Origin of the sequence: Agromyces sp. NPDC057679 (genome assembly GCF_042799635.1) — a bacterium.
In the GTDB taxonomy this organism is placed as follows: Bacteria; Actinomycetota; Actinomycetes; order Actinomycetales; family Microbacteriaceae; genus Agromyces.
The window spans coordinates 225,055-280,070 of record NZ_JBHVIK010000002.1; the positions used below are offsets into that span (position 1 = coordinate 225,055).

Consider the following 55,016-nt stretch of genomic DNA (forward strand, 5'->3'; position numbering starts at 1 on the left):
CCGCCCGAGGCATCCCGCCCGCTATCGTGAGCGCATGCCGACCGCCGCTGGTACCGGAATGCCCCTGCGGGACTCCCGCATCCACCGCTACGTCAACGCGTTCTGCCCGCGGTGCCACGAGGAGGATCCCGAGCGGCCGCTCGCCGACGTCGCCCGGCTCTCGGGCTGGCTGGCGATCCGCGACGACCGGGTGTGGCTCGAGCGCGGGTGCCCGACGCATGGGCTCGTGAGCACGATGTACGACGAGTCGCCCGAGATCCTGAGCTACCTCGAGCAGTGGACGGCGCCGACGAAGGTGCACATGCCCGACCTGGCGGGCAACTTCAAGCCGGTGCCGTCGGCCTACGAGGACGGCCTGCCCGAGATGCAGACGCAGCACACGTGCATCCTGCTCGAGGACCTCACCGATCACTGCAACCTGCGCTGCCCGACGTGCTTCGCCGAGTCGGGCCCGGCGGCGACCGCGGTGGCGCCGCTCGCCGAGGTGCTCGCCTCCGTCGACGCGAGGCTCGCCCGCGAGAACGACCGCATCGACGTGCTCATGCTCTCGGGCGGCGAGCCGACCCTCTACCCGTGGCTCGAGCAGCTGCTCGACCACCTCGTCGCGCGGCCGGTCGTGCGCATCCTGCTGAACTCGAACGGCCTGCGCATCGCGCAGGACGACGCCCTCGTCGAGACGCTGAAGAAGCACCGCGAGCGCGTCGAGGTGTACCTGCAGTTCGACGGCGAGAGCGCCGAGGCGTCCGCGTACCACCGGGGCGCAGACATCCGCCGCTTCAAGGACCGCGCGCTCGAGCGCCTCTCGGAGGCGGGCATCTTCACGACCCTCACCATGACCGCCGCGCTGGGCGTCAACGACGGCGAGATCGGAGCGGTGATCCGGCGGGCGATGACGACGCCGTACGTCGGCGGCGTGACGATCCAGCCGGTGTTCGGCTCGGGACGCTCGGCCGGCATCGACCCGAACGATCGGCTCACGCACACGGGCGTGCTCGCCCGGCTCGAAGGTCAGACCGACGGCGAGGTCACCTGGCGCGACCTCACGGCGCTACCGTGCAGCCACCCGCACTGCTGCTCGGTGGGGTACCTGCTGAAGGACGACTCGGGCACCTGGAACTCGCTCACCAAGCTCGTCGGCCACGATCGCCTCAAGGAGTTCCTCGACCTCAATCCCGATCTCATCGCGAACCGCATCGCCGACAGCAACATCAACCAGGCCTTGAAAGACAGCGTGAAGCAGTCGCTGCTCGACCTCCTGAGCGAGCAGTCGTCGCTGTCGCACCCGTCGATCGGGTCGCTGTGGAAGGACATCTGCACCGGCTGCGACCTCGGCATCGGCACGCTCACCCAGCTCGCGACCTCGGCGCTGCCGGGGCAGCACAAGCGGCTGCGGCGGTTCCTCGGCGAACGCGTCAAGCGCATCACCGTGAAACCCTTCATGGACATCAACACGATGATCGAAGAGCGCCTCACGCAGTGCTGCGTGCACGTCGCGACCGTCAACGAGCAGACCGCGGCGCACCAGTGCGCACCGTTCTGCGCGGTGCAGGCGTGGGCGCCGCTCGGGCGGACGCGCATCTCGACGGCGACGGGCGGGGCGGCCGCGACGGCCGGCCCGACCGGGGTCGGCGCGGCCGGTGCCGCAGGCGGTCGTCGTCAGCTGCCCGTCACGGTGGCGTGAGCCGGCGGCCTGACGGCATGACGAGCGGGGGAGAGGGCGCATGAGCACTGCGGGTGACGAGTTCGCCACGTGGGATGCCTCGGGGCTGAACCGCTTCGACGAGACGGTCGGCGCGCCACCGGCCCCCGCGCCGTACGACCCGCTGCGGCTGTGCGTCTTCGCCACGATCGCCCTCATCACCTGCGTGCTCGGCCCGATCTCCCTTGCCGTGTTCGCGGGCATCGCGATCGCCGGGTACGCGAAGGCCCGCCGTGCAGGTCTCCTTCGTTCGAAGTGCAAGCTCGGCGACACCCGCAACGTGCTCGCCTACCTCATCGTGCTCGAGGTGCTCGCCCTCGCCGCGGTGCCGTTCTGGGTGATGCTCTGGGCCGGCGTCTGGAGCTGATGCCGTGTACCCGACGCTGCCCGATCTCCTCGGCTGGGGGCCGCCGATCGACACGCACTCGGCGTTCGTCGCGCTCGCGATGCTCGCGGCCGGGCTCGTCTTCGTCGTCGAGTCGCGCCGTCGCGGCCAGACCGACGTGCGGGTGGCGGCGCTCGTGCTCGGCGCGCTCGCCGGAGCCGCGCTGTTCTCGCGCCTCGGCACCTGGGCGCAGCACCTCGACCCGTCGCAGAACCTCGACCTCGTCACGCAGCTCACCCGCGGCAACGCCTCGGTGCTGAGCGCCCTCGTCGGCGCGTGGCTCGGCGTGCACATCGCGAAGCGCATCGTGAAGTACCCGCTGCGCACGGGCGACCTCTTCGCGCCGGCGGTGGCGCTCGCGATGGCCATCGGCCGGTTCGGATGCCTCTTCACCGAGCTGCCCGGAACCCCGACGGGGGCGGCCTGGGGCATCGTGCTCGACGAGGCGGCCGCCGCGCGGGTCGGCGGCCCCGCCGGGGTGCCGCTGCACCCGAGCTTCGTCTACGAGATCGCCTTCCAGGCGGCCGCGTTCATCGCCCTGTGGTTCTGGCTTCGGCACCGCCCGATCGCCGCGGGCGAGACGCTCACGATCTACATCGCCGCCTACGCGATCTTCCGCTTCTTCGTGGAGTTCGTGCGCGGCAACGAGGTCGCGTGGATGGGGCTGACCCGCCCCCAGTTGTTCCTGCTGGTCACGATCCCGCTGGTGCTCGGCCGCCTCGCCTGGAAGGCGTCGCGCGGCCGGCTGACCGCGAACCGAGAGAGGATGGCCGTCGATGGTGCCCGATCCTGAAGAGCCCACGCCCGAGGAGCCGAGTCCGGAAGCGGCGAAGCCCGAGGAGCCGCCGGGTTCGCCGGTCGAGCCGCCGCTCGGTGAGCCCGAAGCGACGCCCGAGCCGGCGGCGACCCCGGCAGTGCCGCCGCCCCCGCCCCCTCCGCCGCTGCCTCCCGAGACCGCGCCGTACGGCCCGGCGACACCGCCGCCGCCCTACGGATCGCCCGAGGCGATCGCTGCTGCCGAGGCGAAACCGGGGCTCGGCATCGGCGCGGGGATCGGCGTCGGCGTCGGCATCGGCTGCGGTGCGCACGTCGTGGCGATCCTGCTGATGCTCGCGACGCTCATGCTCGGCGGCATGTTCGGCTCGACGGCGATCGGCCTCATCTGGCCGTTCCTGCTCGTCGCGATCGCGGCGATCGTGATGCTGTTCTTCGTGAAGACGCGCGGCATCGCGATCGGCATGCTCATCGTCGCGGCGGCGGCCTGGATCGTCGTCCTCGGCCCCTGCCTCGGCATGTCCTACGTCTGATCCGCCGCTACCCGGCTGTCGTCGCCGCCGCGTAGCGGTCGAGCACGATCTCGACGAGCTCGGCCGGCGCCGCCGCATCGGCCACGAGCAGCGGCTCGGTGACGACGTCGGCGCCGGCGGCCTCGGCGAGATCCTGGAAGTAGCCGGGGGCGAGCAGGTAGCTCGCGACGACGACGCGTGCGCCCGGGACATCCGACCTCGCCTGCGTCACCGCCTCGGGCAGCAGGGGCTCGGCTGCAGAGAGGAACCCGATCCGGATGTCCCGCCCCGTCGCGGCGGCGAGGCGTTCGCGCATGTCGTGGCAGTCGCGCACGGCGCGCGCGTCGCTCGATCCGGCGACCGAGAGCACGACGGTGTCGTCGTCGCGCACCCCCGCCTCGGCGAGCCGGCGCGCGAGCACGGTCGCGAGCCGGTCGTCGGGGCCGAGGGCGCCCGCGAGCAGTGCCCGCCGGTCGCCGGTCGCCTCGACCGCCTCGGTGAGGTCGACGTGCACGTGGTAGCCCGCCGAGAGCAGCAGCGGCACCACGACGGCGGGCTCGCCGGGCGCGAGCGAGCCGAGCGCCGCCGGCACGTCGGGCTGCTCGACGTCGACGTGTCCGAGGCGGGCGGTGGGCGTGGCATCCGGATGCCTCGTCGCGAGCGCCGCGGCCACAGCGTCGTGCAGCCCGCGCACCGCCCGCCGCCCCTCGGGCGAGGAGGTGCCGTGCGAGATGCCGACCAGGGCGGGAGCGGGTGTCGTCATCGCACCATCGTCGCAAACACCACGGTCGGGGCGCGGCTCGATGCCGAATCATGACGAACCGTCGCGGCCACGGAATCGCCGATCCATCCGGCCTGTTGCGGGTGCCGAGGGCTCCGTCTCGATACCGTTCTCACGTATCCGTTGTCATGGGGGGGAGTGTCGATGAGTGCACAGGTGACCGCCGCGTCGGGCTGGAAGCGCTTCTGGGAGCGCGGCGGGTGGTGGCGGGCCGTCCTCCTCGCGGTCGTGTACATCGCGCTCTACCTCGCGACCGGCCAGCTGGTCGGGCTGATCTTCGGCTCGCAGGTCGACGATGAGAACCCGCTCGCCGACGTGCCGACCATCTTCTTCGGCACCGCCCTGGCGATCATCGTCGGCTCGGTGCTCCTGCTGCTGTTCGCCGGCTCGCTCGGGTGGCTGCGCGAACTCTTCGGCCGCCAGCCGATCGGGGGGCGCTGGTGGATGTGGATCGCGCCGGTCATCGTGCTCGCCGCCGCCCTGCTGCGCATCTTCGGCACGGACTACAGCCGCTACTCGGTCGGTGTGGTGGTCGCGATCTACCTCACCGGGCTGTTCGTCGGCTTCGCCGAAGAGCTGCTCACCCGCGGCCTCGCGGTGAACCTGCTGCGCAAGGGCGGGTACTCGGAGCGCATGGTGATGCTGCTGTCGTCGCTCATCTTCTCGCTCCTGCACTCGGTGAACCTGCTGACCGGGCAGCCGCCGCTGACCGTGCTCTTCACGATGGGCTTCACCTTCGTGTTCGGCGTCGCGATGTACCTCACGCTGCGGGTCACCGGCAGCCTGATCTGGCCGATCCTGCTGCACGCGATCACCGACCCCTCGACGATGCTCGCCGTGGGCGGCGTCGACGAGACGCACGGCTCGGTGAACCAGCTCGCGACCCTCGCGGGCACGTCGACCTACCTCTACCTCCTGCTCGCGATCGTCGCGATCTTCCTCGTACGTGATCGGGTCGGCAGGAAGGACGCCGTGCCCGGCCTCGTGACGCCCGAGGGCATCGGCTCGGCCTCGTGACGGCGACGGCGACGGCGACCGCGAGCCGCGCATCCGCGCCGACGGAGGGATGATCGGCATGGCGACGATCCTGTTCTGCCCGGTGACGTTCAACCTCGCCGAGACCACCCGCATGATCCAGGTCGCGCGGGCGCTCGACCCGGCCCACCGGGTGGTGTTCCAGGGCTATGAGACCGACTTCGTCGACCTCATCCGCGATGCGGAGTTCGAGTACCTCGCCGGGAAGCCGGCCTGGGGTCGCGCCGAGCGCGACCAGGCGATCGCCTTCGACCAGGGGCACTCCTTCCGGAGTCCGTTCACGCGCGAGCTCGTCGGCGCACGGGTGGAGCTCGAGCGGCGCACGATCCGCGACCTCGGGGCATCCGCCGTCGTGACCGGGTCGAACCTCACGTCGTTCATCTCGGCGCGGGCCGAGGGCGTGCCGCTGTTCTACCCCGTGCCGTTCCCGCTCACCCGTCCGCAGGTCGCGCAGACGAAGCGGATGGGCTTCGTGACCGGGACAGGACGGGTGGCGCGAGCCGCCGACCGGGTGGTGACGGCCGCGTTCCGGTGGATCTACAACTCGGCCCCCCTCGCCCCGAAGGCGTTCACGAGCGTCGCGAAGGCGAACGGCGTGCCGCCCCTGCGCACGGTCTCCTCGCTGCTCACCGCCGACCGCAACCTCATCACCGAGATGCCGTGGGAGATGGACGGCTTCGAACTGCCCGACGGCTTCGAGCTCGTCGGGCCGATCTTCGCGCATCTCGACGCCCCCATGCCCGCGATCGTCGGCGAGCTCGCCGCAGCGCCAGAGCCGCTCGTCTACCTCGGACTCGGGTCGTCGGCCGACCGGGCGCTCGCGCTCGCCGCGGCCGAGGCGCTCGGCGGCCTGCCGGTCAACGTCGTCGCGCCGATCGGCCACTACCTCGAGCCGGGCGATCGGGTTCCGGCGAACGTGCACGTGACGCCGCTGCTGCCGGCGCACGAGCTGGGCGGGCTCATCGACGCAGCCGTGCTGCACGGCGGCCAGGGCACGGTGCAGACGGCGTGCGCCACCGGTGTGCCGTTCGTGGGCATGGGCCTCCAGCCCGAGCAGACCTGGCACGTGCGCGCCTGCGAGCGACGCGGCAACGCGATCGCGGTCCCGCCGAAGCACGTCGCGAAGCCCGAGTTCACCGCGGCGGTGCGGCGGGTGCTCGACGACCCCGCGATCCGCGCCGCTGCCGACGAGGTGCGCGAGGCGTACCGCGGCGCCGACGGCGCGGCGGCCACCGCGCGGTTGATCGAGCAGGCGGTCACGGCGGGTCGCTGATCGCGACGGCGCCGAGCCCTCAGTCGCGCGCGCTCTCGAGCACGAGCGCCAGCGAGGTGTCGCCGCAGGGCACGAGCGCCGCGCCGCCGGGCAGCGACGTGGCATCCGCCGGTGCGCCGCCCTCGCGCTCGCGAAGGGGGGCGAGCGCCGCGACGAGCCCGTCGAGGCGGAGCAGCGCCCCGGTCGCGCGGTGCGAATCGGTCGAGGTGACGATGCGGCCAGACGCGTTCACGAGGGTGCACGGATGCCCCGACTCGCGCACGACCGGCAGCAGCACCCGTTCGAGGCTGGCGACGTACAGGTCGGTGCCGACGACGCCGGCCATCTCGCCCGCCGCGCGCACGGGCGTGGTGACGGTCACCGTGTAGTCGTCGGTGCAGAGGTAGTCGACGTAGGGGCCGGTGAGGTGCCGGGTGCCGGTGCGGGCGGGAACGCGCCACCACTCGAGCACCGTGTAGTCGCGGAACTGCTCGGCGTCGGGGTCGCTCACCGCCTCGAGGCGGCGCAGGCCCTGCTGCTCGGCCGCGCCGAAGGTGTTGGCGCCGCTGAGCCACCAGGCGAGGTGCCAGGGCGCGTCGGCGAGGTAACCCGGGGCGGCGACGAACCCGGCACCCGTGATGAGGCTGCCGGGCGCCTCGAGCGCGGGGCCGACGAGCTCGGCGATGCGGGGGTCGAGCCGCGCGGCGGTCGGCGTCGCGACCGACAGGAGGTCGGCCTCGATGCGGTCGCGCCAGCCGTCGATCATCGCGAAGACGGGGTCGATGGTCGAGGCGATGCGCGCAGCGATCTGCAGCGCGGAGACGTCGACGGTGACGGTCATGGCCTCGGTCCTTTCTGTGCGGGGGTGGGGTGGGGACGGGGTGATGAGGGGGTGCGGGGATGAGGGGACGGCGAGCGTCGGGAAGAGGGTGCGGAGCGCTGTGCTGTTCGGTCGCCGTCGGCGTCGCTAGGGCAGCGGCGCCGGTGTCTCGAGGCGGACCTTCTCGTCGATGAGCCACTCGACCGCCGATTCGATGTGGACGGTCGTCGCCCGGCGTGCCTCGTCGGGGTCGACTGCGCGGATCGCCTGGATCACCTCGAGCCTCGCCTTCCTGCTGCGGTCACGATACGCCTGTTCGCGCATGCACAGCCAGAGCAACGGCCCGGCTTCGGCCTGCAGTCGCAGCTCCTCGTGCACGAGGCGGGGCGACTGGCTGACCGCGGCGATCTCGAGCTGGAACCGCCCGATCGCGCGCCGGGCCCCGCCCGCCGACAGGAGGTCGGCCCGGGCGTCGATGTCGGCGAGGCTCGCGAGGTCGTCGTCGCTGGCGCGGTCGGCGGCCACCTCGGCCGCCATGCCCGCGATCGCGGCGTAGTGCAGCGAGAGGTCGCGCAGCTCGATCCGGCTGAGCGCGCGCACCCGTTCGTCGAGCATGCGCGCCGCGGCGTCGCGGTCGTGCGTCACGAAGCTGCCGCCGTCGCGGCCGCGGCGGGTGAGCACGAGCCCCTTGTCGCGCAGCGCGACGAGCGCCTCGCGCGCGGTGACGACGGCGACGCCGAGGCGCTTGGCGAGCTCGGATTCGCTCGGCAGCCGCTCGCCGTCGCGGAGCACGCCGGCGACGATCGCATCGGTGATCCGCTGCTCGACGAGCTCGGCGCGGCCGGCGCCGTCGAGCGGTGAGAACACGACGGCGTGGGTGGCGTCGGCACGGCTGGTCGCCTGCGGCATCCGACCTCCTGTGCTCGTGTCGCTGCGGATCTGTGACATGACCGTAACACGAGGGTCTGGACTTTTACATCTGGAGTCATATGATTTGGAACTGACGAACATCTGGAACCAGATGTTTCACCCTGTCAGCATCGAAGGAGATGTCATGACCGAAGCGCAGCCGGCGATCCGACTCACCGGACTCACGAAGGAGTTCGGCGCCGTCACGGCCGTCGACCACGTCGACCTCGAGATCGCGGCGGGCGAGTTCTTCTCGATGCTCGGTCCTTCGGGCTCGGGCAAGACCACGGTGCTGCGACTCATCGCCGGCTTCGAACAGCCGACGGACGGCACGATCGAGCTCTTCGGCGAGGATGTCACGAAGCGCGCCCCGTTCGACCGCGACGTGAACACGGTGTTCCAGGACTACGCGCTCTTCCCGCACATGAGCGTGCTCGACAACGTGGCCTACGGCCTGCGGGTGCGCGGGCTCGGCAAGAAGGAGCGCAACGAGCGCGCGCGCCGCGCCCTCGCGAGCGTACGGCTCGAGCAGATGGCCGACCGCAAGCCCTCGCAGCTCTCGGGCGGCCAGCGCCAGCGCGTCGCCCTCGCCCGCGCCACCGTCGTCGAGCCGAAGGTGCTGCTGCTCGACGAGCCGCTCGGCGCCCTCGACCTGAAGCTCCGCGAGCAGATGCAGGTCGAGCTCAAGCAGATCCAGCGCGAACTCGGCATCACCTTCATCTTCGTCACTCACGACCAGGAGGAGGCCCTCACGCTCTCCGACCGCATCGCGGTCTTCAACGCCGGCCGCATCGAGCAGCTCGGCACCCCCGCCGAACTCTACGAACGGCCCGTCTCGCGCTTCGTCGCGGACTTCGTCGGCACCTCGAACCTCTTCGGCCCCGAGCACTCGCTCGCGCTGCTCGAACGCGAGGGCCACCACTCGCTGCGCCCCGAGAAGATGACGGTCAGCGCGGAGGGCCAGCGCGGCGACGGCGTGCGGAACGCCGCGGGCACCGTCGTCGAGGCGATCTACCTCGGCAGCGGCGTCCGGCTCGTCGTCGACCTCGACGCCGGCCCGCGCGTGAGCGTGCTCGAGCAGAACGTGCGCGGCCGCGTGCACGACGACGAGCACGGCGACCGGGTCGTCGTGTCGTGGCACGACGGCGACGTCGTCGCGATCGACGGCGCGGCCGTCGGCCCCCAGAACCCGACCCCGACCGCGTCGATCGGCGCGATGCTTCCCGGCACCGCCGGCTGAGGCATCCCCCCAACTGCACCACCAAGAGAAACAGGAGAGAACCATGATGCGAATGCGGAACGCGCGACGAGGCGCGACCGTCGGACTCGCGATCGCCTCGGTCGCGCTGCTGACCGCCTGCGGCACCTCGGGCGGCGGAGGCGGTGGCGACAACGAGGCGGCGACCGAGCTCGGCGACATGGAGGGCCAGCTGTCGGTGCTCGCGTGGCCGGGCTACGCCGAGGACGGCACGAACGACCCCGCCGTCGACTGGGTGACCCCCTTCGAGGAGGACACCGGCTGCGAGGTCACGGTCAAGACCTTCAACACCTCCGACGAGGCCGTCAACCTCATGAAGACCGGCGACTACGACGTCGTGTCGGCCTCGGGCGACGCCTCGCTGCGCCTCGTCGCCGCCGATGACGTCCAGCCCGTGAACATGGAGCTGACGCCGAACTACGAGAACGTCTACGACTTCCTCAAGGACAAGGCGTGGAACACGGTCGACGGCGAGAACTACGGCATGCCGCACGGCTACGGCGCCAACCTGCTCATGTACAGCACGGACGTCTTCAGCGAGGCGCCCTCGAGCTGGAGCGTCGTCTTCGACGAGTCCGACGCGTACGCCGGCAAGGTCACGGCCTACGACTCGCCGATCTACATCGCCGACGCGGCCATGTACCTCATGGCCACCCAGCCCGACCTCGGCATCGAGAACCCCTACGCGCTCGACGAGGAGCAGCTGGCGGCGGCGGTCGACCTGCTGAAGACGCAGCGCGAGAACATCGGCGAGTACTGGTCGGACTACCTCAAGGAGATCCAGGCGTTCACGACCGGCGACAGCGTCGTCGGCACGACGTGGCAGGTCATCCAGAACGTGGCCGCGGCCGAGGGCGCACCGACCGATGTCACGGTTCCCGAAGAGGGCGTGACCGGCTGGTCGGACACGTGGATGATCTCGTCGGGCACCGAGAACCCGAACTGCTCGTACGCGTGGCTCGACTACATCGCGAGCCCCGAGGCCAACGGCCAGGCGACCTCGTACTTCGGTGAGGCGCCGTCGAGCGACGAGGCGTGCGAGTACCGCGAGGACTGCGAGGCGTACCACGCCGGCGACGCCTCGTACGCGGAGAACATCTGGTACTGGACCACGCCGATCGAGGACTGCGTGGACGGTCGCACCGATGTGACGTGCACCGACTACTCGGCTTGGACCGAGGCCTGGCAGGAGATCAAGGGCTGACGCAGCCCGACCATCGGGGCGGCCCGCCGGCCGGGCCGCCCCACTCCGCTCGACACGACAGGACACGCATGACGACGAACACCCGGGCTCCCGCGCCCGCACCGGCGCGCCCCTCGGTTCCGCGCCCGCGGAGCACCCCCGCGCGCGCGGCATCCGTCTTCCTCAGCACCCACCCGCGAACCCGGCTCGCCCTGCTGCTCAGCGCCCCGCTGTTCTGGCTCGGCGTCGTCTACATCGTGGCGCTCGTGCTGCTGCTCGTCACCGCGTTCTGGTCGGTCGACAGCTTCACGGGCGAGATCACGACCGAGTTCACGCTCGACAACATCATCGAGGTCCTGACGGGGTCGCTCTACCAGACCGTCACGGTGCGCACCGTCGGCGTCGCGCTCGCCGTCACGCTGATCGACGTGGCCCTCGCGCTGCCGATCGCGTTCTTCATGGCGAAGGTCGCGACGCCGCGGATGCGACGCGTGCTGCTCATCATGGTGCTGACCCCGCTGTGGGCCAGCTACCTCGTCAAGGCGTACGCGTGGCGTTCCGTGCTCTCGCAGGACGGCATCCTCCAGTGGCTCGTCGAACCGTTCGGCGGGGAGACGATCGGCTACGGACTGCCGGCCACGATCATCACGCTGTCGTACCTGTGGCTGCCGTACGTGATCCTGCCCATCTACGCGGGGCTCGAGCGCGTGCCCGACTCGCTGCTCGAGGCCTCCTCCGACCTCGGCGGACGGACCTGGCCGACGATCCGCCTGGTCGTCTTCCCGCTCGTGCTGCCCGCGATCATCGCCGGCACGATCTTCAGCTTCGCGCTCTCGCTGGGCGACTACATCACGGTCAACATCGTGGGCGGGGCGAGCCAGATGCTCGGAAACCTCGTCTACACGAACGTGGGTGCGGCGAATAACCTGCCGCTCGCCGCCGCGATCGCGCTCATCCCGATCGTGATCATCTTCGGCTACCTGTTCCTCGTGCGCCGCACCGGCGCCCTCGACAACCTCTAAGGGGCGAACGAATGCGACTGTCGCGGCCTTTCCGCATCACCCTCGGCGTGATCACCACGGCGATCCTGATCGTCGTCTACGTGCCCCTGTTCGTCGTGCTCGTGAACTCGTTCTCGACGTCGACGTCGCTCACGTGGCCCCCGCCGGGGTTCACGCTCGAATGGTGGGGCAAGGCGTTCCAGAGCGCCGGCGCGCTCGACGCGGTCGGCACGAGCGTCGTCATCGCGCTCATCGCGACGGCCGTCTCGCTCGTGCTCGGCACCCTCATCTCGCTCGCGTTGCAGCGATTCTCGTTCTTCGGCCGAGATGCGATCAGCCTGCTCGTGATCCTGCCGATCGCCCTGCCCGGCATCATCACCGGTATCGCGCTCAACAACTTCTTCCGCACGATCATGGGGGTGCCGCTCTCGATCTGGACGGTCGTGATCGCGCACGCGACCTTCTGCATCGTGACGGTGTTCAACAACGTGATCGCGCGGCTGCGTCGACTCGGCCTCAACCTCGAGGAGGCCTCGGCCGACCTCGGTGCCGGCGTCTGGACGACGTTCCGGCTCGTCACCTTCCCCCAGCTGCGCTCCGCGCTCCTCGCGGGCGGCCTGCTGGCCTTCGCACTGAGCTTCGACGAGATCATCGTGACGACGTTCACGGCGGGTTCGGGTGTGACGACCCTGCCCATCTTCATCCTGAACAACATGTTCCGGCCCAACCAGGCGCCGATCGTGTCGGTGATCGCGGTCGTGCTCGTGCTCGTGTCGATCATCCCGATCTACATCGCGCAGCGGCTCTCGGGGGAGGAGCAGCGGCGCTGAGGCATCCGTCATCGACGTCTCAGGGGGACGGAAGCTGCTCAGGACGAGCAGGGGGAACGCGTCCTGAGCAGCTTCCGGCCTCCTGAGACGCGTCGGATGCCTCGCCCCCGGCAGGCCGTCGGATCAGCGCTCGGCGAGATGGGCGAGCACCGCGTGCACGCGCCGGCGGCCGTTCACATCGGTCAGAAGCTCGTGACGAGGTCGCCCAGCACGGCCGTGAGCTTCGTCGGGTCGGTCGCGTCGTAGTACTGCGCGCCCGTGGCCGTCGAGATCTCCCGAAGGGTCTTGGTGTCGGCGTTGGCGCCGTACGCGAGCGTGAAGACGAGCACGGGGGAGTCGTCGTGCAGGCGCTCGAGACCCGCGAGCATCTGCTTCTTCGAGGTCGGGCTCGGCCCGAGCGTTTCGTTCTTGCCGTCGCTCAGGAGCACGATCGCGTTGATGCGCTCGGGGTCCCAGTCGTCGCCGCGCTGCTTCGCGAACGTGTCGATCGCCGTGTACAGGGGCGTGAACTCGACCGGTTGGAGCGCGCCGAGCGCGTCGAGGAACTTGGTGCGGTCGGTTCGTGCGTCGGCGACCGGGCTCACGAGCCCGGGGGTGACCGGCCCGTCGTCGACGGCGCTGAACGCGGCCAGGCCGACGTTGTCGCCCTTCGAGAAGTGGCCGAGCGCCTTCTCTATTGCCTGCTTGGCTGCGGCGAGCTTGGTCTCGCCGGTCGGGATCCTCTCCTCCATGGAGCCCGAGACGTCGACGAGGAACAGCACCTGGGCGCGCTTGCGCACGGCCGGGAAGGTGCTGTCGATCGCGGCGAGCACCTCGCGGCCCGGGAAGGCGAGTGCGCCCGACGGGCGCGCGGGCAGCCCCCCGACCTCACTGACGATGGGATCGAGCGCGCCGTTCAGGTCGTGGTGGCCAGAGGCGCGCACGATCTGCTGGCCCTGCTTCGTGCCCGCGAACTGCAGGAGGTCGCGTGCCGCCTCCTTCTCGGCGGCGTCGACCCACGGTCCGTCGAGCACGGTGAGCGGGTTGTCGGCGACGTAGTACCCGTCGCTCGGGTAGATCGGGACGAGCTTCTCGCCGGGAGGGGTCGACTCGGCGCGGCTCACGCCGTCGGAGCTCGTGATGCCGCGGTTGTAGTCCCAGACCGTCTTCTCGTCGACGATGACCGCCGAGAGGAAGTCGGCGATCGAACCCTGCTTCTCGGACGCGCGAGCCTGTGCGAGGAAGCGTTCGGGCGTGGCCATGTAGTGGCTGGTGGCGAGCTCGTCCTGCCGGACGGCCTTCATCACCTCGGTGTTGCGGATCTGGCTCGTGGTGAGCTCGGCCAGGGCCCCGGCCTCGCTGCCGAATTCGGCGAGCATGGCGGCCTGGCCCGAGCTCGCCATGAGCGGGCTCGTCTTGCCGAGTTTGAAGGTGCCCCACTCGGGGTGGTCCATCCAGCTCCACGTGGCCTCGTCGCGTGCGGCGTTGAACACGTCGCTCCAGCTCGGGCGCGTCTCGCTCCAGCCGATCGCGTCGGCGAGCGATTGGGGCATCGCCAGGACGATCGCCGAGGATCCGATGCTCGTGCCCTCGGTGGGCACGTTCTCCGCCCCGCCTGCGTCTTGGGCGACGGCGAGCCAGGAGCTCGCGTCGGGCAGCCAGACGGTCGGCTTGTCGTCGGCGGCCACCCCGGCGAAGCCGGCCGCCGCCTCGGTCGCGGCCGTGCCCGAGACGGCCTTCGTCGCGACCGCGTCGACGCAGCGACCTTCGACGCTGCGAGGCTGCGCGTTGTAGCCGTCGACGAGGCGCGTCACCAGCTCGGCGTTCTCGTACGACGAGAGCACGTTGAGCGCGATGCACGGCTTCTTTCCGTCGTGCGCCGACGGATGGTCGGAGGGGAAGATGCCGGGCTCCGCCGTGGTCGAGGCGGTCGGCGTCGAACCGACCGCACCGCCCTGGCCGGTGAGCACGACCGCGGTCGCGACGCCGCCGCCGAGCAGCACCATCACGAGCGACGCGGCGGCGATCACCCACACCCGGCGCCGTCGCTGTCGCCGTTGCGATCGATCGCGGCGCCGCCCGTCGTCGGCGCTCACGACCGCCGACCTCGCGCACCGCGCTGCGGTGCGGGGCCGATCCGGCGTCGTGCCGCCGCCGGACGGGGGGCGGGCGTCGGCGTGCAGGTGACGAATGCTTCGGGCATCATTGCGTCCTGGGGGTAGGGGGGTCAGGCGATACTATCCTGCGCCGGACCGTGCGCCAACGGGTTTTCGCGACGGCTGCCCGAACGTCGTCGCGATCGGATCACCGGCAGGGGCGCCCGTGGTCGGCGAAGCGCTCGGGGTGGGCGCCGGGGGCGCCGTGGCCGACGTCGCCGCGGGCGGGGCGGTGGTGCTCGTGCCGGGGGTGCTCGTGGCGCTCGTGGTGCTCGTGCGGGTGACCGTGGAACTCGCGGTGCCCGTGCTCGTGGTGTCCGTGCTCGTGGTGGCCGTGGCCGTCGTGCCCATGCCCGTGTCCGCGACGACCGCGGTGGTCCTCGCCGCGGCGGTGGCGCCGGGGCATCCGCTCGCCTTCGGACCACCCGAGCTCGCGGGCGATCGCCTCGAGGGAGGCGAGGGTGGTCTGGAAGTCCTCGGGCGTCACGGCGCCCGCGACGCGCGTGCGCAGCGCGGTGACTCGCTCGAGGAGTGCGGCGTACGACGCCTCGCCCTCCTCGGTGAGGCGCGGCGCGCCGGGCTCGTCGGTGACCCAGCCGCGCTCGACGAGCGGCGCCAGGCGCTCGGGGCGCGCCGCGATCTTGTCGCGCAGGCGGGCGTCGTCGACGGTGCCGGCGATGACGTTGAGCCGTCGCCAGTCGCGACGGGTGATGCCCTCGTCGGCGAAGAGCTCGAGCATGGCGTCGTCGAGCTTGCGGTCGACGACGCGGAGCCAGTAGCCGATCGGGCGCTGGGCGGGGGTGGGGTTCTGGATGTTCTCGGGGGAGTTCACGGTGGTTCCTTTCGTGACGCGATGCGCGTCGGGGTCGGCCGCACTGGAGGCGTGCCGTTGTTGCGAGCTCCTCCGCGCCGATGGAGCGGGAGGTCGTGCTCGGGTCAATTGCATGTCGCATGACATGTATATGTACAATGACATACATGAACGACGGTCGTCAAGTCCCTCCCGGCGAACACCCAGCTGCGGGCGACCCCGAGGCATCCGACCCGGTCGCCGCCGTCGAGGCGGCGCTCGTCGCGATGCGACGCGACCAGGGTCGCCGTCGGCTGCAGCGCCGCGGCGAGCACGGCGGGCCGCACCACGGGCACGGGCCGCACGGCGACCACCACGGCCACCACGACCACGAACACGAACCGGATGTCGCGGGCAGGCCTCAGCGCCGGGGCCGTGGCGGCCCGGGGCTCGCGCAGGCGGCGCGCTTCCGACTGCTCGACGCGCTCGAGGCGGCGCCGCAGCCCCCGTCGGTCGGTCAGCTCGCCGAGGCGATCGGCGTCGACCAGCCTCGCGCGAGCCGACTCGTGCAGGCCGCCGTCGAGGCCGGGCACGCGCGTCGCGAGATCGACCCGGCCGACGCGCGCCGCAGCGCGATCGTGCTGACCGCCGCCGGCCGGCGGGTGCTCGCGGGGGCTCGTGACACCCGCCGCGGCGCCGTCGAGACCGCGCTCGCCGGATTCACCCCGGAGGAGTCTGCCGAGTTCGCGCGGCTCCTGACCCGCTTCGTCGCGGCCTGGCCGCGCGACTGATCGCGGGCTGCGGGCGCGGAGCGCGGGTGAACGACCCGCGCTCCGCTCGGACCTCCGCTACTCGGCCGGGACCGCCGGTGCGCTCGCCTTCACCGGGATGAGGAGCGCGAGCCCGAGTGCGATCACGAGGATGATGCCGAGGATGCCGAAGTACGGCGCCCCGCCGATCGTGACGAACAGCGCGAACGCCGTCGGCGCGAGGAAGCTGACGGCCCGGCCGGTCGTCGCGTAGAGGCCGAACACCTCGCCCTCGCGCCCGGCCGGGATCAACCGGGCGAGGAAGGTGCGGCTCGCGGACTGCGCCGGGCCGACGAACAGGCACAGGGCGAGGCCCGCGGTCCAGAACACGATCTGGCCGCCGTCGTGGAGGAAGAAGATGATGAATCCGCTGACGACGAGGCCGATGAGCGCGGCCATGATCACGGGCTTGGCGCCGAGCCGGTCGTCGAGCGCGCCGACCGCGATGGTCGAGATGCCCGCGACGACATTGGCCGCGATCGCGAAGATGATGACCTCCCCGGCCGAGAAGCCGAAGACCGACGCGGCGAGCACCCCGCCGAAGGTGAACACGCCCGCGAGGCCGTCGCGGAACACCGCGCTGGCCAGCAGGAACCAGACGGTGTTGCGCTGCTCCTTCCACAACCGCTTGATGTCGCGGCCGAGTCGGGCATAGGACGCGAAGAACCCGATCTTCTCCCGCTCGACCGCGGCGGGGCTGCGGTACTCGGGCACGGCGAGCAGCACCGGCAGGGCGAAGACGCCGAACCAGATCGCCGAGACGAGCATCGACACGCGCACCGCAAGGCCGTCGTCGCCCGTGACGCCGAAGAGCCCGACGTCGGGCTGGATGAAGCCGAAGTACACGATGAGCAGCAGCACGATGCCGCCGACGTAGCCCATGCCCCAGCCGAAGCCGGACACCTTGCCGATCGAGCGGGGTGTCGAGACCTGCACGAGCATGGCGTTGTAGTTGACGCCGGCGAACTCGAAGAAGACGTTGCCCGCGGCGACGAGGAAGAGGCCGAGCAGCAGGTACTCGGGCGTCGGCAGCACGAAGAACATCGCGACCGTGATCGCGACGACGATGTACGTGTTCACCGCGAGCCAGAACTTGCGCCGGCCGCTCGTGTCGGAGCGCTGACCCGTGATCGGCGCGAGCAGCGCGATCAACAACCCGGCGATCGCGAGCGCCCAGCCGAGCTGGGCCTCGACCGTGCCGCTCGGCCCGAAGGACTCGCTCGTCAGGTACACCGTGAAGACGAAGGTCGTGACCACGGCGTTGAACGCCGCCGAGCCCCAGTCCCACAGGCCCCACGCGAGGATCCGGCCCTTGCGCGCGCCGGCCTCGGTCACGGCCTCGACCTGGCTGGTCGAGACCCCGATGGTCGCGGCCGCCCCGTCGGGCGGGGTCAGGTGCGAGGGCGGGAAGTTGCGGGCGGCGGGCGCGGGCGACGCGGGGGTGGCGCCGTGCTCGGTCGGGTCGGTCATGGGGGCAGTCTCCCGGCAGCCGGTGAACGGGTGGTGACCGCGCGGGCCGGGGGCCGATCCGCGTCGATCGAGTTGCACACTACCGCGCGGCGGGGCGGGGAGGCATCCACGACGCAGCCTCGACCGCCCGCGCGCCCCCGGCGCTCACATCGCGACCATGCCGACGAGCTCGCCGAACAGCTCCTCGGGGTCGCACTCGAGCCGCTGCCTCGTGAACCACGAGCACACGTTGACGCAGTCGCGGTGCAGCAGGTCGAAGCCCTGCGGGTTCGAGATGAGGTCGACGACCTGGGGCAGGTCGATCGCGACCACCCGCCCCTCGTGCACGAGCAGGTTGTACGGGGAGAGGTCGCCGTGGGCGAGCCCCGCCGCAGCGAGCGTGTGCATGAAGTCGACGACCTGGTGGAAGAGCTCGCGCAGCTCGTCGGGCGTCGCCCGCACCTGCGCGAGCCGCGGTGCCGCGACGCGACCGTCGCCGATGAACTCCATGAGCACCTCGGTGCCGCCGACCTGCACGGGGTAGGGCACCGCCGCGCCGAGCTCGGAGAGCCGCGACAGCGCCTCGAACTCGGCGTACGCCCACTGCACCCGCGCGACCTCGCGGCCGAAGGTCGTGCCCTTCGCGAGGGCACGCGCGTCACGGCTGCGGCGGGTGCCGCGGCCCTCGGTGTAGACGGTCGAACGGTGGAAGTCGCTGTGCTCGGTACTGCGGTACCGCTTCGCGGCGAGCAGCACCGAGTTGCCGGCGATCTGCGGATCGGCGCCCGGCACGGCGCGTTCGATGAGCGAGAGGTCGGCCTCCTTGCCGGTCTTCACGACGCCGAGTTCGGTGTCGATCGCCGCGGCGGAGGTGACGAGCCAGTCGGGGCGCGGCGCGGGGCCGCGCTCCGAGGGTGTGGTCGCCGGCCAGGTCGACCAGCGTTGGCCCTCGCCGGGTTCCGCGTCGAGGAAGGCGAGGTCGCCCGCGTCGAAGCGCGGGGTCGTGAGGGGCGTGGATGCGTCGCGGGCGGTGATGATCGAGCGCACGACAGCGGATTCGTCGAGAGACGAGATGAGATGCAAGGTGGTTTCTCCGAAGATTGCGGAGGCCACCGGGCCGCGTCTCGCGGCTAGAGGGCCTCGCAGGATGAAGGGATGTCGAGGGTCATGACAAGGACAGCCATGGTCTTCTCCTCTCCTCCAGCCGGATGCTCCGGGCCCGAATCCGCGCGATGCACGCGGCTTGGGCAGTCTAGGGCTCCCGGCGAGCTGCGTCCAGACCCGGTTCTCGGGGCAGGGATGCCTCGAGGTACAGCCGCTGGGAGGGGATCTCCTGCGCGTACGGGGCGCGATCGGCGATCCGCTCGACCGTGAAGCCCGCCGCCTCGGCCGCGCCGACGAGCTCGGCTGCGGTGAACTCGGCCCAGTAGACGTCGATGCCCGAGCCGAGCGGATCGCCGACCACGCCGTCGGCATCGCCCGCCTTCGCCACGACGAGCAGACGGCCGCCCGGCCTGAGCGCCGCGGCCCACGCGGCGAACGTGCCGGGCAGCAACGACTTCGGCTGATCGTGCAGCGAGTAGTTCGAGACGATCCCGTCGAACGGCCCGCCGAGGTGGTCGAGGTCGAGCGCGCGCTGGTCGCCGGGCTCGAAGCGCAGTCCCGGTCGCTCGCGACGCGCGAGCGCGATGCATCGCGGCGAGAGGTCGATGCCGGTGACCTCCGACCCGTGCGCGGCGAGCACGGCGGCGACGTGCCCGCACGGGCCGCACCCCACGTCGAGCACCCGCGCGCCCGGGCCGAGACGGCCGGCGAACCCGGCGAGCAGCGCGAGGTCGTGCGGCTTGCCCTCGAGCTCGTCGCGGAACAGTTCGAGGTAGCGGTCGGCGCGGGCGTCCCACGAGCGCACGACGTCGGCGGCGCTGCCGGGCTCGGGTGCGGAGGCGGGCACGGAGGCGCGGGTCATCCCGTCATCGTAGGGGCCGGCGTCGGCTCGAGGGGCGCCCGCCGGACGCCCCTCGAGCCGACGGCCGAGATCAGGGGAGGCGCCAGTCGGCCGGCGGCTTGACCTGGTCGGAGAGCCAGATCTGGAAGAACTCGTCGAGGTCCTCGCCGGAGACCTCCTCGTAGACGGCCTGGAAGTCGTCGGCGGTCGCCGCGGAATCGTCGTAGCGCTCGAGCCAGAGTCGGGCGCCTTCGAAGAACGCCTCGTCGCCGACCTCGACCCGGAGCGCGTGCAGGGTGCCGGCGCCGCGGTTGTAGACCTGCGTGGCGAACAGGCCGAGCGGCCCCGGGTCGCCGATCTGCAGCTGCCAGTACGAGGCGGCCCGGGTCGGGTCGTACCAGGCGTTGTAGCTCTGCTGCGCGGTGGCGCCGCCGTTCTCCTCGGTCCACATCCAGGTCGCGTACGTCGCCCAACCCTCGTTGAGCCAGATGTCCTGCCAGCGCTCGGGGCTCACGGCGTCGCCGAACCACTGGTGCGCCAGCTCGTGCGCGACGGTCCCCTGACCCGCCTGGCTCGAGTACACCGGTCGGGTCTGGGTCTCGAGGGCGTAGCCGACGGAGTCGTCGTCGACGATCGAGCCGAACGCGACGAACGGGTACGGGCCGAACCGGCTCTCGAAGAAGTCGATCATCGCCGCCTGGCGCGCGAGGCTCGCGTTCGTGGTGGCGAGTCGCGTGGGCGAGAGGTCGCGGTCGACCGCGTCGATGATCGGCACGCCGCTCGCCGAGGAGGTCCCCTCCCGGAGCTCGTAGTCGCCGACCGAGGCGGTCGTGAGGTAGCTCGCCTGCTGGTCGGGCGCATCCCAGTACCAGGTGGTCAGGCCGCCCGCCGTCTCCGCGGGCTTCGGCTGGGTTCCGTTGGCGACGGCGACCTTGCCCTCGGGCACCGTGATCGCGAAGCTGTAGCTCGCCTTGTCGGTCTGGTGGTCGCTGACGGGGTACCAGGTCATCGATCCGTCGGGCTCGCTGGCGACGATCGCGCCGTCGCGGGTCGTCACCCAGCCGTACAGCGCCTCCTCGATGTCCTCGGGGCGCGTCGTGACGCCGTCGTACTCGACCACCACCTGCGCGCGCTGGCCCGCCTTGAGCTTCGGTCGGGGCTGCACCGTGAGCTCCCAGACGCGGGCCCCGTCGTCCTGCACGTGCCAGTACGCGGCCCCGTCGACGACGGCTCCGGGTGCCGGCGGCGAGACGGCGGTCGCGCGCTTGCCGTTCACCGTCAGGGACTCGACCTCCATGCCGCGGAGGTCGAGGTTGAAGCGGTCGAGGTCCTGGGTCGCGATGAGATCGATCGTCGCGATGCCGTGCAGCTCTCCTTCGAGGGGCGCCGGCGCCGGGGCGGGCGGGGTGTAGTCGAGGTCGAGGTCGTAGTGCTGCACGTCGTAGCCGCCGTTGCCCGAGAACGGGAAGTACGCGTCGCCCGCGCCCGCGGCGCCGGCCGTGTACCGGGGCCCGGGCCCCTTCGGAGCGGCGGCGGCGCCGATCGCGCCCAGACTCCCGATCGCCAGTGCCGCGACGGTCGCACCGCCGAGCAGTCGTGCCCGCATCCTGTCCACGAGTTCTCCCTCATCGTCCGGCCCGCATACGTGCTGAACTCTAGACGCGCGGGCGCGCGGCCGGTAGACCCGCGCCCGGGTCACGCCGGAGGGCCGGAGTAGGGTCGCACCATGCGGGACGTGGTCATCGCCGAGGCATCCACCGTCGTGCTCGTCGAGGGCGAGAGCGACCGGCTGGCCCTCGAGGCGCTCGCCGTGCGCCTCGGAGCCGACCTCGCGGCGGCCGACGCCGTCGTCGTCCCGATGGACGGCGTGACCAACCTGCACCACCATCTCAGCGCGCTCGCGGCGGAGGCCGCGGCCCCCGGTCGTCCGCGCCGCCGCGTGCTCGGCCTCTTCGACGCGGCCGAGACCGCGTACGTGCGCCGCGCCGTCGACGACGCCGGCCTCGGGGGCGTCGGCGCCCCGCTCGACGAGCTCGGGTTCTACTCGTGCGAGCCCGACCTCGAGGGCGAGCTGATCCGTGCCCTCGGCCCCGCCCGGGTCGAGGAGCTGCTCGCCGACCAGGGCGAACTGGCGCGGTTCCGCACCTTCCAGCGGCAGCCGTTCCAGCGCGGCCGCGCGCTCGATGCGCAGCTCCGCCGTTTCATGGGCACCCACGCCGGCCGCAAGGCGCAGTTCGCGCCGATCCTCGTCGGCGCGCTCGAGGCCGCGCGCATCCCGGTCGCGATGGCGGCGCTCGTCGCGGCGGCGGTCGCGATCTCGCAATGAACGGCCGGCGCCCGGCGCCCCGCAGGAATCGGCCGGAGTCCAGCCCTCACCCGAGCGCGGCGCGCTGCGCCGTCACGTGTTTGTGGATCAACTGGCCCGCGGCGAACGCGAGCAGCAGGGAGAACGCGACGTTCGAGGCGAACGGCGTGATCGACTGCGCGGTGAGGGCGCCGAGCGGGGACACGATGCACGCCACCACGCCGATCGCCGCGGCCATGCGCAGATCGACGTTGCCGCGCCGGAGGTTGCCGACGGTGCCCGAGATCGAACCGGGGACCATCATCGCGAGCGAGGTGCCCTTGGCGACGAGGTCGCTCGCGCCGAAGAAGAACATCAGGATCGGCACGAGGATGATGCCGCCGCCGACGCCCATGAGACCCGACAGGACGCCGGTGAGCACGCCGACCACGACGAGCAGTGCGCCGGTGACCACGTCGATGCCGATCACGGCGTCGCGTTGGGGGACGACGAGCCAGAGACTCACGCCGACGACGGCGAGGAAGGCCAGGAAAGACCAGAACAGGATGTTCCGCGGCAGGCGCGCGAGCAGCCAGGTGCCGAGTTGGGCTCCGACGACCACCCCGATCGCGATGAGGGCTGCAGCGATCCAGTCGACGTGCCCGGTGACGCCGTAGCTGATCGCACCGACGACCGCGGTCGGCAGGATCGCAGCCGTCGACGTGCCGGCGGCGAGGCGCTGGTCGACGCCGAGCAGCATGAGCAACGGCACGACGACGACCCCGCCGCCGACGCCGAACAATCCCGAGAGATAGCCGGCGATGAGGCCGATGCCGATCAGGGCGATGAGCGGGCGCCGATCGGTCTGCTCGACGGTCATCGGGCCACCGCCTCGGTCGTGGCCTCGGCTTCAACGACGATCGCCGAACCGTCGGAACGGGGGTCGCTCGCCGCATCGATTCCGTTCGCGGTGACCCGGATCACGTTCGAATGCCCGAGCGCCTCGTCGCGGGGCCGCACGAGCTTGACCGCGAACTCCGAGGCGGCGTCGAGCGCGCGCCGGGCGGGCGTCGCGACATCCGACTCGACGGTGACGGTGGTCGCCGTGTCGCCTCCGTCCTGCACGCCGACGACCCATCGAGGCGCGCTCGTCGCCTCGATCGCGGAGGCTCCGGCGAGCGTTCGGAGCAGGAGCTGCGCGTGGATCTGGGGTTGCGCCTGCCCGCCCATCGTGGCTTGCGCCTGAAGCAGCCGGCCGTCGCGCAGCACGAGCACGGGCATGAGCGTGTGGGGCGGGCGCAGGCCGGGCCCGAATACCGCGGGGTGGGCCGGATCGAGCGAGAACGAGGTGCCCCGGTTCTGGAACAAGATGCCGGTCGCGGGCTCGAGCACGCACGCGCCGAACGCCCAGTAGACCGACTGCACGAGCGAGACCGCCCACCCGTCGGACGAGACTGCGGTGAGTCCGACGGTGTCTCCGTGCGCCGGGCGAGCGTCGTCGGTCGAGGACGGCACGTCGACGGTGATCAGCTCGGCGCCGTCGAGCGGCGCGACGTCGGGGTCGCACAACCAGGACGCGCGCACCTGGTTCGCGATGCGGAAGAGCTCGGCCAGTCGGCCGGCGTCGGCGCCGAGGGGATCGCGGACGTCGCCTTCGTCCACACCGAGCATCGTGCGGAGGAGCGAGAAGCCCTGGGTGTTCGGCGGGGCGGTCACCACCTCGACACCGAGCGCCTCGAGGCGGAGCGGGTCTTCGACCACCGCGCGGTACTGCGAGGCATCTTGCTCGGTGATGCGGCCGCCGAGGGCGGCCAGCCCGGCGATCCAACGCGCGGCGACCTCGCCGGTGTAGAACTCGTCGGGCCCGCGCTCGGCGAGCCGATCGAGCGTCTCGGCGAGGGCCGGTTGCACGAGGGGCGCGCCCTCGTCGAGGGGCGCGCCCTCGGGCAGGAAGACCGCCCGGCACCCGGCATCATCGGCGAGGTCGGCCCGTTCTTCGCGGATGGCCCGGGCCACGGAGACCGCAGTGGGCACCCCGTCGCGGGCGTGACGACGTGCGGGTTCGAGTCGCTCGGCCCAGTCGAGTCGGCCGCCGAGCTCGGCGAGCGCCTGCCAGCCGCGCACCGCACCCGGGACGGTGATCGCATCGATGCCGCGGGCGGGCAGGGCATCGCCGTGGCGGGTCCGGAGTGCGTCGAGGGTCTGCGCGGCGGGGGCGCGACCGGTTGCGTTGACGAATCGGATGTCACCGTCCGGGCTGCGCACCAGGGCGACGAGGTCGCCGCCGAGCGCGACATTGTTCGGGTAGACGACGCACAGCGCGGCCGCGGCGGCGACGGCGGCGTCGATCGCGTTGCCGCCGGCGCGGAGCATGGCGGCGCCCGCCTCGGTCGCGAGGTGGTGCGAGGTGGCGACGGCGCCGGCGGTGGGGGAGTTCGGGATTTCGGTCATGCGCGGATCGCCTCGTTCTTCGGAGTGGAGCGGGTGTCGTGGGTCGCGGGCCCCGCTGACGGGGCCACGTTGGACTGGATCGCCGTCAGCACCTCGCCGACGTGGGCGCGGGCCTCGCGTTCGGCCGCGTCCGAGTCATGTGCGGCGATCGCCTCGAAGATCCGCCGGTGAGCGACGCTCGACGCGCGACGGCGCTCGGGTGATTGGAGGCCGCGGCGGCGACTCGGTCTGATCTGCGTCGCGATCAGGTCGGTGAGTTGCGCGAGGAGCGGGTTGTGCGTGTACTGCGAGATCGCCTGATGGAAGGCCCGGTCGAGCTTCGCATAGCGCTCGAGGTCGGTCTCGGCCTCCATGCTCTCGACCAGGCGACGCAGTTGGGCGACGTCGCGATCGGTCACGCGGATCGCGGCCAGCGCGGCGATCGGCGGCTCGATGGCCGCGCGCAGCTCCATGATGCGGGCGAGTTCGTGGCTGCCGTCGTCGGAGCGCTCGAGCATCGACGTCAGCGCCGACCCCAGAGGACCGCCGCGGTCACCGGGCGCGACGACGACTGTGCCGCGACCGGGGCGCCGGTCGATGAGCCCTCGGCTCTCGAGCTCGTGCAGCGCCTCGCGGATCGAGACGCGCGAGACGCCGAGGAGCTCGCCGAGCTCGCGTTCGGGAGGCAACCGGTCGCCGGGCTTCAGCTCGCCGTCGAGGATGAGCCGCTCGAGATCGACCGACAGCCGGCCGGGCACCGAGAGCGCCTCGACCCGGCGTAACGACGTCCACTCCATGTTCGATCCTCTCGCGGGATGCCCGGTCGCGGGACCTCAGCGGTGGGCATATCGACAGCTTGACAGTTGGTCCTACCAACTGTCAAACTGGGCCACCACAACGCTGTGCCCACGACCAAGGAGCCCCCATGACCGGCCGTTTCCCCATCCGTCGCATCGCCGGTGCCGTCGCCGCACTCGCCGTCGCCGCAGCACTCGCCGCCTGTTCGAGCCCCGGTTCCAGCGGGGCCGCCGCGTCGGGCGACGGCGCGCTCGGGCTCGTCAAGCCGGGAAGGCTCACCGTGTGCACCGGCGACTCTCCGCCCAACATCTACTACGACGAGAACAATGAGCTGACGGGCGTCGAGATCGACATGGCGAACGCCTTCGCCGACAACCTCGGCCTGAAGACCGAGCTCGCCGAATACGCGTTCGCGGGGCTCATCCCCGCCCTGCAGGCGAACCAGTGCGACGTCATCATGGGCTCGCTCTACATCAAGCCCGAGCGCGAGGAGATCGCGAACTTCGTGCCCTACCTCTACTCGGGCACCGGCGTCGGCGTCTCGAAGGAGAACCCCGAGGGCGTCACCGGCGTCGACGACAGCCTGTGCGGGCTCAAGGTCGTCGCGATCACCGGCGCCACCGGCGGCAACGGCGCAGAGGAGCTCTCGAAGAAGTGCGAGGCCGACGGTGAGAAGGCCCTCAACCTCACTCTCGTCGACGAGGGCACCGCCGCCGTGCAGCAGGTCATCACGGGCCAGCAGGACGCCTTCATCGACACCTCCGAGATCATGGACTTCTACCACCGCGAGTCCGACGGCGCGCTCGTGATGGCGGGCGAGCCCGTCGGCAAGATCAAGATCGGTGCCGCGACGCTGAAGGGCAACACCGCGCTCAACGAGGCGCTCGACGCTGCGATGCAGCAGATCGTCGACGACGGCGACTACGCCGCGCTGCTCGAGAAGTGGGGCGTGCAGAGCGCCGACATCACGGCTGGCGAGTAGCGATTCGTGCACCCGCGACACGAGTCACCCTCGAAGGAGGACCAATGACATTCGACTGGACCTATTTCTGGCAGAGCCTGCTGACGCCGAGCCAGCAGTTCCTGAACGGGCTCGCGCTCACCATCGTCATCTCGGTGGTGTCCATGGCGCTGGCGCTCGCGCTCGGACTGGTCATCGCCCTCATGGGGCGGAGCCGGTTCCTGCCCTTCCGCGTCGTCGCGAGCCTGTACGTCTGGGTGATCCGCGGCACGCCGCTGCTCGTCCAGCTCGTGATCATCTACACCGGGTTCGCGGCGGTCGGGCTGTTCCGCTTCGAGGACGCCGACCTCGCGGGAGTGCTGATCAAGGGCGCCGTCCAGGCCTCGATCGTGGGTCTCATGCTCCATGAGAGCGCGTACATCTCCGAGATCGTGCGCTCCGGCCTCGAGTCGGTCGAACGGGGCCAGAACGAAGCGGCGCTCTCGCTCGGGCACACCCCGCTCGGATCGATGCGGTACGTCGTCGTGCCGCAGGCGATCCGCATCATGGTGCCGCCGCTCGGCAACTCGTTCAACGGCCTCATGAAGACCACCTCGGTGCTGTCGATCATCGGGGTCGCCGAGATGTTCCAGGTCGGCAGCACGATGGCGTCGTCGACATTCAAGGTGTTCGAGATCTACGTCGTCATCGCGATCTACTATCTCGCGCTCACCACCGTGTGGACCGTGGCCCAGACCGCGATCGAGAACACCCTCAACGCGCGAGCGGGCCTTCCGAAGGCGGAGTCGGTGTGGAAGCGGCTCTTCGGCTTCCGCAGCCGCAAGACGCCGCCCGCGCAGGCGGCGGCCGAGACATCCAAGGTGCTGCAGACCGATGACGCCTACTGAGGAGCAGACGATGACCGACTACACCGTGGCCACCCCGATCGATGCCGGAGGCCCGATCGTCCGGGCCGTCGGCGTACGGAAGTCCTTCGGCGACCGCGAGATCCTGAGCGGGGTCGACGTCGAGGTCGAGCGCGGAGAGGTCGTCGTGCTCGTCGGCGCCTCGGGCGCCGGCAAGACCACCTTCCTGCGCACCTTGAACCGTCTCGAGCCGATCGACGCGGGCGAGATCGACGTCAACGGCGAGCAGATCGGGAAGCACGAGAGCGCGAACGGCAAGCTCGTGGAGCGGTCGGCGCGAGACCTCGCCCGTCAGCGGGCGAACATCGGCTTCGTGTTCCAGCACTTCAACCTCTTCCCGCACATGACGGTGCTCGAGAACATCTGGCACTCGCCGGTGCGGGTGAAGGGCGAGAAGAAGTCGGAGGCCATCCGCTACGCGCGCGAGCTGCTCGATCGCGTCGGACTCGCCGACAAATCCGACGCACGGCCTCGATCGCTCTCGGGCGGCCAGCAGCAGCGCGTGGCGATCGCCCGTGCGCTCGCGATGCGTCCGGCGCTCATGCTGTTCGACGAACCGACGAGTGCGCTCGACCCGGAGATGGTGGGCGAGGTGCTCGCCGTGATGCGCGATCTCGCCAAGGCCGGCATGACGATGATCATCGTGAGCCACGAAATGGGCTTCACCCGTGAGGTCGCCGACCGCGTGATCGTCATGGACGGCGGACGCATCATCGAGTCGGGGCCGCCCGCGCAGGTCTTCACGGAGCCGCAGCACGAGCGGACGCGGCAGTTCCTCTCGAAGGTGCTCTAGCCGATGACCGGACACGGCCCCCGCCGCTCGCCCGGCACCCTCTTCGGCGTCCCGCACGCGAGCTCGCCGAGAGGGGCAGGGGCAGCAGTGCTCGGGATCCCGTTCGACATGGGATCCCATCCGTCCCGGATCGGCGGGCGAGGCGGTCCGGCTCACGTCCGGGCCTCCTCGCTGCTCGTCGCCGAGGCCGCCGAAGACCTCGGGATCAATCCGATCGAGCACCTCGGGCTCGTCGATCTCGGAGACCTGGAGATCACCCCGGGGCAGGTCGATTCGGCATTCGAGCGGATCTCGGCCGAGCTCGGCGCGCTCCTCGACTCGGGGACGATCCCGATCACGATCGGTGGAGACGGTGCCGTCACCCTGCCGCAGCTCCGCGAAGCGCACCGGAGGCATCCGGATCTCGTGCTCGTTCATTTCGACGCCCACACCGACGCCTACGATCTCTTCGAGCCGTACGAGTTCAACAACGCGAATTCGTTCGTGCACGCTGCACGCGAGGGCCTCATCGACGTCACGCGCTCATTCCACGTCGGGATCCGTGACACGGAGCTCGCCGGGCGCCCGGGCGTCGTCGGATTCGCGGAAGCGCTCGGCTACCGCGTGCGTTCGATGCGCGAGGTGCGCGAGCGCGGCATCGCAGATGTGCTCGCCGAGATACGGGCGGCGGTCGGCGCGCGCCCTGTCTACCTCTGCTGGGACATGGACGTCTTCGACCCCTCGGTCGCCCCGGGCGTGGTCACGCCTGCGTGGGGCGGGCTCGGCACCGCCGACGGACTCGACCTCCTGCGAGGAGTCGCGGCGCTCGACGTCGTGGTGTTCGATCTCAACACGGTGTCCCCTCCGCACGATCTCGCCGGGCAGACCGGCAGCCTCGCAGCGCACGTGATCCTTGAGTTCCTGTGCGCAGTTGTCGAACGGCAGGTCGGCGGGCGCTAGGAGGTCGTCGACCGTGTCTCGGCGGCCGCCTCCGCGTGGGCGATCTGCTGCTGCACGGTCGCGAGGTGAGCGGTCGCCTCGGCCGCGGCCGCCGTGGCGTCACCCGCCGCGATGGCCGACAGGATGCGTCGGTGCGCCACGGTGGAGGTCGTTCGGCGCTGTTCGGTCTGGAGCGCGGTCGAGCGGCTCGGCGCGATCAGGTTGGCGATCTGCTCGTTGAGCATCGCGAGCAGCGGGTTGTGGGTGTATTGAGCGATCGCTTGGTGGAATGCCCGGTCGAGCTCGGCGTACTGCTCGCGCGACTCGGGCGAGGCCATGGCCTCGACGAGCTGCTCGAGCTGCTCGAGGTCACGGGGTGCAGCGCGCCGCGCCGCGAGGGCTGCGATCGGCGGTTCGATGATCGAGCGGAGCTCGAGGATGTGCGCGATCTCGGGCGTGGCGGAGCCGAGGACCTCGGCGAGCGCCGCGCTCGAGGCGTCGCGTGCGTCGGCGGCCGACAGCACGACGGTGCCGCGGCCCGGCTTGCGATCGATCAGTCCGCGGCGCTCGAGCTCGTGCAACGCCTGTCGCAACGAGACGCGCGACACCCCGAGCCGCTGGGTCAGTTCGAGTTCGGGCGGCAGCTTCTCGCCTGGCTGCAGTGTGCCGTCGAGGATCAGCCGCTCGAGCCTGATCGAGAGTCGATCGGGCACCGACAGCGACCGGTCTCGCTCGACCTCAGACCAATCCATGAACCCTCCCGAGTCGATTGAAGCAGGTGCAGCGCAGGTTCGCCCGACCATACTGCGATCCGTGGTGGCCCGGGGTCCGAGCCGAGCGTGCGTGATGCGGGTCACCGCACCATGAAGTAGACGAGCGCCGCGAGCCCGATCACGACGATCACGGCCCGGTACGCCGTCTGCGGGATGTGCCGGCCGTAGCGCCCGCCCAGCGCCCCGCCGATGAACGCCCCGATCGCGATCGCGAGCGCGGCGAGCCAGGCGATCTCGGTGACGGCGACGAACACGAGCGCCGCGACGAGGTTCGCGGTGGCGGCCATCGCGTTCTTGTACGCGTTCGCCCGGACGAGCGAGCCCGCCATGGTGATCGAGAGCAGGGCCAGCAGCAGCACTCCCTGCGCCGCCCCGAAGTAGCCGCCGTAGACGGCCGTGAGCCCGGCGACCGCCATCGTCGCGATCGGGTGGTCGTGGTGCTCGGCCTGACGGTGCAGTCGGGTCGTCCACCGCTTGATCCGAGTGCCGAAGACCACGAGCAGCAGCGCCAGCACGATGAGCGCCGGCACGATCATGTCGAACGCCTCGGTCGGCAGCTGCAGCAGCAGGAGCGCCCCGGTCGCGCCGCCCGCCGCCGAGAAGCAGAGGAACACGCCGAGGCGCCGCCACTCTCCGCGGAACTCGGAACGCCCCGCGAAGGTGGCGACGAGCGAGGCGGGCAGCACGCCCACGTTGTTCGTGACGTTCGCGAGCACCGGCGGGTATCCGAAGGCCAGCAGGATCGGGAAGGTCACGAGCGACCCCGACCCGACCACCGAGTTGATGCCGCCGGCGACGATGCCGCCGAGCAGCAGGGCGGCGAACTCGAGCGGGCTCATCGGGCGGTCACGGCGAGTCGGCGCATCCCACGATTCAATCAGTCCGGATGCCCCGTGCTCCGCGTCGGGCGTCCGGGATGCGGCGCAGGGGAGGACGGTCTGTCGCGCCGCGGGCGGGGCGGCGGGGCGTCGGAGCCCGCCGCCCGCCCGGTGCTACTGCAGCTCGGCGACCGAGTCGAGCAGGTCGGCGTAGCTCACGAAGTACGTGACGCCGTCGACGTGCACGATCGACGGCTGGTAGTTCGCGTCGTAGTCGGCCGGCGCGAGCATCGTCCCGGTGATCGGGTCGTCCGAGACCGTCCAGCCGGCGGCGCCGATCTCGGTGCTGCGGGCGGCCCACGCGGCGTCGTCCTCGGCGAGGCGCGAGAACCAGACGGCCACGTCGCTCTGGTCCTTCGACCACTGGCAGTCGAGGGCGCCGTCGGCGGTCAGGTCGACCATGACCTGGCCGAGCGGGAACGGGGACTCGGTGTTCAGCGTCAGCCCGTCGGCCGCGAGTTCGGCGTTCTCCTCCTCGGTGAAGACGGTGTCGCAGCTCGGCTCGGCGCCGGCATCGGGCGCCGCGGGCGTGGCCTCGGCGGACGGTTCGGCCTCGGCGCTCGGCGAGGACTCGTTCGCGGTCGGTTCGGCGGGGGTGGCGGCGCATCCGCTCAGCAGCAGCAGCGCGAGGCCGGTCGCGGCGGTCAGCGCGCGCGGCAGGATTCGTAGGGTCATCCCGGCACACTACTGCCGTGCGAGACGCCGTGGGTCAGGGGTATCCCTGACGGAGGTACGGCCGGTCAGCCGCCGGTCGTCGCGCGGTCGAATTCGCGGCCGTGCACCTCGGTCGGGACGATGCGCACCCAGCGGTCCTTCGCCTCGGGCGCCCACGGGGTGATGCCGAGGGCCTCGGCGGCTTCGATCTCGCTCTCGCGGTCGAACTCCTCGGCGGTGCCCTTCACGACGACGCTGAACGCCTGAGTGTCGCTGAAGCCGTCGATCTGGAAGGCGACGCCGTGCCGGATGGTGAGTTCCAGCAGCTTCGTGCCGGCGGAGGTGCGGAACACGATGACCGGCCCGTTCGCGCCGCTCGGGTCGACGACGTGGTTCACCGGGAAGATGTCGACCTCGCCGCCCGCGGCGGTCGCGATGCGACCGTACGGTGCGCGTGAGAGTCGCTCCCAGCAGTCCGCCTCGGTGAGCGATCGTGTCGGCATGCGGCCCTCTTCGGTCTCGTCCATGCTTCGATTCTCCTCGCTTCACCCGACGCCGGGAAGGGGGCGGGCGGGGGCGGCTCAGCCGAGGTCGATCGGCCGGAACTCCGTGTCGTCGAGGGTGCCGACCGGCGCCGCGACCTGCTCGTAGCGGCTGCGAGTCGCGAGGGCCGAGGCCTCCGGATGCTCGAACAGGTAGGTCGCGACGGCCCGGTATTCGGCCAGCCTGCCGTCGGGCACCCGGCTCTCGCGCAGCGAGGCGCCGGCGACCAGGGCCGCGCCCATCGCCGTCCAGTACACGCCGATGCCGCGGAACGAGCGCGCCGGGCGGTGGGGCTCGGCGTCGGTGAGCAGGATGTCGTGGCTGCTGCTCGCGCACGCGATCGCGAGGCGCCGCCCGAGCTCGGAGTACTCGGCGAAGCCGTCGGTGAGGGCGTCGTACTGCAGCCAGCCCGCGGCCCTCACGACGCTGCGGAGCTCGCGACCCGAGCCGGTCACCGCCCCGAAGGGGACGTCGAGCGCCGCGGTGACGATCTGGTCGAGGGAGCGCGAGTCGCCGTCGTACTGGATGAACCGGCCGATGTAGCCGCGCTCGCCTCCGCCGTCGGCCGCGGGGGCGGCGGTGCGCGCCTCGTCGACCTGGCGGCGGATGAGCTCGAGGTTGTCGTCGGCCTGCTCGAGCAGCGCAGCCGAGATGGCGAACAGCCGGTCGACCTCGCGAGGGAGCTGGCGCGCCGACTTGTAGCGGAAGTCGTGCTCGAGCTCGGACCACGTGTCGGAGAGCGCGGTGCGCAGCTGCACCTCGAGCTGGGTCCCGGTCGGTTCGGCGCCGTCGCCCGCCTCCTGCTCGGCGTCGGGCATGAGGCCCACGAACTGCACCGAGCGGTAGCCGAAGGCGTCGAGCGGCAGCAGCGCCGACTTGTCGACCCACGAGTCGTCGTCGACGATGAGCGCTTCGCGCACGACCTGTTCCATGCCGGACAGGTCGCCCTCGAAGTGGGCGATGATGCGCACGCCGAGGATGTCGCGCACTTCGCGATCGGGCGCGCGGCGCACCTTGCGCTCGAACGACTCGCGCGACTTCACCCTCGCCGTCACCTGGAAGTAGCGGAACCCGGCGGCCTCGATCCGCCGCGCGAAGTCGGCCTCGATGCGGCTGCGCAGCTTGCGGTATCGCCGCAGCTCGCGGTCGTACCTGGCGAGTTCGGCGGCGACGAGTCGTTCGTCCTGGTCGCGTGCGTCCACACCGGCAGGTTAGTGGAATACTGAGCGTCTGCCGTGAGTTGAGTCAAGTGCACTCAAGTTTCACGGCCTCGACTTGACACGTTCATTCGGCGCTGGGAGGCTTGAGTCGTCAAGGCTCAAGTCTTGACGCATCTGACTTCGGTTGCGGGCCAGGAAGGCCGAACCGGTATCCCTCGCAAGGGTCTCGAGGCGGCGCCGTGCGCCCACTCGACCTGCGGGAGGGGAGAAGGAGAGAAACACATGTCACGTGCAGTAGGAATCGACCTCGGTACCACCAACTCGGTCGTCTCGGTCCTCGAGGGCGGCGAGCCCGTCGTCATCGCGAACGCCGAGGGCTTCCGCACCACCCCGTCGGTGGTCGCATTCACCAAGGACGGCGAGGTGCTCGTCGGTGAGACCGCGAAGCGCCAGGCCGTCACCAACGTCGATCGCACCATCGCCTCGGTCAAGCGCCACATGGGCACCGACTGGAAGACCGACGAGATCGACGGCAAGAAGTACACGCCGCAGGAGATCTCGGCCCGCATCCTGCAGAAGCTCAAGCGCGACGCCGAGCAGTACCTCGGCGACACGGTCACCGACGCGGTCATCACCGTGCCCGCGTACTTCAACGACGCCGAGCGCCAGGCCACGAAGGAGGCCGGCGAGATCGCGGGCCTCAACGTGCTCCGCATCATCAACGAGCCCACGGCCGCCGCACTCGCGTACGGCCTCGACAAGGGCAAGGAGGACGAGCTCATCCTCGTCTTCGACCTCGGTGGCGGCACCTTCGACGTCTCGCTCCTCGAAGTGGGCAAGGACGACGACTTCTCGACCATCCAGGTCCGTGCGACCTCGGGTGACAACCGCCTCGGCGGCGACGACTGGGACCAGCGCATCGTCGACTGGCTCGTCAAGAAGTTCAAGGACTCGACCGGCGTCGACGTCGCGAACGACAAGATCGCGAAGCAGCGCCTGAAGGAGGCGGCGGAGCAGGCCAAGAAGGAGCTGTCCTCGAACCTGAAGACCTCCATCCAGCTGCCCTACCTCTCGCTCACCGAGAACGGCCCCGCGAACCTCGACGAGACGCTCACGCGCGCCGAGTTCGAGAACATGACGAGCGACCTGCTCGACCGCACGAAGAAGCCCTTCGAAGACGTGATCCGCGAGGCCGGCATCAAGCTGAGCGACGTCGCGCACGTCGTGCTCGTCGGTGGTTCGACCCGCATGCCCGCGGTGTCGGAGCTCGTCAAGAAGGAGACCGGCCAGGAGCCCAACAAGGGCGTCAACCCCGATGAGGTCGTCGCCGTCGGCGCGGCCCTCCAGGCGGGCGTCCTCAAGGGCGAGCGCAAGGACGTGCTGCTCATCGACGTCACCCCCCTCAGCCTCGGCATCGAGACCAAGGGCGGCATCATGACCAAGCTCATCGAGCGCAACACGGCCATCCCGACCAAGCGCAGCGAGACCTTCACGACCGCCGACGACAACCAGCCGTCGGTCGCGATCCAGGTCTTCCAGGGCGAGCGCGACTTCACGCGCGACAACAAGGCGCTCGGCACCTTCGAGCTGACCGGCATCGCCCCCGCGCCCCGCGGCATCCCGCAGATCGAGGTCACCTTCGACATCGACGCCAACGGCATCGTGCACGTGTCCGCGAAGGACAAGGGCACCGGCAAGGAGCAGTCGATGACGATCTCGGGCGGCTCGAGCCTCCCGAAGGACGACATCGACCGCATGGTGCGCGAGGCCGAGGAGCACGCCGCGGAAGACAAGGCGCGTCGCGAGTCGGCCGAGACCCGCAACTCCGCCGAGCAGCTCGCCTACTCGGTCGAGAAGCTCATCAAGGACAACGACGACAAGCTCCCCGACGACGTCAAGTCCGAGGTGCAGGGCGACGTCGACGCGCTGAAGTCGGCCCTCGCGGGCGACGACGACGACGCGGTCAAGACCGCGTTCGAGAAGCTGTCGCAGTCGCAGACCAAGCTCGGCGAGGCGATCTACGCCCAGTCGCAGGCGGATGCCTCCGCCGCGGCCGGCGAGGACGCCTCGGCGACCGGCCAGGCCGGTGACGCCGCGTCCGACGAGGACGTGGTCGACGCCGAGGTCGTGGACGACGAGGACGAGAAGAAGTAATCATGACCGACGAGCAGAACCAGAACCACGAGGAGCCGGTGATCCGCGACAAGCGTCGCATCGACCCCGAGACCGGTGCGGTTCGGCAGCCGGCAGCCGACGGGGCGCCTGAAGAGGGCGCCCCCGAGGCGGGCGGTTCGAACGGCTCGGGCGCCGAGGCATCCGACTCGTTCGACGACGAGGCCGAGCTCACGGTCGACGACATCCTGAACGCGGCCAACGCCGAGGTGCAGGAGCCGAGCGACGAGCACCTCGCCGACCTCAAGCGGGTCACCGCCGAGTACGCGAACTACCGCAAGCGCACCGAGGCGAACCGCGAGGTCGAGCGCGAGCGCGCCGTCGGCGCGGCCGTCGCCGTGCTGCTGCCCGTGCTCGACGACCTCGACCGGGCCGAGAAGCACGGCGACCTCGAGGGCGACACCGCGTTCGCGACGATCGCCGCGAAGCTCCGCGGCGCCGTCGAGAAGCTCGGGCTCGCCGCGTTCGGCGAGGTCGGCGAGCCGTTCGACCCGCAGCGCCACGAGGCGATCTTCCAGCAGCCGAGCGACGAGGTCGAGATCGACACGGTCGCCGACGTCGTCGAGACCGGCTACACGCTCGGCGGCGTGCAGCTGCGCGTCGCGAAGGTCGTCGTCAAGACACCGGCGGCGTAGCCGTCACCCCCCGCCGGTCGAGTAGCGACGACGGAGCGGATCGGGACCCGTCAGCGGTCTCGATGCGCTCCGCTACTCGACCGGCGTTCCACATTCGGACAGACTCAGAGGAAGGAGGTGCCGATGGCCAGTCAGGACTGGTTCGACAAGGACTTCTACCAGGTGCTCGGCGTCTCCAAAGACGCGAGCGACGCGGAGATCAAGAAGGTCTACCGCAAGCTCGCACGCAAGTACCACCCCGACCAGAACCCGGGCGACGCCGCGGCCGAGACGAAGTTCAAGGAGATCAGCGAGGCGAACTCGGTGCTCTCCGATCCCGAGCAGCGCAAGGAGTACGACGCGATCCGCGCGATGGGCGGCGGTGCGCGATTCACCGCGCCGGGCGCCGGCGGCGCCAACGGCGGGTTCGACGACGTCTTCGGCGGCATGTTCGGCCAGGGCGGCGGCCGCAGCCAGTCGTACACCTTCCAGCAGGGCGGTGACTACGACGACCTGCTCGGCGGGCTCTTCGGCGGGGGCCGCTTCGGCCAGCCCTCGGGCGGCTACCGTGGCTACGGCGGCCCGACGCCCGGTCGCGACGTCACCGCGACGACGACCCTCGACTTCATCACCGCGACCAAGGGCGACCAGGTCACCCTGCAGACGGCCGAGGGCAAGCCGCTCACGGTGCGCATCCCCGCGGGCGTCTCGGACGGCCAGAAGATCCGCCTGCGAGGCAAGGGGCATCCCTCGCCCGACGGCGGCGAGGCCGGCGACCTCATCCTCACCGTCAATGTGCGCAAGCACCCCGTCTTCGAGCGCGACGGCCTGAACCTCCGCGTCACCGTGCCGGTGACCTTCGCGGAGGCGGCGCTCGGCGCGACCATCCAGGTGCCCACTCTCGGCGGCGACCCCGTGAAGCTCCGCGTCGCCCCCGGCACGCCGAGCGGCCGCGTGCTGCGCGTGAAGGGTCGCGGCGTCGAGACGAAGAAGGGCACCGGCGACCTGCTCGCCGTCGTCCAGATCGCGGTGCCCTCGCACCTCTCGAAGGACGCGCAGGCCGCCGTCGAGGCCCTCGTCGCGGCGATGCCCGACGAGAACCCCCGCGACGAACTGCTCGCGAAGGCGAAGGGCTAGGTGATGGAGGTGCACGAGCGGAGCCCGCTCTTCGTGATCTCCGTCGCGGCCGAGCTCGCGGGAATGCACCCCCAGACGCTGCGCCAGTACGACCGGCTCGGGCTGGTCTCGCCGACGCGCACCGCGGGCAAGTCGCGTCGTTACTCGATGCACGACGTCGCGCAGTTGCGCGAGATCGCCCAGCTCTCGAGCGAAGGGGTGAGCCTCGAGGGCATCCGGCGGGTGCTCGGCCTCGAAGAGGAGGTGGCGACCCTTCGCGCGCGCGTGCGCGAACTCGAGGGCGCGCTCGCCGATGAGATGCTGAACCGGCCCGGTCGCCGCGTCTTCGCGGCGGGCTCGGCGGGCGAGGTGATCAGCCTCAAGGCCGGCACCCGGGTGCGCCGCGAGAACGCGGTCGTCGTGTGGCGGCCGCTCGAGCGCGGGTAGCCCGACTCAGCGGCCCCAGGCCGAGGGCGGTGCCGCGATGACCTCGTAGGGCCGCGAGCTCCAATGGGTGCCGTAGCCGTAGTGGCTCGACGCCCAGGCCGAGGCCCAGATCGCCTGCGCGGTGGCGTCCGCCGAGTCGCCGCGTGCGAGCGCCGCATCGACCTCGGGATAGCGACCCGACTGCAGGTTCTCCGCCGCGTAGTAGGCGGCCTCGACGAGGGTGGGGTAGCTGCCGAGGCCCGAACCGCCCCCGGAACCCTGACCGTTGTTCAGCGGGTTGTTGCGGTTCCACCAGTTGTCGGCGCCGTTCTCCTGCCGCATCCATCGCATCATGAACGTCACGTTCTCGTCGCTGAGCGGCCAGCCGCCCTCGATGAGCACGAGCTTGGCCCAATCGACGTTCGTGCCGCCGGCGACGAGCGTCTGCGAGCCGGTCGTCGCGACGTAGGACTCGCGCGAGACGGCCGGAGCCGCGACCTCGGCACCGACTCGCACCGCCTGCCCGTCCCCCTGCAGGGCGGCATCGGCTGCGGCGGTCGGCAGCGGGCCGCCCGGCTGCGGCAGCGGCGCCAGCGCGAGGCCCGCGAGGAGTCCGAACACCGAGACCACGGCGGCTGCGCTGAGCGATCGGCGGGGCGAGCGCGATCGGGTCGCCGCGTCACGCTGGGGACGCGTCACGGGCGTCGCGACCTTCTGCCGCGCCGCCCGCCATCCCCCGGTTCGTGCGTCCTGCATGCGGCACCGAGGGTAGCAAACGCGGCCGGGAGCCGCACCCAGCGAACTCGGTGGCCGGCGAATCGCGCGTGCGGTCTGGACTCAGCGGACGCCGGCGGCGGCCACCGGGGCCGCGGCCGGACGGCTTGCGATCCGGCGACGCCGGAGCCACTTGTCGCCCTCGACGACGACCAGGAGGATCAGGGTCAGACCGATGCACTGCAGCCACTGCCAGCCCGTCAGCGACACCGTGCCGAGCATCCGCTGGAACAGCCCGAGCTCGGTCGACGCCACGATGAGCACGACCGGCCAGACCAGGATTTTCGCGACCGCGGCGATGGGGGGCAGCAGGCCCGACTCGGGCGTGCGCCGCATGAGCAGGGCGCTCAGCACGGTGGCGAGTCCGAGCACGACGTACGACATGGTCATCGACGCCGTCGGCTCGACCGGGCTCGGCACGTCGGGGCCCCACACGAGCGGCACGAGGGCGATGAGGAAGATGACGGCGCCGTAGACGAGCCACTCGACGAGGGAGACGCGGTTGACGACGCCGACCTTCGGATCGCGCGGCGGGTGGTTCATGATGCCGGGCGGGTTCGCGTCGGCGGCGATCGCGATCACCGCGAACAGGGCCACGAAGAAGTTGATGAACAGCACCTGCGCCGGGAACAGGGCGACGCCCTCGGCGATCGAGAACGCGCTCGCGGCGAGGAACAGCATGATCAGGCTGAGCAGCTGCGTCATCTGGAAGCGCAGGTACGCCGTGATCTTCGAGTAGACGATGCGACCGAGCTCCACCGCATGCACGAGCGTCGCGAAGTTGTCGTCGGTGAGCACCAGCTTCGCCGCCTGCTTCGTCACCTCGGAGCCCGAGCCCATCGCCACGCCGATGTTCGCCTGCTTGATCGCCGCGGCGTCGTTGACGGCATCGCCGGTCATGGCCACGATGGCGCCCTCGGACTGGAGGAGCCCGACGAGCCGGAGCTTGTCGTCGGGGGTGACCCGGCCGAACACGTGCAGGTCGGGCAGCCGCTGCAGGAGCTCCTCGTCGTTCATCTGCTTGAGATCGGCTCCGCTCACGGCCCCCGAGCCCAGCCCGAGCTCGGCGCCGATCGCTCCCGCGGTGACGGCGTGGTCGCCCGTGATCATGCGCACGTCGATGCCGGCGCGGTGGGCGATGTCGACCGCGGCCTTCGCCTCGGGGCGCAGCGGGTCGACGATGCCGACGATGCCGATGAGCGCGAGCTCGGAGACCCACGACATCGGGTCCGCCGCCACGGACCCCTCGTCGCCGTCGTCGAGGAATCGGGCGGCGATCGCGAGCGTGCGGAGGCCGGTGGCCGACATGCGCTCGAGCTCGGCGGTCGCCGAATCGGCGGCGGGGGGCTCCACGTCCCTCGACTCGCCGAGCATCGTCGTGCACCGCCCGAGCACGACGTCGGGCGCGCCCTTCACGAGGAGCACGAGCCGCTGCTCGCCGCGCACCGGAACCCGTTGCAGGGTGGCCATGAACTTGTAGTCGGAGTCGAAGGGCACCTCGGCGAGGCGCGGGTAGTCCTTGCGGGCCTGGTCGGCGTCGATGCCGAGTCGCGCGCCCAGCACCACGAGCGCGGCCTCCGTCGGGTCGCCCACCACCTCGCCCTCGGCCGTGACGGTCGCGTCGTTCGGCAGGCTGACCGCGAGTCCGAGCGTCGGCGCGTCGAGCGGCTCGTCGGAGGTGCCGAGCACCTTGCCGTCGAACGAGTAGCCCTCGCCGGTGACGCGGTAGGTGTTGCCGCCGAACCAGGCGGTGCGCACCGTCATCTTGTTGAGGGTGAGCGTGCCCGTCTTGTCGGAGCAGATCGCGCTCGTCGCGCCGAGCGTCTCGACGTCGTTCAGCGACGCGACGATCGCGCGCTCCTTCGCGAGCTTCGACGCGCCCCACGCGAGGAGGCTCTGCACGAACACGGGCAGGCCCGTCGGGATCGCGGAGATCGCGACGGCCGTGGCGAGGAACAGCAGCTCGTCGAGGCTCTGCCCACGCACGAAGCCGATGATGACGATGACGAGCACGGCGCTCCAGGCGATGATGCCGAGCACCTTCGTCAGCCCGTCGAGCTCGAGCTGCAGCGGGGACTTCTTGTCGCCGACCTGCGTGAGCAGCGAGGCGATCCGGCCCATCTGCGTGCGCATGCCGGTCTCGACCACGGCGATGCGGGCGGTGCCGCGGGTGACCGAGGTGTTCTGGAACACCATCGACGTGCGGTCGGCGAGCGCCGTGTCGGCCGTGTTCTCGGCCGGCCCCTTCGGGATCGGCAGCGACTCGCCGGTGAGCGAGGCCTCCTGCGTCTCGAGGTTCGCCGAGCGGAGGATCCGGCCGTCGGCGGGCACGAGGTCGCCCGACTCGAGCTCGACGATGTCGCCCGGGACGAGCCCGGTCGCCTCGATCTGGATCAGCGCTCCGTCGCGGATCACCCGCGCCTTGGGCGTCTGCAGCTTGGCGAGCGCGTCGACGCTGCGACGGGCCTTGACCTCCTGCTGGGTGCCCGTGATGACGTTGAAGAGCACCAGGATCGCCACGATGATCGCCGTCGTGACCTGCCCGATGAGGAGGGACACGATCGTCACCGCGATGAGCATCAGGGTCATGAGTTCGAGCACCTGGCTCAGCGCGATGCGCCACACGCTCGGCGGCGGGGCGCTCTGCAGCGCGTTCGGCCCGGCCTCCGCGAGTCGCCGTTCGGCCTCGGCCGCGGTGAGTCCGCGCGACGCCTCGGTCTTCGCCTGCGCGATCACGTCGTCAGGGGCGAGCGCCCACCATTCGACGCCGTGGACGTCGTCGGTGCTGCTGTGCTGAGCTTCGATGGTCATTCATAACCCCCAGAAGTCGTGTCGACACTCGACAGGCTAGCCGCGGGGATGCCGTCAGCGGGAGAGGTCGTCGACATGAGTTCGACGCGCCGTACGCTGGGGGAATGCCATTCGACTTCGGCGCCCTGCGGCGCAGTCCCGACGTCGAGGGGCCCGGTCTCGAGGCATCGGATGCCGCGGACCGCCTCATCCTCGACGAGGCCGCCGCGCTCATCGACGCGGTCGGGCCGGGGGAGCTCGTCGTCGTCGACGACGCCTACGGGGCGCTCGCGCTCGACGCGGCCGACGCGGGGGCACGGGGCATCCGCGTGCACCAGGACCTCGTGACCGGCGAGCGCGCGCTCGCCCGCAACGCGGCCCGACTCGGACTCGCCGACGCCGTCGTCGCTGCTCCGCTCGCACCCGAGCTCGTCGCGGGTGCCCGCCTCGTCCTGCTGCGCCTCCCTCGCTCGCTCGACCGGCTCGACGAGGTGGCCGAGCTCGTCGCCGCCCATGCGCACCCCGAGGTCGTCGTCGTCGGCGGGGGCCGCATCAAGCACATGTCGCTCGCGATGAACGAGGTGCTCGGCCGTCGCTTCGCCCGCCTCGACGTGTCCCACGCGCGGCAGAAGTCCCGCGTGCTCATCGCGCGCGAGCCGCGCGTCGGTGCGTCCGCGACCGCGGCCGGTGCCGACTGGCCCCGCGATGCGCACCACGAGGAGCTGTCGCTCACGGTCGTCGCGCACGGCGGCGTGTTCGCCGGCACCGGAGTCGACATCGGCACCCGGTTCCTGCTCGCCCAACTCGCCGGCGCGGTGCCCGATGCCGCGACCGCCGTCGATCTCGCCTGCGGCTCGGGCGTCGTGGCCTCGTGGCTCGCCCGGGCGAGGCCCGGATTGCGGGTCACGGCGACCGACCGATCGGCGGCGGCCGCGGCATCCGCCCGACTGACCGCCGAGGCCAACGGCGTCGCCGACCGGGTGCACGTCACTCGTGCCGACGGACTCGAGGGGCTCGCCGACGCGAGCGAGCGGCTGGTCGTCCTCAACCCGCCGTTCCACAGCGATGCGGCGATCTCGACCGGCATCGCCGCCCACCTGTTCGCCGACGCCGCGCGCGTGCTCGCGCCCGGCGGCGAGCTGTGGTGCGTGTGGAACTCGCACCTCCGCTACCGGCCGCTCCTCGAGCGCGTCGTGGGGTCGACCCGGCAGATCGCGCGGAACGCGAAGTTCACGGTCACGGCGTCGCGTCGCGCGGTGTGAGCGGGATGCGATGCGCGCGGGATGCGGGCGGGCGGACATCGTGTCAGGCTGGAGGAATGACGACGACCCTCGAGCGACCCGACACCGACGACGCCCTGCGCGCCGCGGTCGAGGTGCCGTGGCAGGCGATCGTGTGGGACGACCCGGTCAACCTGATGAGCTATGTCAGCTACGTCTTCCGCAGTTACTTCGGGTACCCGCGTGACGAGGCCGAGCGGCTCATGCTGCTCGTCCACAACGAGGGGCGGGCGGTCGTCGCCTCCGGCCACCGCGAGGCGATGGAGCGGCACGTGCAGGCGATGCACGGGTACGGCCTCCAGGCGACGGTCGTGAGGGGCGAGGCATGATCGTCGCGGGCCGCGGCGGTGGCGGCGAGGGGGTGCGCCTCGTGCTCGAGACCGAGGAGGCGATGCTCCTCTCGGAACTCGCCGACCAGGTCGATTCGGTGCTGCTGCTCGGCGAACCCGACGATCCCGCGCTCGGGCGGTTGCTGCCGAGCGCGTACCCCGACGACGTCGAGGCCTCAGCCGAGTACGCCCGCTACACCCGCGAGAGCCTCGTCGACGGCAAGCGGCAGGCGGCCCAGCGGGTGCGCGACGCGACCGCCGCACGGTCCGACAGCGGGCTCGTCGAGATCGAGCTCGACCAGTCCGAGGCCTGGGGGTGGCTCACCTTCCTCACCGACCTCCGGCTCATCCTCGCCGAACGGGTCGGCGTCGAGGACGTCGACGACGAGCCCGACGTCGACGCCGAGACCCGCGACGACTACCTCCGTGCCGCCTACGAATGGGCGGGGTTCGTGCAGGGCTCGATGCTCGAGGTGCTCGATCCCACCGATGGGTGAACCACGCCCCTAGAGTGGTGCCCGAGAGAGAGATCGGAGTGCCACCGTGACGCAGACCCGTACTGAGGCCCAGCCGCCCGCGCCCGCCGAATCGCGCACCACGACCGTCGGCGCAGCGCTGCGGCATCCCGCCGCAAACGTCGAATCGCTCGAATCCGCGGCGCTGCTCGTCGGCGCCGCGTTCTTCGTGGTCGGCGGCCTCGTGAGCGGCATCGCGTTCTGGGGACGCGATCTGCCCATCTCGGGCCCGGGGTCGCTCGGCGAGTTCGTCGCCATCGCCTCGGCCGTGACGGCGTTGCTCGCCTTCGTGCTCGGCCGCGTGCTCGCTCGTCGAACCGAGAACGCGGCGCTGCGACGCGAGATCGGCCAGGGCCTCTCGGTGCCGGGTGCGCGGCTGCACTGGTTCGATGTCGCCGCGCTCGCCATCGCGCACGCCGTCATCGCCCTTCTCGGCTGGGTGGCGCTGTCGACGGTGCTCGAGCAGAGCTTCCGCGACGCCGTCGTGTTCACGCTGCCCGCCACGGCGCTCGCGGGCGTCGCGATCGCGCTCACCGGCTACGTCGCCTTCCTCTCCTCGGCGCGGATGACCCCGATGCTGCTCTCGCTGGTGCTCGCGGTCTTCCTCGTGGTCGGCGCGCTCACGAGCATGCTCTCGGCGAGCGACCCGCACTGGTGGAAGGAGAACCTCTCGGCGCTCGGCATGACGAACGACATCTCCGCGATGGCCTTCAACGTCACGCTGATCGTCGCCGGCGCGATCGTGACGATCGTCGCCCGCTACGCGACGGCGACCCTCCCGATCGGCACCCCGCCCGACCGGCGAGGACGCGACATCGTGCGGGTGGGCCTCGTGCTGATCGGCATCTTCCTCGCCTGCGTCGGCATCTTCCCGGTCGACGAGTTCTTCGCCGTGCACAACACCGTCGCGACCGGCATGGCGGTCTGCTTCGCGGTGATCGTGATCGGGCTGCCCTGGTTCATCCGCAGCGTGCCGAAGGTGTTCGTCGGCCTCGGCTACCTCTACGTCGTGGTGATCATCGTGGTGGCGATCTTCTTCGCCACCGGCTACTACAACCTCACCGCGGTCGAGCTCGTCGCCGCGTGCCTCATCTTCAGCTGGATCATCGTGTTCCTCCGGACGGCGAGCGCCTCCGGGGTGACCGAGGCGGACGCCGCCGCGGTCGAGCGGTCGGTTCCCGACGCCGAATAGCCCACCGACGACGAAGGGCCGGATGCCACTGGCATCCGGCCCTTCGTGTGAAGCGGGGATCAGGCGCTGTGCGCGAGCGCCTTCGCCTTCAGCGCCTCGTACTCCTGCTGGTTGATCGAGCCGGAGTCGAGGAGCGCCTTGGCCTTGGCGATCTCGTCGGACGGGCTCGCCGCAGCGCCGGCCGTCTGACGGATGTACGCGTCGGTCGCAGCCTGCGCCGCCTTGGCGTCACGGGCCGAACGCTCGGCCATGCCCTTGCCGCGGGCGATCAGGTAGACCAGCGCGGTGATGAACGGCACGAAGATCAGGAAGATGATCCACACCGCCTTCCACCAGCCGTTCAGCTTCTGGTCGCGGAACAGGTCGCCGATGATCGCGAACAGGGCGAAGAGGTAGGCGATGAACGCGAACGCCCAGAGGAACCACCAGATCAGGTCCCAGAAACTCTCCCAGAAACTCATTACGAGCCTTTCTTCGATACGAGGGGGCGCCGCAGGAGTGCTGCACCGAGACGCCCCCTGCAGAGGAGTCGCGAGAGAGATCGAGCTCCCCATGCCCCCCGACCGAAGACGGTCCTGAGCATGACCCTAGCGTGAGAGCGCGCCCATTCGGGGGCAATTCCGCGCGTCGATCCGGCGAACCGCGCGGAAATCGCCCGGTGCGGGTCAGGCGCCCGTACCCCGCAGCGCGATAGCCTCGCGACGGGGAGGTGCGCATGGCGGAAGTCTGGGCGTCGTTGCAGATCAACGGCTGGAGCATCGCGGGGATCGTCGTCACGCTGCTCGCGAGCTGGCTGCTGGCCACGCTCGCCCGCAAGGGCGTGCGTGCCGGACTCTCGCGCCTGCCGAACCTCACCGTCGGCGTGCAGCGGCTGGCCGAGCGGATCGCGGTCTACTCGATCTGGCTGCTCGGCATCGGCATCTCCCTGAGCTTCCTCGGCGCCTCCGTGCAACCGGTGCTCGCGATCGCGCTCATCGTCGCGGTCGTGCTCGTGCTCGTGCTCCGCGGCATCGCCGACAACTTCGCCGCGAGCGTGGTGCTGCAGACGCGGCATCCCATCTCGCTCGGCGACGAGATCGAGTCGGGCGACTTCGTCGGGGTCGTCACCGAGCTCAACGGCCGAGCCGTCGTCATCCGCACGGTCGACGGGCGCACGGTGCACGTGCCGAACTCCCAGCTCCTGCAGGAGCGGCTCGTCAACAACTCGACCCACGGCGCACGGCGCGGCGAGGTCGAGGTGCGGGTCGCGGCAGGCGGGGCGGGCGACGGTGCCGACGAGGTCCGGGCGCTCGTGGTCGAGGCCGTGAACGGCGCCGAGGGCGTGCATCATCGCGAGACGATCCAGCTCCGCCCGATCACGCTCGCCGCAGACCGCGCGGTCTACCGGGTGCGCTTCTGGCACCACCCGCTGCACGGCATCGCCGTGACCGATGCGGTCGTCGACGCGGTGTCGGCGACGCTCGCCGCCCGCGGGATCGCGGCCGTCGTCACGAGCGACGTGCCGTCCGCACCGCTGACGCCGCCGCTGGAACTCTGAGGAAGGAACCAGGATGCCTCTGACCGCCGACGGGCCCACCGTGAAGCAGCTCGTCGTCCTCTCGATCCCCGCCGTCGCGGTCGGTGCGGGCTCGGCGCTCGTGCTGTGGCTGCTCGACGTCGGGGCCGGCTGGCTGCAGGACCAGCTCTGGACGACTCTCCCCGGCCTGGTCGGGGCGACCGGCTCGACGCCGTGGTGGATCATCCTCACGATGACCGTCATCGGCGCGGCCGTCGGCCTCGTGGTCTGGCTGATGCCCGGTCACGCCGGCAACGACTCGGCCGTCGGTGGGCTCGAGGGCCCGCCGCCGCCGCTGGTCGCGCTGCCGAGCCTGCTCATCGCGGTCGTGCTCGGTCTCGCCGGCGGTGTGAGCCTCGGCCCCGAGAACCCGATCATGGCGATCAACGGCGCACTCACCGTCGCCCTCTTCGCCCGCATGTCGAAGGCGGTGCCGCCGAACCTCGCCGTGCTGCTCGCGGCCTCGGGCACGCTCGGCGCGCTCTTCGGCACCCCGGTGGGCGCCGCCCTCGCCTTCACCGGCACGCTCGCCGCGATCAAGGGCGGCGGCTCCCTCTGGGACCGCATGTTCCTGCCGCTCGCCTCCGCGGGCGCGGGCGCGATCACCATGCACCTCCTCGGTGCACCCACGATCTCGTTCTCGGTCGAGCCGATGACGGAGGTCGGCGGCATCGACCTGCTCACGGGCGCGCTCGTCGCCGGGGTCGCGGCGCTCGCCGCGATCGCGATCGCGTGGGCGTTCCCCTACGTGCACCGCGCCTTCCACTCGATGCGGAATCCGCTCGTCTTCACCACGCTCGGCGGCCTGGTGCTCGGCATCCTCGGCGCGATCGGCGGGCCGATCACGATGTTCAAGGGCCTGGAGGAGACGGGTGAGCTCCTCGCCGACCCCGACGAGTACACGGCGCTGCAGCTCGCGGCGTTCGCCGGGATCAAGCTCATCGCCCTGCTCGTCGCCGCGAGCGCCGGGTTCCGAGGCGGACGCATCTTCCCGATGGTGTTCATCGGCGTCGCGATCGGACTCCTCGGATACGCCGTGATCCCGGGCATGCCGATCTCGCTGGCGGTCGCCTGCGGCGTGCTCGGCACCGTGCTCGTCTCCACGCGCGACGGATGGATCGCCCTCTTCGTGGCCGCGATCGTGGTCGGCGACCCCCTCGTGCTGCCGGTCATGTGCGTCGTCATCCTGCCCATCTGGCTGATGGTGACCAGGGCCCCGGCGCTCGAGATCGCCGCACCCGCACCGGCCCCGCCCACGACCCCGGCGTCGCCGACCGAGCCGGCCCGGTCGTGACGACGACGGAATCACCGACGACGGAATCACCGAGGACGCGAAGGAAGCCGATGCAGAAACCGCTCGCCGGGCTGACCCGACGCAACCTCGTCCGCGAACTCACCGCGGGCGTGACGCTGCTCGCGATCGCGATCCCGTTGAACATCGGGTACGCGCAGATCGCCGGGCTGCCGCCGACCGCGGGCCTCTACGCGCTCATCGTGCCGACGATCGTCTACGCGCTCGCCGTCTCGAGCCGGCAGCTCGTTGCCTCGCCCGACGCGGCCGCCGCCGCGCTCGTCGCGAGCTCGATCGGCGGGCTCGCGGCGGCGGGCAGCGCCGACTACGCGACGCTCGCGCTCGCCCAGGCGATCATCTGCGGCGTCATGTTCCTGCTGCTCGCGGTGTTCAAGCTGGGCTTCCTCGCGAACTTCCTCTCGAAGCCGATCCTCGTCGGCTTCGTCGGCGGCCTCGCCCTCGACATCCTCGTCAGCCAGGTCGCGAAGATGCTCGGGGTGAAGATCGACTCGGGCGGCGAGTTCGTCGACAAGGTCGTCGGGCTCGTGACCGGCCTCGGCACCGCGAACCCCTGGTCGATCGCGATCTCGGCCGGCTCGGTCGCCGTGCTGCTGCTCGGCAAGCGGTTCCTCGGGCAGGTTCCCTGGGCGCTCGTCGTGCTCGTCGCCGCGACGGTCCTCGTCGTCGTGGCGCAGCTCGCCGACGCCGGGGTCGACGTACTCGGCGAGGTGCCGGCCGGCCCGCCCGCGCTCACCTGGCCGATCATCGACTGGCGGATGTGGCTCGCGCTCATCCCGTCGGCGATCGCGCTGACCCTCGTGACCACCGCCGAGGGCCTGCTCGTCTCCCGTTCGTACGGCGAGAAGCACGGGTACCCCACGAGCCCCAACCGCGACCTCTTCGCCTTCGGCCTCGGCAACATCGCCGCTGGCGCCTCCGGCAGCTTCGCCGTCGGCTCGTCGACCTCGCGCACCGCCGCCATGGACCAGGCGGGCTCGCGCACGCAGCTGCCCTCCCTCGTGCTCGCGGCGGGAACGCTTCTCCTGCTCCTCTTCGGGACGGCGCTCCTCGCCGACATCCCCTCCCCGGCGATCGGCGCGATCGTCGGCGTCGCGATCCTGCCGCTGCTCGGCATCAAGGACTTCGCGGCGCTCTGGAAGGTGGACCGCTTCGAGTTCGCGGTCGGTGCGGTGTGCTTCCTCGTGACCCTCCTCGTCGGGTCGATCCCCGGCATCGTGGTCGCGTTCGTGCTCGCCCTCATCAACCTCGCGAAGCGTGCGGCGAACCCCGCGATCGACGTGCTCGAGGCGAGCGGCGAACCGGGCGACTCACTGTTGGAGGGTGCGCCGAAGGGCGACGTGACCGCTCCCGGCGTCATCGTCATCCGCCTCGCGGCGCCGCTGTTCTTCGCCAACGGCTCGGTGTTCGCCGACGCCGTGAAGAAGGCGGTGCGGCGCGCGAACGAGGCGGGCAACGGACCGGTGCGCCAGCTCGTGATCGACATGGAGGCGGTCACCGACATCGACGTGACCGGCGCCGAGGCGTTCGAGGCGTTGCTCGTCTGGCTGGAGCGCGAGAAGATCGACCTCTCGTTCAGCCGGGTGCGGCCCGATGCCCGCGAGCGGCTCGTCGAGCTCGGGCTGCTGGGCGCACATGCCACGTTCGAGACCAATCGTGCGGCGATCGCCGCACTCGTGAAGGGGGACGCATGACCGATTCGAGGACGGCAACGGCCGGGGTCGAGCCCGCCGCCGGGAGTCGGAGCCCGGAGGAGCTCGCCGCGCAGATCGCCCGCGTCTCGACGGCCGTCGTACCCGAACCGGTGAAGGCGTAGGGGGCGCGCATGGGTCCCGTCATCGGAGACATCCTCCCCCTCGCACTCGGGGTCGCGATCAGCCCGATCCCGATCATCGCGGCCATCCTCATGCTGCTCTCGCCGAAGGCGAAGGGCACGAGCGTCGGCTTCCTGCTCGGCTGGGTGTTCGGCATCATCGTCGCGGTCGTGCTGTTCACGCTGCTCGCCTCGATCATCCCCGAGAGCGATCCGGATGCCTCGAAGCCGATCTCCGGCGTCATCAAGATCCTGCTCGGGCTCGGCCTGCTGTTCCTCGCCCTGAAGCAGTGGCGTTCGCGCCCCGCGCCGGGGGAGGAGCCCGAGCTGCCGAAGTGGATGTCCGCGATCGACCGGATGACGGCCGGCAAGGCCCTCGGGCTGGGCTTCCTGCTCTCCGCGGTCAACCCGAAGAACCTGCTCATGGCCGCCGGCGCGGGCGTCGTGATCGGCTCGGCGGGCCTCGCCGTCGGCGACCAGACGGTCGCGGTCGTCGTCTTCGTGCTCATCGCCGCCTGCTCGGTCGCGATCCCGGTGATCGGGTACCTGCTCGCATCGAAGCGGATGGCCGGACCGCTCGAGTCGCTCCGCGGCTGGCTCGTGCACAACAACGCGACCGTGATGGCCGTGCTGCTCCTCGTGATCGGCGTGGTCATGGTCGGCAAGGGGATCGGGAGCTTCTGAGTGGCTGAACAGGGCACGACGACCGTCAGGGGCGCGGCGGGGGAGGCGTACCGGCACGGCAGCCGGATGCTCGTCGCGCTCGCCGCCGCGGTGGTGTTCTTCGGGGGCGTGTGGCTGGCCCGCGACCTCCTCGCGACGGCGGCCCTCGCCGCCGTGGTCGTGATCATCGCGTACCCGGTGCGGTTCCCGCTCGAACGTCGGGGATGGCCGGTCTGGCTCGCCTCGACCGCCGTGATCGTGGTCGCCTACCTCATCCTCGCGGTCCTCGCGTTCCTCCTCGTCTACGCGGTCGGGCAGTTCGTCGCCATGCTGCCCGAGCTGGCGGAGGAGCTGGGGTCGACGGCCGACGGGGTGATCGGCTGGTTGCAGGGCCTCGGCTTCGCGGCGCCGTCGGCCGAGACGGCGACCGGATGGCTCGACCCGGCCACGATCGGATCGGCGGCGCTCGGCATCGCCGACCAGGTGCTCGGCTTCGCGACCGCGTTCTTCTTCGTGCTCACCTACGTGATCTTCATGACGGTCGACGGCGCCCGCTTCCGCGCGGCCGCGGCCGCGGCATCCGCCCGGATCTTCGGCAGCCCGTCGGCCGACGGCATCGCGCGCCGGTACTTCACCGGCGTGCGGCGCTACTACGTCGTGAACGCGACCTTCGGCGCGATCGTCGCGGTGCTCGACGGCCTGCTGCTCTGGGCCGTCGGCGTGCCGATCCCGATCGTGTGGGCCATCCTCGCCTTCGTCACCAACTTCATCCCGAACATCGGGTTCGTCATCGGGCTCATCCCGCCGGCGATCCTGGCGCTCGTGGTCGGCGGCTGGCCGCTCATGCTGGCCGTGATCGCGATCTACTGCGTCATCAACGTCGTGCTGCAGGTGCTCGTGCAGCCCAAGTTCGTGAGCGACGCGGTCGGGCTCAGCCTCACGCTCACCTTCTTCTCCGTCGTCTTCTGGGCGTTCGTGATCGGGCCGCTCGGCGCCGTCCTGTCGGTGCCGCTCTCGCTGCTCGTCCGGGCGCTGCTGCTCGAGCCCGACTCCGGAGCGGTCGCGCTCAGGCGGCTCACCGGCGAGAGCGAGGGCAGCCTGCCGGCTCGCGATTCACGCGAGAAGAAGGATGACGGGGGCCACCCGGTCCCCGATACTGGAAGCCCAACCGGGGAGGTCCGCGATGTGGTGGAAGAAGAAGCATGACGATGCGCCGCCTCCGCCGAAGCCCGAGCGCCCGGCCGTGAGCGCGGTGATCCCGCACCGGAACGCCTTCCTGCTGCTCGGGCTCGCCGGCCTGGTGGTCACGTTGTTCGGCATCGCGGCGATGCGCGACGTCTTCTCGTCGACGTTCCTCGCGCTCGTGCTCGTCATCTGCGTGCACCCCGTGCGCCGCGGGCTCGAGCGGCGCGGCGTGCCCCGCGGGATCTCCACGCTCATCGTGCTGCTCACGGTCGTGCTGCTGCTCGGCGGCTTCGTGTTCGCCCTGGTCATCTCGTTCGCGCAGTTCGCGACCCTGCTCCCCGAGTACGCGCCCGAGTTCGAGACGTGGGCGGCGACTGCCGCGCAGTGGCTCGAGAGCCTCGGCGTCGGCCAGGAGCAGGTGAACGCGCTCATGAGCTCGTTCGACCCGGGCAAGATCGTCGGGGCGATCGGCAGCGTGGTGTCGAGCCTGCTCGGCGGCGCCGCGGGCTTCATCTCCTTCGCCGTGATCCTCCTGACGATGCTCATCCTGATCACGTTCGACTCGTCGTACGTGCCCACGGTGGTCGTGGGCATCGGGCGCAAGCGACCCGAGGTCGCGACGGGGCTCCTGCGGTTCGCCGACGGCGTGCGCCGCTACATGGTCGCGACGACGGGGCTCGGAATCGCCCAGGGCCTCATCAACTGGATCGCGCTCGCGCTGCTCGGCATCCCCGGCGCCGCCCTCTGGGGCATGCTCTCGTTCCTCTGCAGCTTCATCCCGAACATCGGGTACTTCATCGCGCTCATCCCGCCGCTCGTCTTCGGTGCGCTCGTCGGCGGCTGGCCGACGGTCGTCGCCGTCCTCGTCGTGTACGGCCTCATCAACGCGGTGATCCAGTCGATCATCCAGCCGAGGATCGTCGGCAACGCGGTCTCGCTCAGCCAGTCGCTCACCTTCATCTCGGTGCTCGTCTGGGCCGTCGTGCTCGGGCCGATGGGGGCGATCCTCGCCGTGCCGCTCACGCTGCTCGTGCGCATGCTGCTCGTCGACTCCAACCCCTCGGTCGCCTGGGTGCTTCCGGCACTCGGCGAGGTCGACGACGCGAAGCGCGAGATGACCCAGCTCGACGCCGAGGCGAAGCTCGAGCGCATGCAGCGCCGTGAGGAGAAGAAGCACGCGTCGGCCGCAACCCGCGCCGACGACGAACCGACCGGCGAGTGAACGGTCCGAGGCGACGGGCCGGCGACACGACGGATGCCCCGGTGGGAACCCCCACCGGGGCATCCGTCTTCGCGGAAGTGCCCGCTACTCGCGTGCCAGCGCCGCGAGCGCCTCGAGCTCGAGGTCGAGGTACTGCTCCTCGCTCACGTCGACCGCGACGCCCAGCAGCTTGCCGCCCGAGAACGGGAACGAATCGGCGTACTGGCTGCTCACGGCGTCGCCGCTGTCGTAGCCGACGCACAGTCCGTCGCCGCACAGGGTGAACTTGCCGATCTGCGCCCGCATCGGGCCCTCGGCGACGACCCGGTCGTCGACGTAGAGCCTGCAGGTGCCGACGGACTCGCCGTGCTCGCCGGCGCCCTCGCGGATGAACTCCATGCCGAGTGCGTGCTTGCCCGGCTCGAGCGCCTCCGACGCGTACGACTGCTCGGGCGGGATGCCGAGGAAGTTGTAGACGTAGTTGAGCCGGCCGTCCTTGATGAACAGCGAGTGGCCGCCGAATCGGGAGCCGTGCGCGAACAGCACGCCCTGTGCGCCCTCCTCGAGCACGACATCGGCGATGATCTTGAACGAGCGGCCGCGCACGTTCACGGCGACCGACTCGGCCACCGCGCCCGTGTCGGGGTAGTAGACGTAGCGGGTGCGAGGCGGCTCCGACTGCGGTCGCTCGATGGTGAGCTGGTCGCGGGCCGAGCGGTCGTCGAGCGGCAGCACGTGGTTCTTCTCCGCCTCGTCGAACCAGGCGTCGACGAGCTCCTTGAGCTTCTCGGGGTGCTCGGCCGCGAGGTCCTTCGACTCCGAACGGTCGACCTCGACGTGGTAGAGCTCCCAGCGGTCCTCGTCGAAGCGGCCGTGGCCGGTCAGCGGGGCGTGGATCGCGGCGGCCTTCCAGCCGTCCTTCCAGATGCCGCGCGTGCCGAGCATCGCGTAGTACTGCACCTGCTTCTCGGTCGGCCCGTCGGGGGCGGCGTCGAAGGAGTACTTCATCGAGACGCCGTCGAGGGGCCGCTGCTTCACGCCGCGGAACTCGTCGGGGAACTCGATGCCGATGACATCGAGGATCGTCGCGACGATGTCGGTCGAGTGGTGGTACTGGTTGCGGATCTCGCCCTTGGCCGAGATGCCTGCGGGCCAGTGGATCACCATCGGGTCGCACGTGCCGCCGGCGAACTGCGAGTAGCGCTTGAACATCTGATACGGGGTCGAGAACGCGGCCGCCCACCCCGTGGGGTAGTGGTTGTACGTCTCGGGGCCGCCGAGCACGTCGATCTTCGCGAGGTTCTCGGCGAGGTCGTCGGGGAACCCGTTGAAGAACTTGTTCTCGTTGACCGAGCCGTCGGGCGAGCCCTCGCCCGACGCGCCGTTGTCGGCGCAGTAGAAGATGAGCGTGTTCTCGAGCTGGCCCGAGGCCTCGAGGTAGTCGACGATGCGACCGATCTGGGCGTCGGTGTACTCGCTGAAGCCGGCGAAGACCTCGGCCATGCGGCTGAACAGGCGCTTCTCGTCGTCGGAGAGCGAGTCCCACGGCTTCACGTAGTCGGCCGCGTTCGCCTGGTCCTCGGGCAGCGGGTTGAACGGCGTGAGGTCGGTGTCGGCCGGCAGCACCCCGCGCTCGATCATGCGCTCGAGCACCCACGTGCGGTAGGCGTCGTAGCCGTCGTCGAACTTGCCCTGGTACTTGGCGATGTACTCCGCCGGAGCGTGGTGCGGCGCGTGGTTCGCGCCCGGGCAGAACCACGTGTACCAGGGCTTCGACGGGTTCGACGCCTTCTGGTCGCGGATCATGCGGATCGCCTGGTCGGCGAGGTCCTTCGAGAGGTGGTAGCCCTCCTCGGGCGAGTACGGCTGCTCGATGAAGCGGTTGTCCTCGGTGAGGTCGGGGTACCAGTTGTTCGTCTCGCCGCCGAGGAAGCCGTAGAAGCGGTCGAAGCCCATCGCGAGCGGCCACTGCGCCTTCGAGCCGCCGGCCGAGACATCCTCTTCGGGGACGTTGTGGTTCTTGCCGACCCAGAACGTCGAGTAGCCGTTCTGCTGCAGCACCTGCCCGATCGTGGCGCACTCGGCGGGGATGTGCCCCGAGAGGCCCGGGAAGCCGTTCGTGCCCTCCATGATGTTGCCCATGCCGTTGGCGTGGTGGTTGCGCCCCGTGAGGAAGGTCGAACGCGTCGGCGAGCACAGGGCGGTCGTGTGCCACTGCGTGTAGGTGAGGCCGTTCTGCGCGAGGCGGTCCATCGTCGGCATGTCGATGCGGCCGCCGTAGGGCGACCACGAGGCCTGCCCGGTGTCGTCGTAGAGGATCACGAGGATGTTCGGCGCTCCCTCCGGCGCCTTCGGTGTCTCGTACGGCGCCCAGTCGGCGACCGAGTCGCGGACGTCGAGCTTGACCGTCCCCGTGAATTCCTTGGACATGTGGAGCTTCCCCTCGTGCTCTGCGCGGTACGTTCCGCACGCTTCCGACGCTATCGGGACGAGGGCGGCGACGGAAGGATCGCGTGGCCGGGTTCGTCGTCGCGGCCCCAGTTCGCGGGCAGCGGAGCGACGCTCTCTGGCGCGGCACCGACGGGCGGGGTTAGTCTTCGGATGTGGTCGGCGACCGCCGACCGGCATCGTTCGAGCCCAAGGGGAATCATGGCGGAGTTCGAGTACGGCCCGGTGGAGCTGTATCTGGTGGGATTCGAGGGGGACCGGCTCGACCCGGGTACGGTCGAGGCGCTCGAGGAGTTGGTCGAGGGCGGCGAGGTCCGCCTGCTCGACCTCGTGATCGTGTCGCGCGAGCCCGACGGTGCGGTGCGCATCGTCGAGATCGAGGACGAGGGCGAGTCGTACGGCTTCGGCGTGCTCGAGCTCGAGCAGTCGGGCCTCGTCGGCGCCGAGGACGTCGACGACTTCGCGGAGCTGATTCCTCCGGGCACCTCGGCGGCACTGGCCGCGTTCGAGCTGCTCTGGGCGAAGAAGCTCGCATCGCGCTTCGCCGAGGGCGGCGGCGTGGTGCTGTCGACCGAGCGGATCCCCGCCCCGGTCGTGAACGAGTTGCTCGCCAGCGCGAGCGGTGAGGAGAACTGATCATGCCTCTGGGTCGTATGGGCCGTCCGGGCCTCATCGGAATGGCCGCACGCACCGCGGTCGTCGCGGGCACCGCGACCGCGGTCTCCGGCAACGTCGCACGTCGTCAGAACGACCGCGCGCAGCAGAAGTACGACGCGCAGGCGTACGAGCAGCAGCAGCAGTACGAGCAGCAGCAGGCCTTCGCGCAGCAGGCCGCCGCCCAGCAGGCCGCAGCTCAGCAGGCGGCTGCGCCGGCAGCCGGCGGCGTCGATGTGGTCGCCGAGCTGCAGAAGCTCGCGGCCCTCCAGCAGCAGGGCATCCTCTCGCCCGAGGAGTTCGCTGCGGCGAAGGC

54 protein-coding genes (1 of these 54 running past the window's edge) are annotated in these 55,016 nt (G+C 71.0%); 33 read left to right on the plus strand and 21 right to left on the minus strand.

Going from position 1 to position 55,016, the window contains the following annotated elements:
• Positions 1-34: 34 nt before the first annotated feature.
• From ACFVAJ_RS07960 to ACFVAJ_RS07975, 4 genes are read left to right on the plus strand one after another with little or no spacing between them, the layout of a single operon-like run.
• Positions 35-1,681, plus strand: coding sequence for a radical SAM protein (locus ACFVAJ_RS07960; RefSeq protein WP_376942865.1), 1,647 nt, complete (start codon positions 35-37; stop codon positions 1,679-1,681).
• A gap of 40 nt (positions 1,682-1,721) precedes the next feature.
• Positions 1,722-2,066, plus strand: coding sequence for a hypothetical protein (locus ACFVAJ_RS07965; protein ID WP_376942867.1), 345 nt, complete (start codon positions 1,722-1,724; stop codon positions 2,064-2,066).
• Positions 2,067-2,070: 4 nt separating this feature from the next.
• Positions 2,071-2,877: a prolipoprotein diacylglyceryl transferase gene (locus tag ACFVAJ_RS07970; RefSeq protein ID WP_376942869.1), complete on the plus strand. Its 807-nt coding sequence runs from the start codon at positions 2,071-2,073 to the stop codon at positions 2,875-2,877.
• Positions 2,861-3,391: a hypothetical protein gene (locus ACFVAJ_RS07975; RefSeq protein WP_376942871.1), complete on the plus strand. Its 531-nt coding sequence runs from the start codon at positions 2,861-2,863 to the stop codon at positions 3,389-3,391. Before ACFVAJ_RS07970 ends, ACFVAJ_RS07975 begins: the two co-directional genes overlap by 17 nt.
• A 7-nt stretch (positions 3,392-3,398) precedes the next feature.
• Here the strand turns inward: ACFVAJ_RS07975 and ACFVAJ_RS07980 are convergent, their stop codons facing one another.
• Positions 3,399-4,133, minus strand: a complete 735-nt coding sequence (locus ACFVAJ_RS07980) for a sirohydrochlorin chelatase (RefSeq protein WP_376942873.1) — start codon at positions 4,131-4,133, stop codon at positions 3,399-3,401.
• A gap of 162 nt (positions 4,134-4,295) precedes the next feature.
• Here ACFVAJ_RS07980 and ACFVAJ_RS07985 point away from each other — a divergent pair, with 162 nt between their 5' ends.
• Both ACFVAJ_RS07985 and ACFVAJ_RS07990 read left to right on the plus strand, forming a co-directional pair.
• Positions 4,296-5,168: a type II CAAX prenyl endopeptidase Rce1 family protein gene (locus tag ACFVAJ_RS07985; RefSeq protein ID WP_376942875.1), complete on the plus strand. Its 873-nt coding sequence runs from the start codon at positions 4,296-4,298 to the stop codon at positions 5,166-5,168.
• A gap of 58 nt (positions 5,169-5,226) precedes the next feature.
• Complete coding sequence (locus tag ACFVAJ_RS07990) at positions 5,227-6,459, plus strand: glycosyltransferase (protein WP_376942877.1); 1,233 nt, start codon at positions 5,227-5,229, stop codon at positions 6,457-6,459.
• Between the two features lie 19 nt (positions 6,460-6,478).
• On the opposite strand, the gene ACFVAJ_RS07995 is transcribed toward ACFVAJ_RS07990, so the two are convergent.
• Together ACFVAJ_RS07995 and ACFVAJ_RS08000 are read right to left on the minus strand one after the other, a co-directional pair.
• Positions 6,479-7,279 carry a hypothetical protein gene (locus ACFVAJ_RS07995; protein WP_376942879.1) on the minus strand — a complete coding sequence of 267 codons (801 nt, stop codon included), beginning with the start codon at positions 7,277-7,279 and terminating at the stop codon, positions 6,479-6,481.
• Positions 7,280-7,405: 126 nt separating this feature from the next.
• Entirely contained in the window at positions 7,406-8,167 is a 762-nt protein-coding gene (locus ACFVAJ_RS08000) for a FadR/GntR family transcriptional regulator (RefSeq protein ID WP_376942881.1), read from the minus strand.
• A gap of 145 nt (positions 8,168-8,312) precedes the next feature.
• Between ACFVAJ_RS08000 and ACFVAJ_RS08005 the strand changes: the two genes are divergently transcribed.
• The 4 genes from ACFVAJ_RS08005 (at position 8,313) to ACFVAJ_RS08020 (ending at position 12,439) form a co-directional block, all read left to right on the plus strand.
• Positions 8,313-9,407 (plus strand): ABC transporter ATP-binding protein, encoded by a 1,095-nt coding sequence (locus ACFVAJ_RS08005; RefSeq protein WP_376942883.1) that lies wholly within the window; start codon positions 8,313-8,315, stop codon positions 9,405-9,407.
• Between the two features lie 43 nt (positions 9,408-9,450).
• Positions 9,451-10,629, plus strand: a complete 1,179-nt coding sequence (locus ACFVAJ_RS08010) for an ABC transporter substrate-binding protein (protein WP_376942885.1) — start codon at positions 9,451-9,453, stop codon at positions 10,627-10,629.
• 68 nt (positions 10,630-10,697) lie between these two features.
• Positions 10,698-11,630, plus strand: coding sequence for an ABC transporter permease (locus ACFVAJ_RS08015; RefSeq protein ID WP_376942887.1), 933 nt, complete (start codon positions 10,698-10,700; stop codon positions 11,628-11,630).
• Between the two features lie 11 nt (positions 11,631-11,641).
• Positions 11,642-12,439, plus strand: a complete 798-nt coding sequence (locus tag ACFVAJ_RS08020) for an ABC transporter permease (protein ID WP_376942889.1) — start codon at positions 11,642-11,644, stop codon at positions 12,437-12,439.
• Between the two features lie 182 nt (positions 12,440-12,621).
• Here ACFVAJ_RS08020 and ACFVAJ_RS08025 read toward each other — a convergent pair whose 3' ends face one another.
• Both ACFVAJ_RS08025 and ACFVAJ_RS08030 read right to left on the minus strand, forming a co-directional pair.
• On the minus strand, positions 12,622-14,514 hold the full coding sequence (locus ACFVAJ_RS08025) for a VWA domain-containing protein (RefSeq protein ID WP_376942891.1): 1,893 nt from the start codon (positions 14,512-14,514) through the stop codon (positions 12,622-12,624).
• Positions 14,515-14,722: 208 nt separating this feature from the next.
• Positions 14,723-15,406, minus strand: a complete 684-nt coding sequence (locus ACFVAJ_RS08030) for a hypothetical protein (RefSeq protein WP_376942893.1) — start codon at positions 15,404-15,406, stop codon at positions 14,723-14,725.
• A 146-nt stretch (positions 15,407-15,552) separates the two neighbouring features.
• On the opposite strand from ACFVAJ_RS08030, the gene ACFVAJ_RS08035 reads away from it, so the two are divergent.
• Complete coding sequence (locus ACFVAJ_RS08035; RefSeq protein ID WP_376942895.1) at positions 15,553-16,155, plus strand: MarR family winged helix-turn-helix transcriptional regulator; 603 nt, start codon at positions 15,553-15,555, stop codon at positions 16,153-16,155.
• Positions 16,156-16,212: 57 nt separating this feature from the next.
• Here ACFVAJ_RS08035 and ACFVAJ_RS08040 read toward each other — a convergent pair whose 3' ends face one another.
• From ACFVAJ_RS08040 to ACFVAJ_RS08055, 4 genes are all read right to left on the minus strand, one after another.
• Positions 16,213-17,643, minus strand: a complete 1,431-nt coding sequence (locus ACFVAJ_RS08040) for an MFS transporter (protein WP_376942897.1) — start codon at positions 17,641-17,643, stop codon at positions 16,213-16,215.
• Positions 17,644-17,787: 144 nt separating this feature from the next.
• Positions 17,788-18,705 (minus strand): serine protein kinase RIO, encoded by a 918-nt coding sequence (locus ACFVAJ_RS08045; protein WP_376942899.1) that lies wholly within the window; start codon positions 18,703-18,705, stop codon positions 17,788-17,790.
• 169 nt (positions 18,706-18,874) lie between these two features.
• On the minus strand, positions 18,875-19,588 hold the full coding sequence (locus tag ACFVAJ_RS08050) for a class I SAM-dependent methyltransferase (protein WP_376942901.1): 714 nt from the start codon (positions 19,586-19,588) through the stop codon (positions 18,875-18,877).
• A 70-nt stretch (positions 19,589-19,658) separates the two neighbouring features.
• Entirely contained in the window at positions 19,659-21,173 is a 1,515-nt protein-coding gene (locus ACFVAJ_RS08055) for a M1 family metallopeptidase (protein ID WP_376944605.1), read from the minus strand.
• Positions 21,174-21,293: 120 nt separating this feature from the next.
• Between ACFVAJ_RS08055 and ACFVAJ_RS08060 the strand changes: the two genes are divergently transcribed.
• Positions 21,294-21,893: a TOPRIM nucleotidyl transferase/hydrolase domain-containing protein gene (locus ACFVAJ_RS08060; RefSeq protein ID WP_376942903.1), complete on the plus strand. Its 600-nt coding sequence runs from the start codon at positions 21,294-21,296 to the stop codon at positions 21,891-21,893.
• Between the two features lie 46 nt (positions 21,894-21,939).
• Here the strand turns inward: ACFVAJ_RS08060 and ACFVAJ_RS08065 are convergent, their stop codons facing one another.
• Genes ACFVAJ_RS08065 through ACFVAJ_RS08075 form a run of 3 tightly spaced genes read right to left on the minus strand, consistent with a single transcriptional unit; the run spans position 21,940 to position 25,078 of the window.
• Positions 21,940-22,731, minus strand: a complete 792-nt coding sequence (locus ACFVAJ_RS08065; protein WP_376942905.1) for a sulfite exporter TauE/SafE family protein — start codon at positions 22,729-22,731, stop codon at positions 21,940-21,942.
• The gene (locus tag ACFVAJ_RS08070) at positions 22,728-24,302 is read right to left on the minus strand and encodes a gamma-glutamyltransferase family protein (RefSeq protein WP_376942907.1); all 1,575 of its coding nucleotides are present in this window, start codon (positions 24,300-24,302) and stop codon (positions 22,728-22,730) included. The genes ACFVAJ_RS08065 and ACFVAJ_RS08070 overlap by 4 nt, the downstream gene beginning before the upstream one ends.
• Complete coding sequence (locus ACFVAJ_RS08075; RefSeq protein ID WP_376942909.1) at positions 24,299-25,078, minus strand: FadR/GntR family transcriptional regulator; 780 nt, start codon at positions 25,076-25,078, stop codon at positions 24,299-24,301. Before ACFVAJ_RS08075 ends, ACFVAJ_RS08070 begins: the two co-directional genes overlap by 4 nt.
• Positions 25,079-25,206: 128 nt before the next feature.
• On the opposite strand from ACFVAJ_RS08075, the gene ACFVAJ_RS08080 reads away from it, so the two are divergent.
• Genes ACFVAJ_RS08080 through ACFVAJ_RS08095 form a run of 4 tightly spaced genes read left to right on the plus strand, consistent with a single transcriptional unit; the run spans position 25,207 to position 28,677 of the window.
• A complete protein-coding gene (locus tag ACFVAJ_RS08080) occupies positions 25,207-26,061 on the plus strand; it encodes an ABC transporter substrate-binding protein (protein WP_376942911.1) in 855 nt (284 codons plus the stop codon).
• Positions 26,062-26,105: 44 nt separating this feature from the next.
• A complete protein-coding gene (locus ACFVAJ_RS08085) occupies positions 26,106-26,927 on the plus strand; it encodes an amino acid ABC transporter permease (RefSeq protein ID WP_376942913.1) in 822 nt (273 codons plus the stop codon).
• 10 nt (positions 26,928-26,937) lie between these two features.
• On the plus strand, positions 26,938-27,738 hold the full coding sequence (locus tag ACFVAJ_RS08090) for an amino acid ABC transporter ATP-binding protein (protein WP_376942915.1): 801 nt from the start codon (positions 26,938-26,940) through the stop codon (positions 27,736-27,738).
• 3 nt (positions 27,739-27,741) lie between these two features.
• Positions 27,742-28,677, plus strand: a complete 936-nt coding sequence (locus ACFVAJ_RS08095; protein ID WP_376942917.1) for an arginase family protein — start codon at positions 27,742-27,744, stop codon at positions 28,675-28,677.
• Here the strand turns inward: ACFVAJ_RS08095 and ACFVAJ_RS08100 are convergent.
• The 5 genes from ACFVAJ_RS08100 to ACFVAJ_RS08120 form a co-directional block, all read right to left on the minus strand.
• Positions 28,674-29,408: a FadR/GntR family transcriptional regulator gene (locus ACFVAJ_RS08100; RefSeq protein WP_376942919.1), complete on the minus strand. Its 735-nt coding sequence runs from the start codon at positions 29,406-29,408 to the stop codon at positions 28,674-28,676. The two genes, ACFVAJ_RS08095 and ACFVAJ_RS08100, sit on opposite strands and share 4 nt — an antisense overlap.
• 101 nt (positions 29,409-29,509) lie before the next feature.
• Positions 29,510-30,268, minus strand: coding sequence for a sulfite exporter TauE/SafE family protein (locus ACFVAJ_RS08105; RefSeq protein WP_376942921.1), 759 nt, complete (start codon positions 30,266-30,268; stop codon positions 29,510-29,512).
• A 153-nt stretch (positions 30,269-30,421) separates the two neighbouring features.
• Entirely contained in the window at positions 30,422-30,982 is a 561-nt protein-coding gene (locus ACFVAJ_RS08110; RefSeq protein WP_376942923.1) for a hypothetical protein, read from the minus strand.
• 65 nt (positions 30,983-31,047) lie between these two features.
• Positions 31,048-31,488, minus strand: coding sequence for a pyridoxamine 5'-phosphate oxidase family protein (locus ACFVAJ_RS08115; RefSeq protein ID WP_376942924.1), 441 nt, complete (start codon positions 31,486-31,488; stop codon positions 31,048-31,050).
• A 54-nt stretch (positions 31,489-31,542) separates the two neighbouring features.
• Entirely contained in the window at positions 31,543-32,706 is a 1,164-nt protein-coding gene (locus ACFVAJ_RS08120) for a GTP pyrophosphokinase family protein (RefSeq protein ID WP_376942926.1), read from the minus strand.
• 240 nt (positions 32,707-32,946) lie between these two features.
• On the opposite strand from ACFVAJ_RS08120, the gene dnaK reads away from it, so the two are divergent.
• From dnaK to ACFVAJ_RS08140, 4 genes are all read left to right on the plus strand, one after another.
• Positions 32,947-34,818, plus strand: coding sequence for a molecular chaperone DnaK (dnaK, locus tag ACFVAJ_RS08125; protein WP_376942928.1), 1,872 nt, complete (start codon positions 32,947-32,949; stop codon positions 34,816-34,818).
• A 2-nt stretch (positions 34,819-34,820) separates the two neighbouring features.
• Positions 34,821-35,471, plus strand: coding sequence for a nucleotide exchange factor GrpE (locus tag ACFVAJ_RS08130; RefSeq protein ID WP_376942930.1), 651 nt, complete (start codon positions 34,821-34,823; stop codon positions 35,469-35,471).
• A gap of 123 nt (positions 35,472-35,594) precedes the next feature.
• Complete coding sequence (locus ACFVAJ_RS08135) at positions 35,595-36,587, plus strand: DnaJ C-terminal domain-containing protein (protein WP_376942932.1); 993 nt, start codon at positions 35,595-35,597, stop codon at positions 36,585-36,587.
• 3 nt (positions 36,588-36,590) lie between these two features.
• Positions 36,591-37,013, plus strand: a complete 423-nt coding sequence (locus tag ACFVAJ_RS08140; protein WP_376942934.1) for a heat shock protein transcriptional repressor HspR — start codon at positions 36,591-36,593, stop codon at positions 37,011-37,013.
• A gap of 6 nt (positions 37,014-37,019) precedes the next feature.
• Here ACFVAJ_RS08140 and ACFVAJ_RS08145 read toward each other — a convergent pair whose 3' ends face one another.
• A complete protein-coding gene (locus ACFVAJ_RS08145; RefSeq protein WP_376942936.1) occupies positions 37,020-37,748 on the minus strand; it encodes a hypothetical protein in 729 nt (242 codons plus the stop codon).
• An 81-nt stretch (positions 37,749-37,829) separates the two neighbouring features.
• Entirely contained in the window at positions 37,830-40,577 is a 2,748-nt protein-coding gene (locus ACFVAJ_RS08150; protein WP_376942938.1) for a cation-translocating P-type ATPase, read from the minus strand.
• A gap of 104 nt (positions 40,578-40,681) precedes the next feature.
• Between ACFVAJ_RS08150 and ACFVAJ_RS08155 the strand changes: the two genes are divergently transcribed.
• Genes ACFVAJ_RS08155 through ACFVAJ_RS08170 form a run of 4 tightly spaced genes read left to right on the plus strand, consistent with a single transcriptional unit; the run spans position 40,682 to position 43,872 of the window.
• Complete coding sequence (locus tag ACFVAJ_RS08155) at positions 40,682-41,818, plus strand: class I SAM-dependent methyltransferase (protein ID WP_376942940.1); 1,137 nt, start codon at positions 40,682-40,684, stop codon at positions 41,816-41,818.
• Positions 41,819-41,874: 56 nt separating this feature from the next.
• Positions 41,875-42,165: an ATP-dependent Clp protease adapter ClpS gene (gene clpS, locus ACFVAJ_RS08160; RefSeq protein ID WP_376942941.1), complete on the plus strand. Its 291-nt coding sequence runs from the start codon at positions 41,875-41,877 to the stop codon at positions 42,163-42,165.
• Positions 42,162-42,662, plus strand: coding sequence for a DUF2017 family protein (locus tag ACFVAJ_RS08165; RefSeq protein ID WP_376942943.1), 501 nt, complete (start codon positions 42,162-42,164; stop codon positions 42,660-42,662). The genes clpS and ACFVAJ_RS08165 overlap by 4 nt, the downstream gene beginning before the upstream one ends.
• Before the next feature lie 46 nt (positions 42,663-42,708).
• Positions 42,709-43,872, plus strand: coding sequence for a DUF998 domain-containing protein (locus ACFVAJ_RS08170; protein ID WP_376942945.1), 1,164 nt, complete (start codon positions 42,709-42,711; stop codon positions 43,870-43,872).
• 59 nt (positions 43,873-43,931) lie between these two features.
• Here ACFVAJ_RS08170 and ACFVAJ_RS08175 read toward each other — a convergent pair whose 3' ends face one another.
• Entirely contained in the window at positions 43,932-44,333 is a 402-nt protein-coding gene (locus ACFVAJ_RS08175; protein ID WP_376942947.1) for an SHOCT domain-containing protein, read from the minus strand.
• Positions 44,334-44,587: 254 nt separating this feature from the next.
• On the opposite strand from ACFVAJ_RS08175, the gene ACFVAJ_RS08180 reads away from it, so the two are divergent.
• Genes ACFVAJ_RS08180 through ACFVAJ_RS08210 form a run of 7 tightly spaced genes read left to right on the plus strand, consistent with a single transcriptional unit; the run spans position 44,588 to position 51,619 of the window.
• Positions 44,588-45,409, plus strand: coding sequence for a mechanosensitive ion channel family protein (locus ACFVAJ_RS08180; protein WP_376942949.1), 822 nt, complete (start codon positions 44,588-44,590; stop codon positions 45,407-45,409).
• A gap of 13 nt (positions 45,410-45,422) precedes the next feature.
• Positions 45,423-46,721 (plus strand): ion channel protein, encoded by a 1,299-nt coding sequence (locus ACFVAJ_RS08185; RefSeq protein ID WP_376942951.1) that lies wholly within the window; start codon positions 45,423-45,425, stop codon positions 46,719-46,721.
• 50 nt (positions 46,722-46,771) lie between these two features.
• Positions 46,772-48,430, plus strand: coding sequence for a SulP family inorganic anion transporter (locus ACFVAJ_RS08190; RefSeq protein WP_376942953.1), 1,659 nt, complete (start codon positions 46,772-46,774; stop codon positions 48,428-48,430).
• Positions 48,427-48,552, plus strand: a complete 126-nt coding sequence (locus ACFVAJ_RS08195) for a hypothetical protein (RefSeq protein WP_376942955.1) — start codon at positions 48,427-48,429, stop codon at positions 48,550-48,552. Before ACFVAJ_RS08190 ends, ACFVAJ_RS08195 begins: the two co-directional genes overlap by 4 nt.
• Positions 48,553-48,561: 9 nt before the next feature.
• Entirely contained in the window at positions 48,562-49,233 is a 672-nt protein-coding gene (locus ACFVAJ_RS08200) for a GAP family protein (protein WP_376942957.1), read from the plus strand.
• Positions 49,234-50,418: an AI-2E family transporter gene (locus tag ACFVAJ_RS08205; protein ID WP_376942958.1), complete on the plus strand. Its 1,185-nt coding sequence runs from the start codon at positions 49,234-49,236 to the stop codon at positions 50,416-50,418.
• Positions 50,396-51,619 carry an AI-2E family transporter gene (locus ACFVAJ_RS08210; RefSeq protein ID WP_376942960.1) on the plus strand — a complete coding sequence of 408 codons (1,224 nt, stop codon included), beginning with the start codon at positions 50,396-50,398 and terminating at the stop codon, positions 51,617-51,619. Before ACFVAJ_RS08205 ends, ACFVAJ_RS08210 begins: the two co-directional genes overlap by 23 nt.
• 84 nt (positions 51,620-51,703) lie before the next feature.
• Here ACFVAJ_RS08210 and ACFVAJ_RS08215 read toward each other — a convergent pair whose 3' ends face one another.
• Positions 51,704-54,028 (minus strand): arylsulfatase, encoded by a 2,325-nt coding sequence (locus ACFVAJ_RS08215; RefSeq protein WP_376942962.1) that lies wholly within the window; start codon positions 54,026-54,028, stop codon positions 51,704-51,706.
• 219 nt (positions 54,029-54,247) lie between these two features.
• Here ACFVAJ_RS08215 and ACFVAJ_RS08220 point away from each other — a divergent pair, with 219 nt between their 5' ends.
• Both ACFVAJ_RS08220 and ACFVAJ_RS08225 read left to right on the plus strand, forming a co-directional pair.
• Complete coding sequence (locus tag ACFVAJ_RS08220; RefSeq protein ID WP_376942964.1) at positions 54,248-54,682, plus strand: DUF6325 family protein; 435 nt, start codon at positions 54,248-54,250, stop codon at positions 54,680-54,682.
• A 2-nt stretch (positions 54,683-54,684) separates the two neighbouring features.
• A protein-coding gene (locus tag ACFVAJ_RS08225) for an SHOCT domain-containing protein (RefSeq protein WP_376942966.1) crosses the window boundary here: on the plus strand, positions 54,685-55,016 show its 5' portion. Its footprint extends 16 nt past the window's final position; 332 of the gene's 348 nt are visible here — the first part of the coding sequence; it begins with the start codon at positions 54,685-54,687; the stop codon falls past the right edge of the window.

Excerpts from the sequence above, each read along its gene's own strand:
- ACFVAJ_RS07960 (WP_376942865.1), top strand. The coding sequence starts at position 35 with ATGCCGACCGCCGCTGGTACCGGAATGCCCCTGCGGGACTCCCGCATC.
- ACFVAJ_RS07965 (WP_376942867.1), top strand. The coding sequence starts at position 1,722 with ATGAGCACTGCGGGTGACGAGTTCGCCACGTGGGATGCCTCGGGGCTG.
- ACFVAJ_RS07975 (WP_376942871.1), top strand. The coding sequence starts at position 2,861 with ATGGTGCCCGATCCTGAAGAGCCCACGCCCGAGGAGCCGAGTCCGGAA.
- ACFVAJ_RS07980 (WP_376942873.1), bottom strand. The coding sequence starts at position 4,133 with ATGACGACACCCGCTCCCGCCCTGGTCGGCATCTCGCACGGCACCTCC.
- ACFVAJ_RS07985 (WP_376942875.1), top strand. The coding sequence starts at position 4,296 with ATGAGTGCACAGGTGACCGCCGCGTCGGGCTGGAAGCGCTTCTGGGAG.
- ACFVAJ_RS07990 (WP_376942877.1), top strand. The coding sequence starts at position 5,227 with ATGGCGACGATCCTGTTCTGCCCGGTGACGTTCAACCTCGCCGAGACC.
- ACFVAJ_RS07995 (WP_376942879.1), bottom strand. The coding sequence starts at position 7,279 with ATGACCGTCACCGTCGACGTCTCCGCGCTGCAGATCGCTGCGCGCATC.
- ACFVAJ_RS08000 (WP_376942881.1), bottom strand. The coding sequence starts at position 8,167 with ATGCCGCAGGCGACCAGCCGTGCCGACGCCACCCACGCCGTCGTGTTC.
- ACFVAJ_RS08005 (WP_376942883.1), top strand. The coding sequence starts at position 8,313 with ATGACCGAAGCGCAGCCGGCGATCCGACTCACCGGACTCACGAAGGAG.
- ACFVAJ_RS08010 (WP_376942885.1), top strand. The coding sequence starts at position 9,451 with ATGATGCGAATGCGGAACGCGCGACGAGGCGCGACCGTCGGACTCGCG.
- ACFVAJ_RS08015 (WP_376942887.1), top strand. The coding sequence starts at position 10,698 with ATGACGACGAACACCCGGGCTCCCGCGCCCGCACCGGCGCGCCCCTCG.
- ACFVAJ_RS08020 (WP_376942889.1), top strand. The coding sequence starts at position 11,642 with ATGCGACTGTCGCGGCCTTTCCGCATCACCCTCGGCGTGATCACCACG.
- ACFVAJ_RS08035 (WP_376942895.1), top strand. The coding sequence starts at position 15,553 with ATGAACGACGGTCGTCAAGTCCCTCCCGGCGAACACCCAGCTGCGGGC.
- ACFVAJ_RS08040 (WP_376942897.1), bottom strand. The coding sequence starts at position 17,643 with ATGACCGACCCGACCGAGCACGGCGCCACCCCCGCGTCGCCCGCGCCC.
- ACFVAJ_RS08050 (WP_376942901.1), bottom strand. The coding sequence starts at position 19,588 with ATGACCCGCGCCTCCGTGCCCGCCTCCGCACCCGAGCCCGGCAGCGCC.
- ACFVAJ_RS08055 (WP_376944605.1), bottom strand. The coding sequence starts at position 21,173 with ATGCGGGCACGACTGCTCGGCGGTGCGACCGTCGCGGCACTGGCGATC.
- ACFVAJ_RS08060 (WP_376942903.1), top strand. The coding sequence starts at position 21,294 with ATGCGGGACGTGGTCATCGCCGAGGCATCCACCGTCGTGCTCGTCGAG.
- ACFVAJ_RS08065 (WP_376942905.1), bottom strand. The coding sequence starts at position 22,731 with ATGACCGTCGAGCAGACCGATCGGCGCCCGCTCATCGCCCTGATCGGC.
- ACFVAJ_RS08070 (WP_376942907.1), bottom strand. The coding sequence starts at position 24,302 with ATGACCGAAATCCCGAACTCCCCCACCGCCGGCGCCGTCGCCACCTCG.
- ACFVAJ_RS08075 (WP_376942909.1), bottom strand. The coding sequence starts at position 25,078 with ATGGAGTGGACGTCGTTACGCCGGGTCGAGGCGCTCTCGGTGCCCGGC.
- ACFVAJ_RS08080 (WP_376942911.1), top strand. The coding sequence starts at position 25,207 with ATGACCGGCCGTTTCCCCATCCGTCGCATCGCCGGTGCCGTCGCCGCA.
- ACFVAJ_RS08085 (WP_376942913.1), top strand. The coding sequence starts at position 26,106 with ATGACATTCGACTGGACCTATTTCTGGCAGAGCCTGCTGACGCCGAGC.
- ACFVAJ_RS08090 (WP_376942915.1), top strand. The coding sequence starts at position 26,938 with ATGACCGACTACACCGTGGCCACCCCGATCGATGCCGGAGGCCCGATC.
- ACFVAJ_RS08095 (WP_376942917.1), top strand. The coding sequence starts at position 27,742 with ATGACCGGACACGGCCCCCGCCGCTCGCCCGGCACCCTCTTCGGCGTC.
- ACFVAJ_RS08100 (WP_376942919.1), bottom strand. The coding sequence starts at position 29,408 with ATGGATTGGTCTGAGGTCGAGCGAGACCGGTCGCTGTCGGTGCCCGAT.
- ACFVAJ_RS08105 (WP_376942921.1), bottom strand. The coding sequence starts at position 30,268 with ATGAGCCCGCTCGAGTTCGCCGCCCTGCTGCTCGGCGGCATCGTCGCC.
- ACFVAJ_RS08110 (WP_376942923.1), bottom strand. The coding sequence starts at position 30,982 with ATGACCCTACGAATCCTGCCGCGCGCGCTGACCGCCGCGACCGGCCTC.
- ACFVAJ_RS08115 (WP_376942924.1), bottom strand. The coding sequence starts at position 31,488 with ATGGACGAGACCGAAGAGGGCCGCATGCCGACACGATCGCTCACCGAG.
- dnaK (WP_376942928.1), top strand. The coding sequence starts at position 32,947 with ATGTCACGTGCAGTAGGAATCGACCTCGGTACCACCAACTCGGTCGTC.
- ACFVAJ_RS08130 (WP_376942930.1), top strand. The coding sequence starts at position 34,821 with ATGACCGACGAGCAGAACCAGAACCACGAGGAGCCGGTGATCCGCGAC.
- ACFVAJ_RS08135 (WP_376942932.1), top strand. The coding sequence starts at position 35,595 with ATGGCCAGTCAGGACTGGTTCGACAAGGACTTCTACCAGGTGCTCGGC.
- ACFVAJ_RS08140 (WP_376942934.1), top strand. The coding sequence starts at position 36,591 with ATGGAGGTGCACGAGCGGAGCCCGCTCTTCGTGATCTCCGTCGCGGCC.
- ACFVAJ_RS08145 (WP_376942936.1), bottom strand. The coding sequence starts at position 37,748 with ATGCAGGACGCACGAACCGGGGGATGGCGGGCGGCGCGGCAGAAGGTC.
- ACFVAJ_RS08150 (WP_376942938.1), bottom strand. The coding sequence starts at position 40,577 with ATGACCATCGAAGCTCAGCACAGCAGCACCGACGACGTCCACGGCGTC.
- ACFVAJ_RS08155 (WP_376942940.1), top strand. The coding sequence starts at position 40,682 with ATGCCATTCGACTTCGGCGCCCTGCGGCGCAGTCCCGACGTCGAGGGG.
- clpS (WP_376942941.1), top strand. The coding sequence starts at position 41,875 with ATGACGACGACCCTCGAGCGACCCGACACCGACGACGCCCTGCGCGCC.
- ACFVAJ_RS08165 (WP_376942943.1), top strand. The coding sequence starts at position 42,162 with ATGATCGTCGCGGGCCGCGGCGGTGGCGGCGAGGGGGTGCGCCTCGTG.
- ACFVAJ_RS08175 (WP_376942947.1), bottom strand. The coding sequence starts at position 44,333 with ATGAGTTTCTGGGAGAGTTTCTGGGACCTGATCTGGTGGTTCCTCTGG.
- ACFVAJ_RS08180 (WP_376942949.1), top strand. The coding sequence starts at position 44,588 with ATGGCGGAAGTCTGGGCGTCGTTGCAGATCAACGGCTGGAGCATCGCG.
- ACFVAJ_RS08185 (WP_376942951.1), top strand. The coding sequence starts at position 45,423 with ATGCCTCTGACCGCCGACGGGCCCACCGTGAAGCAGCTCGTCGTCCTC.
- ACFVAJ_RS08190 (WP_376942953.1), top strand. The coding sequence starts at position 46,772 with ATGCAGAAACCGCTCGCCGGGCTGACCCGACGCAACCTCGTCCGCGAA.
- ACFVAJ_RS08195 (WP_376942955.1), top strand. The coding sequence starts at position 48,427 with ATGACCGATTCGAGGACGGCAACGGCCGGGGTCGAGCCCGCCGCCGGG.
- ACFVAJ_RS08200 (WP_376942957.1), top strand. The coding sequence starts at position 48,562 with ATGGGTCCCGTCATCGGAGACATCCTCCCCCTCGCACTCGGGGTCGCG.
- ACFVAJ_RS08210 (WP_376942960.1), top strand. The coding sequence starts at position 50,396 with ATGTGGTGGAAGAAGAAGCATGACGATGCGCCGCCTCCGCCGAAGCCC.
- ACFVAJ_RS08215 (WP_376942962.1), bottom strand. The coding sequence starts at position 54,028 with ATGTCCAAGGAATTCACGGGGACGGTCAAGCTCGACGTCCGCGACTCG.
- ACFVAJ_RS08220 (WP_376942964.1), top strand. The coding sequence starts at position 54,248 with ATGGCGGAGTTCGAGTACGGCCCGGTGGAGCTGTATCTGGTGGGATTC.